A 57671-nucleotide genomic window follows, 5' to 3' on the forward strand; every position below is an offset into this window, starting at 1 on the left:
CTGGGGGCCGGCATTACGCTGCTGCAGGTGGCGGCCAACCCTTACGTGAGCGTGCTCGGTCCGGCCCGCACCGCCGCCAGCCGGGTGAGCATCGTGGGCGTGGCCAACGGCCTGGGGGGCACTATTTCGCCCCTCATCGGTGGCCTGATTCTGTTCGGGGGCTCGGCCGTGCTCAAGGCCCAGCTGGCCCAACTTCCCCTGGAGCAGCGCCTGAGCCAGGAAGCCACGCTGGTGAAGCCGCTGTACGTAGGCCTGGCCGTATTTCTGGCGGTGCTGGCGGCCCTGTTTTTCCTGGTGCGGTTGCCCGAAATCGAGAGCCTGCCCGCCGATGAGGACGAGGCCGCCGCGCAGGCCGCCGCCGAAACCGGCCGCTCCTCGGCCCTGAGCTTCCGCCACCTGGCGTTGGGCGTGGTGGCCATTTTCGTGTATGTGGGCGTGGAAGTGGGCATCGGCTCGTTCATTATCCGCTACGGCGAGGCCCAGAATATCACCCAGCTCAGCGGCTTCACCCAGGAGCTGGTGCGCCTGCTGAGCCTGGCCACCAACTGGGCCGCCGCCCTGTTCGGCAACACGCCCGAGGCCCTGGACACCACGGCCGGCTTCACCAAGGCCGTGGGTGCGGTGCTGGTGGCCTCCTACTGGTTCGGGGTGATGGTGGGACGCATCCTCGGCATTCCGCTGCTCACCCGCTTCGATGCCCGCAAGCTGCTGGCGGGCGTGTGCGCCGCCGGCGTGGCCCTGGTGGTGCTGTCCATCTTCAGCCAGGGCGAAATGGCCCTGTGGCTGGTGGTGCTCTGTGGGCTGTGCAACGCCATTATCTGGCCCGTGGTGTTCCCGCTGGCCATTACCGGATTGGGCCGCTTCACCAAGCAGGGCTCCTCCTACCTCATCATGGCCATCGTGGGCGGGGCCATCATCCCGCCCCTGATGGGCCTGATTTCCACCCACGGCGGCGGCCTGCGCGTGGCCTTCGTGCTGCCGGCCCTCTGCTACGCCTACCTGCTCTTCTACGCCCTGAGCGGCTACCGGGTGCAGCGGTAAGCGAAGCTGCCAGGCCGGCGGCTGCCTGGACCGCAACATGCGCCACTTCTGCAGTTCATCTCCAACGCGCGACTTTCCGTAGAGCTGCAAGACCGGCAGGCCATCCCCTGACCGGGCTCCGTGTCTGCTTTATGCCCGTTTGAGTTGCTGATGTCTTTGTTTTTTGCTGGCCTGTCCACTTTCCGCACCTCCCGCAGGCGTTACTCCTACCTGGCCATCCTGGCAGCTACGGCGTTAGGGCTGGCTTTTCCCAACCAGGCTGACCGGCTGCTGGCCCTGCCCCTGGTAGTGGGCATGGTGGGGCTGGGCGTGGCCCACGGCGCCTGCGACCAGTGGGTGGTACCGGCCGCCGTACCCAGCTCGGGGCTTATGGGCAGTTGGCACTACTGGCTGCGCTTTCTGGTGGGTTACCTGGGCCTGGCCGCCCTGGTGGGAGTATTGTGGTGGGGGTGGCCAGCGCTTACGGTAGGCCTGTTTTTTCTGCTCACCGTCTGGCACTGGGGCTCGGCCGATGCGCCTGCTACTCCGCGTGTATCCGCTGGCGGATGGTTGGTGCACAGCCTGCTGCGCGGCCTGCTGCTGTTTGCCGTGCCCGCCTGGTGGTGGCCGGTCCAAACCAGCAACATAGTCAACGACCTGTTGGTGTTTGCCGGAAGTTCCGCGCTACGGCCGGCCGCTTTCAGCGTTGCTGCCCAAAGCCTGGGAGCGGTAGTGCTGGCCGGACACCTGGGTTTGTGGGCCGTTTATGGTCGCCAAGGCCGCGTTGGTGTGGTGCTCACCGACCTGCTGGAGACTACCCTGTTGCTGGGGCTGCTGGTGGTGTTGCCGCCCCGCTTATCGGTGGGGGTGTACTTCGTATTCTGGCACAGCCTGCAGCATGTGCTGCGCCTCAACCACTGGCTGGGCCGCTCCGGGGCCCCAGGAAAGCCCCGGCTGCTGGCCGAGCTCACGTTCTTTCTGCGCCGAGCGGCCCCGTTACTCGCCCTGAGCTGCCTGGCACTGCTGCTTATGGGTTGGTGGCTGGCGGCGGAGCAGCGCCCCTCGGCGGCCGCCTGGTTTAGCTTCGCGCTGGTGGTGGCCTCTATTGTGACGATGCCCCACGCCCTGCTCGTGACGCTGGTCATGGATGCCCGCCACTGGCGGATGCTCCGGCGCCCCGCCCCCGGCCAGCACCCCTGAGGCAGGCGGCTTGCCCTACCGCTGCTCGTTCAGGCTCCAGTCGTATTCCTTGTAGCTGAGCGTGGCGTTGGGGTCGATTTTCTGCCGGGCGTAGCGGTTCACGGCGTCCGGGACGGAGGTGCTGCCGTTCTTTTTGAAGTCGCCGGGATAGAAGCGGTAGATGGCCGAGAGCGTGGGGGCATTGGCGGGCGTGAGGTCGTTTTTTTGGGGGTTGTTGATGAAGTCCCGGCCCTGGTCGGCGAGCTGGTCTTGCACGCGGGCGCCCACGTAGGCCTCGTTGCGCAGGCGCGGGCACGACATGGCGGCGCACACCAGCGCGTAGTGTATCCGGTTGTCGTCGAACTGCTTGCGGATGATGCGGTGCTCAAGGTCGTTGAGCGTGTAGCGTTTGCCCCCGAGCGGGATGAACGCCTGGTCCCAGACGGTATTGACGAAGATTTTGTCGCCCCCCAGGTCCTTGATGCTCTTGACCGGGTAGGCCCGCAGAATGCGCTGCACCGTGAAGGCGTTGTAGGCGTTAAGCCAGTACGCCAGCTTTTCGTCGGCCGGGGCCTGTTTCGTGGGCAGATTGTCGCCGAGGGTTTTCAGGTAGGCGTTCAACGCGGCGCTGTCCTGCTGCAGGCCCCGGTAGTTTACCAGGCCCTGGTCATCGACGTACTGTTTGAGCAGCACATCCCAGGCGGCATGGTCGAGGGGGCGGCCGGAGCCGGACGTGGGATTGAGCGGAATCAGGTAGCTCACGTAGCCGCAGCCGGTTTGGGCGAGGGTACCGGCGGCCAGCAGGGAAAACAGGGCCAGGCGGGAGAACAAGCGAGGAATACGCTTCATAAATGAGGGGCCTGAAGGAACGCGGAAGTAGAAACAACTATACGGTGATTCGTAGCCCAACAGTTGTAGGGAAAGATGAATAGGGAAAAGAACGTCATTCCGAGCTTGCCGAGGAATCTCGGAATGACGTTGTAATGCTAACCCAACGTCAGCACGCGAGATTCCTCGGCAAGCTCGGAATGACGTTCTCCTAACTCCCCCCTGGCAACTGGCAACTGGCAACTGGCAACTGGCAACTGGCAACTGGCAACTGGCAACTGAAATGTACCTTTACGGCCTCACGATTCTGCTTTGCGCATGTCCCCGGCTCCTGCTCTTGAACACCACGTTTCGCTTCGCCCCTATAACACCTTCGGCCTAGAGGTAACGGCCCGCCTGTTTGCCCGTTTCACGTCAGTGGAGGAGCTGCGGGCCCTGCTGGCCCTGCCCGAAGTACAAAGCGCCGAGAAGCTGGTGCTGGGCGGGGGCTCCAACCTGCTCTTCACCCGGAACTTCGACGGCGTGGTGCTCAAAAACGAAATCCGGGGCCTGGAAATCGTGCGCCAGGACGAGGAGGCGGCCCTGGTGCGGGCCGGGGCCGGGGAAAGCTGGCACGGGCTGGTGCAGTACACCCTCGACCAGGAGCTGAGCGGCATCGAGAACCTGTCCCTGATTCCGGGCACCGTGGGCGCGGCTCCCTTGCAGAACATCGGCGCTTACGGGGCCGAGCTCAAGGATACCTTTGAGCAGCTGGAGGCCCTGGAAACCGCCACCGGCCAGCTACGCACCTTCTCGGCCGCCGAGTGCGGCTTCGGCTACCGCGAAAGCGTGTTCAAGGGCCCGCTCAAAAACCAGTTCATCGTGACCGGGGTGCTGCTGCGCCTGTCGCGCCGCCACCAGCCCAACGTGCGCTACGGCGACATCCAGACCACCCTCCAGGACATGGGCATTGAGGGCGAGCCCACCCCGCGCCACATCAGCGAGGCCGTCAGCAGCATCCGCCGCAGCAAGCTCCCCGACCCGGCCCAGGTGGGCAACGCGGGCTCCTTCTTCAAGAACCCGGAAATTTCCCAGGCCCGGTTCGATGAGTTGAAGGCCCGCTACCCAGCCCTGCCCGGCTACCCCGTGCCGGGCGGCGTGAAAGTGCCCGCGGCCTGGCTGATTGAGCAGTGCGGCTGGAAGGGCCTGCGCCGCGGCCCCCACGGCGTGCACGACCGGCAGGCCCTGGTGCTGGTCAACCACGGTGGGGCCCAGGGCCAGGACATCCGCGACCTAGCCTACGAAATCATTGCCTCGGTGCGCGCCACGTTTGGCATCGAGCTCCACCCCGAAGTCAACATTCTCTGAGAACACCCGGCCGGCCCGGCTGCCCCCGCGGCAGTCGGGCCGGCTTTTGGGGGCATTTTCGGTTTCCGACCGGCCGGTCCGTTTTTTTCGCGGGCGAATAGCCGTAAGTTTACCGGTACTGTTGCGCTTTACTTTTTTGCCCTTCTGCCTGCTTCTACCCTCCCAACTGTTTGCCCCACAACCTGCCTGCATGAAACACGTTCTGCTCCCCGTTCTGCTCCTGTCTTCCGCTGGCCTGGCCCTGGCCCAGAAACCAGCGTCCCGGCCTAAGTCCGCCACCCGCCCGACGCCCGCGGCCCCGGCCGCGCCGGCCCCGGCGCCTGGTACTACCATTACCGCCGCCCGCCTGGCCGGTCCGGGCATGAGCGTGACGGTGCGCGGCGTTGTCACCAACGGGCCGGAACTGGGGCAGCTGCGCTTCGTGCAGGACCAGCAGGCCGGCCTGGCCGTGTTTTCCACCACCAACGCCGACCTGCACGCCCTGGTGCCCGGCGACAGTGTGCTGCTGACCGGCACGCTCAAGGACTATAAAGGTCTGCTGGAAATGGACCCGGTGGCCAGCGTGGTGAAGCTCGGCGCCGGCCGCCGGGTAGTGCCCCTGGAAGTAGCGGCCGCCGACCTGAGCTCAGCCTTTGTGGAAGCCAACGAAGGCCGCCTGCTGCGCATTAAAGGCCTGAGCCGCCTCACCACCACCGGCGGCGGCGCGGTGGAGAAGCTGGCCGGCAACGCCAACTACCTGCTCGATGGCCAGCCGGCCACGCCCATCCGCATCAACGTGGCCTCGACCGGGGAGCGGGGTATCGTGGACAAAACCGCGCCCGCCGGCTCCTTCGATCTGGTGGGTTCCCTCAGCCAGTTCACGCAGTCGGGCACGGGCGGCTACCAGCTGCTGCCGCGCACCTTCGCCGATTTTGTGGTGGCCGGCGGGCTGCCCGTGGTGAAGGGCGAACCCATCCCGACCAATATCTACCGCAACGGCTTTACGGTGATGTTCCAGACGGTGAACCCGGGCACGGCCAAGGTAGAATACGGCCTGACCTCGGAGTTGGGCCAGGTAGTCAGCCTCCCGGAAATGGCGACCAGCCACCGCGTGGAGCTGGAAAACCTGGAGCCCAACACCACCTACTACGTGCGGGTGTCGGCCACCAACGCCGCGGGCACCTCGTCGTCGGCCGCCGTGCCCATTCTCACCGACAACAAAAAGCGTCCGAACCGCTAGGCGGACACCGGGCGGGGCCGCCACAACCGGGGCCGACGGCTTAACCACCAGTCGGCCCCCGATTGTGGCGGCCCCGGTTGGTACGTTTTCATACCCTTTTTCTTTTTCGCATTTGATGAAACGCTTTACTTTTCTGGTGGTGCTGTTCGGCGCCGCTTTAGGGCAGCAGGTGCAGGCCCAAACGGCCATTTCCATTGCCGCGGCCCGCGCCCAGGCCCCCGCCTACAACACCTCGGGCGCCAGCGTAACGCTGCGCGGCGTCGTCACCAACGGCTCGGAGCTGGGCGCCATCCGTTACATGCAGGATGGTACGGCCGGCATCGGGGTGTACTCGTCCACGCTGACGGCCAACCTCGTGCCCGGCGACTCCATTGTGGTAACCGGCACGCTCAAGGATTATAACGGCCTGCTGGAAGTAGACCCCGTCGCTTCGCTGACTCTGCTAGCCGGCAACCGGCCCCTGCCCCAGCCGGTGGAATTTGCTTCCGCCAACGCCGCCGCCGCCTACGCCGAGCAGTACGAAGGCCAGCTGGTGAAGCTCCGGGATGCCACCACCGTGACCACCACCACGGGCGCGGCCGTGACCTCGTTTACCAACACGACCTACCGCATCAGCGGCAACGCCACCACCGTTCTGTACGTGAACAAGGCCTCCAGCGGTCCCGACGGCCTGATGGGCAAGCCTTCCCCCACCGGCATTTTCGACGTGGTGGGCATCATGAGCCAGTACACCACCAAGGCCCCCGTGGCCGGGGCGGCCGGCTACCAGCTGCTGCCCCGCCGCTACGCCGACTTCCAGCAGGGCACCACGCCCAACCTGCTCAACACGCCCTTCCCGACCAACATCACCCCCTCGGGCTTCACGGTGAACTTCCGTACCCAGAACGCGGGCGACACCAAGCTGGCCTACGCCACGTCGGCGGCGGGTCCGTTCACCACGGTATCGGCCGCGGCCAGCACCACTGACCACTCCCTGGCCCTGACGGGCCTGCAGCCGGCCACCATCTACTACGTGCAGGCCACCAGCACCAACGCCACCGGCCTGTCGGAGTCGCGGGTGGTGCCCATGATTACGGCCTCGCTCTCCTCGGGCAAGATGCGCACCTACTTCACCAACCCCGTGAAAACGTCGGTAGCCCTGGCCGGCAACGAGGCGGTGTACCTGCCCGGCGGGGCCGTGGCCGATACCATTGCCCGCTACATCGGCCGCGCCCAACAGACGCTCGACATTGCCATCTATAACTGGAACAGCGACATTATTGTAGCGGCCGTGAATGCCGCCAAGGCCCGCGGGGTAAACGTGCGCGTGCTTTTCGAAGCCGACAACAACAATTTCAGCCTGGCCAAACTGAGCGCCGGCATTCCGACCCTGGGCCGCCAGACGACCCGCAACCTGATGCACAACAAGTTTGTGGTGATTGACGCCAACAGCCCCGACCCCAATCAGCCCTGGGTGTGGTCGGGCTCCACGAACTGGACTTCGGCCCAGCTCAGCACCGATGCCAACAACTCCCTGGCCATCCAGGACCAGGCACTGGCCCGGGTGTACACGGTGGAGTTCAACGAGATGTGGGGCAGCGGCACCCAGGCCACGGCCAAGTTTGGCTCGCTTAAAACCGACAACACCCCCCATTACCTCACCATCGGCGGCAAGCTGGTGGAGTCGTGGTTCTCGCCCACCGACAACGTGAACGGCCGCCTGATTCAGGCCATCCAGAGCGCCGACCATGACCTGCACATTGCCACCATGCTGCTCACCCAGAGCGACATCGGCAGTGCCATTGTCAGGCAGGTGCAGGCCCAAAATATCGGCGGCTGCACCGAGATGCTGCTGAACGAAATCACGGCCAACACCGCCGCCCAGAGCATTTTCGACAACATCCAGGGCGCCATCGGTAACCGCCTGATGCTCGCTAACACCGCCGGCATCATGCACCACAAGTACGCCATCATCGACGCCGGCGCCGCGCAGTCGGACCCGCAGGTGTTCGTGGGCTCGCACAACTGGAGCCTCTCGGCCAACACGGAGAATGACGAGAACACGCTCATCGTGCACGATGCCCGCGTGACCAACCAGTACTACCAGGAGTTCGCCCAGCGCATCGAGGACCAGAAAAACGGCGTGCAGCTCTGCAACCTGGTGCTGGGCAGACGCAACGCCACCGTGCAGCGCAGCAGCGTGCAGGTGTACCCCAACCCCACCAGCGGCCAGTTCCGCCTCCGCGTGCAGACGGGGGCCGCCCGCACCGCCCGCGTAGTGCTGCGCGACGCCACCGGCCGCGTGGTCCTCGACCAAACCAAGCCCCTCAACGGCCAGGAAGTAAGCGTAGACGCCTCCGACCTCAAAGCCGGCCTCTACCTGGTGCACATCGTGACGCCCGAAGCCACGCAGGTTAGCCGCGTAGTAGTGGAGTAGATTTTCTTGAGAAGTAAGATTATGAGAGGTGAGAAGTGAGACTTTTTGCCTGTTCTCCAAAACTAAAAGAGGCGGCTCCCGAAATTCGGGAGCCGCCTCTTTTCTGCTTCTGACTGTCATCCTGAGCAGCGCGAAGGATCTTATCGCGCTGGAACGGCCATATCAACGACTTGCTGACGTGATAAGATCCTTCGCGCTGCTCAGGATGACAGTCCCTATTATGCCTTCCAGCGCCGTTGGGCCCACTCCTGACGCTGCTCGGGCGTCTGGAAGGTCCAGGCGACGAGGCGGCTGATTTTCTGGCCCTGTTTCATTTCGATGGTGCGGGTTTCGGGCGAGCCGGCCACTTTGAGGAAGTGGTAGATGCTGGGCAGGGTTTCCTTCTTGGAGATGAGCGTGCTGAACCACAGCACCCGCTCGCGCACAGCCACGCTCTGGGCCACCATGCGCTTCAAAAAGCCTTCCTCGCCGCCCTCGCACCACAGCTCCGTGTTCTGGCCGCCGAAGTTGAGCACCGGCCCGCCGCCGGCCGACTTGGGGTAGCCCAGGTTGCGGCCCTTGCGGCGGCTGCCGGCCGCCGCATCGGCGGCGGAAGCGTGGAAGGGCGGGTTGCACACCACCAGGTCGAACTCCTCCCGGGGCCTGACGATGTCCTCGAACACGAAGGCCGGATGACTCTGGGCCCGCAGCTCCACCTTACCCGCCAGCGCGGGGTTGGCCGCCACCATGCTTCTGGCCGCTTTCAGGGCCACCGTATCGGTTTCGGAGCCCACGAAGCGCCAGCCGTAGGCCTTGGCCCCGATGATGGGGTACACACAGTTGGCCCCCACGCCGATGTCGAGCACGTGCACGGCCTTGTCGGTCGGGATGGTGCCGTCGAAGTCAGAAGCCAGCAGGTCGGCGGCGTAGTGGAGGTAGTCGGCGCGGCCGGGAATGGGCGGGCAGAGGTAGCCGGCCGGCACGTCCCAGTGCTGCACGTCGTAGTGTTGCAGCAGCAGCGCCTGGTTGAGGGCCTTCACGGCGGCGGGGTTGGCGAAGTCGATGCTGTTATCACCGGCCGGGTTGGGCACCACAAAGGCGCTCAGCGCGGGGCTGGCGGCCGTGAGTTGGGCGAAATCGTAGCGGCCGTTGTGGGGGTTGCGAGGATGCAAGAGGCTAATGTGCAGAATGTGAGAAATGTGATTCTGAATGTGGTATGAATGGGCGGAATATGGCGTGAATGTGCTTCTGAATACGGTAAATGAGGAAACCTTACGGAAGGTCCGTTACAGTTGCCACTCATTTTTCACGTTCTCCCACATTCCGCACATTAAAAACCTTTATTTCAGCACGGCAATGGTCACGCCGTCGCCGCCGCGGTCGGCGTGCTCGTCGGCCACGCTGGCTACTTCGCGGGTGCGGTGGAGGTAGTCGCGGGCAATCTGGCGGAGGACGCCGTTGCCGCGGCCGTGCAGGATTTTGATTTCCGGGATGCCCAGCATGATGGCGTCGTCCACGTAGCTGCGGATTTTGGTGAGGGCGTCCTCGGCCCGCTCCCCGCGCAGGTCCAGGGTCGGGTTGAAGCTGGCCATGCGGCCGGTGGTATCGAAGCCCGAGCCCGCGTACTGGGCCGGGGCCAGGCGGGCCGCCTTCTTCTCCCGCTCCCGGATTTCGGAGCGCGTGAGCTTTTCGAGCTGACTGATCTTGACGAAGGTTTTCATGCCCCCGAACGACACCTCGGCGTTTTTGCCCTTCACGGCCATGATTTCGCCGTGTCCTTCCTGACCCAGCAGGGCCACTTTGTCGCCGGGCTTGAGGGTGGCTGCGTCGGCCAGCTCGCGGGTGGCGCGGGGCTTGGGCGGCTCAATCTGGAGCTTTTCGCGCACGAACGTGTCGAGCTTGCCGCGGGCTTCCTTGGTGCGCTCCTTCTCGGCCTGGCCCAGGCGGATTTCCTGGATGGTAGCCTCAATCTGCTGGTTGGTGTCGCGGAGCAGCATCTTGGCTTTGGCCTTGGCTTCGCGCAGCACGTCGAGGGTAGTATCGTCGAGGTACTTCTTGAGGTCCTGGTATTCCTGGGCGGCTTTTTTGAGGCGGCGCTCGGCCTTGGCGGCTTCGGCGGTGCGCTGTTCCAGCTCGGTTTTCTCCTTTTCGAGGCCTTCCAGCAGCTGGTCGTAGCGGATTTTGTCCTTGCCCACCAGCTGGGTGGCCCGCTCTACTAGCTGCTTGGGCAGGCCGATTTTACGGGCAATTTCGATGGCGAACGAGGAGCCCGGCTTCCCGATTTCGAGGCGGTAGAGGGGCTGGAGCTGGTCGGGGTCGTAGCGCATGGCCCCGTTCACGATGCCGGGCGTGCGCTCGGCGTAGTTCTTGAGGTTGGTGTAGTGGGTCGTGATGACGCCGAAGGCCCGGGCGCGGTTGAGCTGCTCGAGCACGGCCTCGGCAATAGCCCCGCCCAAACTGGGCTCGGTGCCGGTGCCGAATTCGTCAATCAAAACCAGGCTGCGCTTGCCGGCCAGGGTCACGAACTGCTTCATGTTGAGCAGGTGCGAGGAGTACGTGCTCAGGTCGTTTTCCAGGCTCTGCTCGTCGCCGATGTCGATGAAAATATCGTCGAACATGCCGGCCTCCGACTTCTCGCCGGCCGGAATCAGCAGCCCACACTGCAGCATGTACTGCACCAGCCCCACAGTTTTCATGCTCACCGACTTACCCCCGGCGTTCGGCCCCGAAATCAGCAGGATGCGCTGCTCGGGCGTGAGCTCAATATCGAGGGGCACTACTTCGCGAGGGTCGTTTTTGACGTGGGCCAGGAAGGTGAGGTAGAGCAGCGGGTGGCGCACCTGCCGCCAGCGCAGCAAGGGGCGCGGGTGCAGCACGGGCAGCGTGGCTTCGAGGCGGCGGGCCAGCTGGCCCTTGGCCCGGATGAAGTCGAGCAACCCCAGGTACTGGTAGGCCTTGCGCAGGTCCGGAATGTGGGGCCGGAGCTGGACCGTGAGCTGGGTGAGAATGCGCACCAGCTCGCGCTGGTAGGCATTGTCGAGGTCCTTGATGTCGTTGTTGAGCTCGAACACGGCCTCGGGCTCGATGTACACGGTCTGCCCCGTGGCCGACTCATCGTGAATCAGGCCCTTCACCCGGCGCTTGTGCTCGGCCACCACCGGCAGCACCAGCCGCCCGCCCCGGATGGTGGGCTCGGCGCCCTCGGGCACCCAGCCTTCCTGGCGGGCGTGGCGCAGAATGCCGGTAATCTGCTTGCGCAGCTGCACCTGCCGCGAAATCAGCTCCTGGCGCAGCTGGCGCAGCAGCGGCGAAGCGTCGTCGCGCACCAGTCCTTCGTCGTCCACCACCTTGTCGAGGGCGGCCAGCAGGTTGCGGTCGACCTGCACGCCAATACCCAGCAGGCGCAGCGTGGGGTAGAGGTCTTCCTCGGCGCGGGTGAAGAAAGTGAGGGCCTCGCGGATGGTGCGCAGGCTCATCTTGATGGCGTAGAAGGCGGCTACGTCGAGGTAGGAGCCGGGAATGTTGGCCCGCACGAGGTACTGGTGCACGTCGTGGTAGTGGGCGCCGGGGAAGTCGGCGCCGCTGTTGAGCAGCTGGCGGAACTCGTCGGTTTGCAGTAGCAGCTTCTGCAGGGGCTCGGCTTGGGTCTGGAAGCTCATTTTGCCCACGAAGTGGCGGCCCAGGCTGCTCAGGCACAACTCATTGAGCATCTCCCGCAGCTGGGAGAAGCCTATTTTCTGCTCGAAATTCTGAGGAAGAATCAAATTCGGTCGTCTTGGAAATCGGAATGGAGTGTAAAGGTAAACAGGATATAGGCCGGGAAAGATTCACATTCTTTAATGTGCCGGATGTGAACAATGCGTTGAATGTGAAAATGCCCCGGAGGGGCGCCTGCTTGTTCTCCTGATGCCGGCTGAAACCGCCGTGGTATTACGTCACATTGCCCACATTGCCCACATTGCCCACATTGCCCACATTCCCCACATTCCTACATCTCCCCTTCCACGCCCAGCCCGAACAGGGCGAAATCGTACTTCACGGGGTCCTGGGGGTCGAAGGTGCGCAGGTGAGCGGTGAGTTCCTCAGCGGCCAGCCAATCCACCTGCTTGCGCTGGAGCAGGCCCAGGCGGCGGCCGACGCGCTCCACGTGCACGTCGCAGGGGCAGATGAGGTCGGCGGGTGAGAGGCGCCGCCAGAGGCCGAAATCCACGCCGTGGGGGTCGAGGCGCACCATCCAGCGCAGGTACATGTTCACGCGCTTGCAGGCCGAGCCCCGGGCCGGCGTGGCCACGTGCTTGCGGGTGCGCTGGGGCGCGTCGTCGAGGCTGAAAAACAGGGTATGGAAGTTCTCCAGCCGCTCTTTCTGGGTTGCGCCGCGCAGAAACGCGTCTTCCAGTGACTCGTGCCGGCCGTAGTACCAGCGCAGCCAGTGCACGAAGTACAGCAGGTCGGTGTCGCAGAAGGTGCGGTGGCAGAAGCCCAGCAGCTTCCGGAGGTCCTCGTCGTGGTGCTCCGTGATGAACTGGTGGGGCGCGTCGTCCATGCGGCGCAGCAGCTCGGTTACCTTGCTGATGATGGTGGGCCGCCGTCCCCAGGCCAGCAAAGCCGCAAACAGCCCGCTGATTTCCACATCAGCCCGCGCCGAAAACCGGTGCGGAATGCTGATGGGGTCGAGGGTGATGAAGCCGGGCTGGTCGTAGTGGCGGTATTTTTCGTCGAGCAACGCCCGCACCTGCGCGTGGTTCATGAAGGTGAAATGGTGAGGTGGTGAAATAGTGAGTTGATGTTCAAGCGGCCTGGAGTTGCAGCAGTCAGCACGGGTTGAAGGCGCAATGAGGACCACTTGAACGTCAAACTCACCATTTCACCACCTCACTATCTCACCGCTACGGCACGTAGTTGGTTTCCACGCGGAAGCGCTGGTCGGGGGTGGCCAGGCGCTGCACGGCCCGCTTGGAGAGGCGCACCAGGATGTTGGTGTTTTCGCCCGTATCGGGCAGCTTGCCGATGACGCGCACGTACACGGCCATGCCGTTCATGATGTTGCGCACCTCCATGATGGTGCCCACAGGGGCCGTTTTGTGCAGGGCCAGGTACTTGTCGGAGGCATCGGTGGGGATGGCCATGGCCAGGCCGCTTTCCGACACGCGCCGCACAATTTCGCTGGCCCGGGTGGGGGCGCGCTCCTTTTCCTCGGGCTCGGGCGTCACGGCCGGGGCGGCGGCCTCGTCACGGGCTTTGTCGCGGGCGGCGCGCTCCGCGGCCTCGTCCCGCTCGGGGCGGGCAGCCGGGGCGGGGGTGGCGGGGCGCGGGGCGGGCGCCGCCGGGCGCGGAGCGGCAGCTACCGGCGCAGGCGGGCCGGCCGCACCGGTGGCCGGGCCGGCAATAATCACCTGCTCACCCACGCGCACGTTGTAGGTGGTGGCAAACCCGTTGAGGCGGGCCAGCTCGGCGGGCGTGGTCTGGAAGCGGCGGGCAATGCCGTAAAGCGTCATGCCGGCGCCTACTTTGTACACGCGGTTGCCGTTGGCATCGGTGGGCAGGGCGCGCACTAGGGCCGAGGCCGGCGCGGCCACGGCTACCGGCTTGCGCGGGGCCGGAGCGGGCGTGAGCACCACCCGCTCCCGGGGCACGAGCACAATCTGCCCGGTCACGAGCTGCCCCTTCTGCCCCGAGTTGGCCTCCACGATATTCTCCACGGGCACTTTGTAGCGGCGGGCCAGGCCGTAGAGCGTCTCGCCGGGTGTTACGCGGTGGCGGATGAGCATTTTGTTGTTGCGGTATTCCACCCCGATGGAATCGGGCGGAGCTACCAGACCGGGGCCGGCCCAGGCAGACAGTCCGGAGAAAACAAGGGCAACAGTCAGGAAGGAAAAACGGAGCATACGGCGTCGGCAGGCAGGAAAACGGCTGACCGGTAACAACGACCGGGCCAGTCCGTCTGGGCTAAAGTTGGTCGAAAGTTACGGAATCGGGCGGAAGCGGCTCTATGGTTCGAATTTCGGTCGATTTTTACGGTTGATTTTCCGGATGACGCGGGCGGATCGGGCCGTATTACGGGCTTTTGCCGTTTCTTGCGCCTTTCCTGTCCCGGCTTTTCTTTCCGCCTCAACCGCCCGCTCATGCTCGCCATCGGTATCATTCCCGCCCGCTACGCCTCCACCCGCTTGCCCGGCAAGCCCCTCATCGATTTGGGCGGCCAGTCCATGATTGAGCGCGTGGTCCGGCAGGCCGAGCAGTCGCGCCTGAGCCGGGTGGTGGTGGCCACCGACGACGCGCGCATCCTCGAACACGTGCAGAGCTTCGGGGGCGAGGCCGTGCTCACCCGCCCCGACCACCCCAGCGGCACCGACCGGGTCCGCGACGCCTACGAGCAGCTGGGCACAACGGCCAACTGCATCGTGAACATCCAGGGCGACGAGCCCTTCATCCACCCCCGCCAGATTGACGCGCTGGTGGAGCTTTTCACCGCCCCCGAGCCGCCCGCGCTGGCTACGCTGGTGAAGCCCGTGGTGAGTGCGGAGGAGCTTTTCAGCCCCCACCTGCCCAAAGTGGTGCTCGACGGCCGGGGCCGGGCCCTGTACTTCAGCCGCCACCCCCTGCCCTACCAGCGCCAGCACCCCGAAAGCGAGTGGCTCAGCCACCACCGCTACCTGCGCCACATCGGCCTCTACGCCTACCGCCCCGACGTGCTGCGCGCCATCACCCAGTTCCCGCCCTCGCCCCTGGAGCTGGCCGAAAGCCTCGAACAACTCCGCTGGCTCGAAGCCGGCTACCCCATCCAAACGGCAGAAACCGACCTCGAAACCATCGGCATCGACACCCCCGAAGACGTGGAGCGGGCGCTTTTGAGAATTAAAAATGCCGGGTTGTCATCCTGAGCGGAGCGAAGGATCCTATCACGTTAGAATAAGTCGTTACTACGGCCGTTTTCGCGTGATAGGATCCTTCGCTCCGCTCAGGATGACAACCCGGCATTTTTAATTCTACCTAACTCACTTCGCGACCACGCTGATGGCGTAGCCGCCGCCGGGGGCGCAGAGCTGCCGGAGCTTGGTTTTGCTCGTGACGGTGAGCTTGCGGATGGCGTAGGCCTGGGGGTTTTTCTCGTAGTGCGCGCCCGGGCCGTCGGCGTAGATGGTGGCCTCGTACTTCTTGCCGCGCTCCAGGAAGCTCAAATCGATGGTGCTGGTGCGGCCGTTTTCGTCGCAGGTGCTGCCGATGAACCAGTTATTGGTGCCCTTGCCTTTGCGGGCGATGGTGATGTAGTCGCCGGGCTCGGCTTCGAGCACGTGGGTGTCGTCCCAGTCCACGGGCACGTCCTCGATGAACTGGAAGGCGTCGAGGAACTTGTTGTAGGTTTCGGGCAGGTCGGCGGCCATTTGCAGGGGGCTGTACATGGTTACGTACAGGGCCAGCTGCCGGGCCAGGGTGCTGTGCACGAACGAGTTATTGCTCGGGTTGTAGGCACTCACCTTGGTCTCAAAGATGCCGGGCGTGTAATCCATCGGGCCGCCGATGAGGCGGGTGAAGGGCAGAATGGTAGTATGGTCGGCGTTGTTGCCCCCGAAGGCCTCGTACTCGGTACCCCGGGCGGCCTCGTTGCCGATCAGGTTGGGGTAGGTGCGGGCCAGGCCGGTGGGCCGCACAGCCTCGTGGCCGTTCACCATGATGCGGTGCTCAGCGGCTTTTTCCAGCACGTAGTTGTAGTGATTGATGAGCCACTGGCTGTAGTGAAACTCGCCCAAGGGCAGCACGTCGCCCACGTAGCCGGTTTTCACGGCGTCGTAGCCGTATTTGTTCATCAGGTCGAAGGCGTCTTCCAGGTGGCGCTCGTAGTTACGGGCCGAGCCGCTGGTTTCGTGGTGCATGATGAGCTTCACGCCCTTGCTGTGGGCGTAGCGGTTGAGCTCCTCGATGTCGAAATCCGGGTAGGGCGTCACGAAGTCGAATACGTAGTCCTTGTGCTTGCCGAACCAGTCTTCCCAGCCGATGTTCCAGCCTTCCACCAGCACGCCGTCGAGCTTGTGCTGGGCCGCGAAGTCGATGTACTCCTTCACGTGGGCCGTGGTGGCGCCGTGGGTGCCGTTGGGCTTCACCGTCGAGTAATCAATGGAATCGAGCTTGATGTTTTCCATATTGGTGTACGACCACGAGCTCTTGCCCGTAATCATCTCCCACCACACGCCCACGTATTTGGTGGGCTTGATCCAGCTCGTATCCTTGATTTTGGAGGGTTCGTTGAGGTTGAGCACCAGCTTCGACTCCAGAATATCGGCCGCCTTATCGCTCACGATAATCGTGCGCCAGGGCGACTGGCAGGGCGTCTGGAGGTTGCCCTTGTTGCCCTGGGCATCGGGCGTGAGGTGAGCGTTGAGCACGAAGTTCTGGTCATCGAGCTCCAGCGACAGGCAGGAGTAATCGACCAGGGCGGCCTCGTGGATATTCACGTAGAGCCCGTCGGGGCGCTTGAGCATGAGCGGCGTCTGGAGGCCGGTGGGCGAAAACGTGTGCTGCGAGGCGTTGCCGGTCACGGCCTGCTTCATCAGCCCCCGCACCTGCGAGAGGTTGGAGGTGGTGGTGCTGTACTCCTGGGTGTCGTAGTCGCCGGGGAGCCAGAAGGCCTTGTGGTCGCCGTTGAGGGCGAACTGGGTTTTTTCCTCCTTCACCACGAAGTAGGCCAGCTCGGGCTGGCGCGGAAACTCGTAGCGGAAGCCCAACCCATCATCGAACAGGCGGAAGCGCACCCGCATCACGCGCTTGGTGGCGGGCTGGGTGAGCGTGACGGCCAGCTCGTTGAAGTGGTTGCGGATGGATTTCACCTCGCCCCAGACCGGGTTCCAGCTCTCATCGATGGATTTACGCTCGGCGCTGGTCTGCACGAAGCCGTTGGTGAGGCTGGGCGTGCCCTGGAGCTCCAGGCCCAGGCGGCTGGCGTTGAGCACGGGCTTGCCCTTGTAGCTGAGGCGGTACGTAGGCACGCCGTCGGCGGCCAGGTCCACGCTCAGCGTGAGCTGCTTGTTGGGCGACTGTAGCTGCTCTTCGGCGCGGGCGACGGTGCCCCAGGCCAGGCAGCCCAGCACCAGCAGAAATGAACGGCGGGCGGGACGCCGGAAAATACGGGGTAGGTTCATAGAAGAAAGGTGGGAAGAAAACCGGAACAATGCCACCGGGCCGGTAGCGGCCGCAAGTTCCCGCCTTTCCCCTCCCCCGACTACCTTCCCGTTACCCCTTTCCCGCACGCTGTTGACCAATTTCAGGATTAGGGATTAGGGATTAGGGATTAGGGATTAGGGAGCATACGCGGAAGGCTCCGGACATGCCGAGCCATAATCGAGGCATCTGCCGCGGCAGCAATTGAATCGACTGGCTCCCCCTCTCCCCGAGGAGAGGGGGCCGGGGGGTGAGGTAGCGACAGAACGGATCCGTCACTGCTCCTCCGCGGCCTCGGCGGCGGGTGCGGCCTCGTTGCGGGCTTTGCGCTGGATGTGGTGTTCGGCGGCCTTGCGGTGCTCGTCCTTCATTTCGCGGGAAAGGAAGAAGTTGAGCGCCGTCCGGATAACGGCAATGGATCCGAGTTTGCCAATCTGCTCCCAGCTGGGCGCAATGGTGGTCGAGAGGATGTCGGCGCCGAGCTGAAACTCCAGGGCCAGAGCCAGGTAGCGGGCCAGGGTGAGGCGGATGGCGGTGAAGTCGGCCGTGCGGTTGGTGAGCAGGGCCTTCACGAACAGGTAGCCCGCCCCCATCAGCCCCAGCACGATAATGGCGGCCCCCACGGCTTCGGCCCCCAGCTTGAGCCAGAGCACGGTGCGCACCACCATATCTTCGACCAGCGAATAGGTGGTGGTAATCTGAGGAATAGCCGTTTCAGTCATCAGCAGCAGGAAGGAAAGGAAAGCAATTCGACGCGCCGGGCACGCATGGCCGCGCCGGGTTACCCGCCAGCCTTCTTGGCTTTGTATCCTTTCTCGAGGAGCAGGGCCAGCACTTTGTCGCGGAAGTCGCCCTGGATGAGAATTTCGCCGTCCTTGCTGTTGCCACCCACGCCGCAGCGGGTTTTGAGCAGCTTGCCCAGCTCCTGCAAATCGGCGTCCTGGCCCACGAAGCCGGTAATGAGCGTCACCTGCTTGCCCCCGCGCGACTTCTTATCGAGCTGCACGCGCAGGTTCTGCTGCTGGGGCGGCAGCGTGGCGGCCGTTTCGTCGCCGGGCTCGTCGTAGCTGAAATCGGGGTTGGTGGAATACACCACGCCCTGGCGTTGCTTTTTCATGGGTGAGTAGTGAGTAGTGAGTAAAAATACGACGGTCATTCCGAGCGGAGCGAGGCATCTCGCGTGCTGACGTTGCGGGAGTACTTATTACGTTTGGGTTAGCATCACAACGTCAGCACGCGAGATGCCTCGCTCCGCTCGGAATGACGTGCGGGTGTTACCATTCAACCATTTAGCCATTCAACAATTCACCCCCTACACCGCCACTTCCAGGGCCAGCGGCCGGAGCTCCACTTCGAAATTGGTGGCGTCGGCCACGTAGTCGCCATCAACGTGAAAGCCCAGGGGGGCGGCAGCCCGCACCCGGATGTGGTGGCTGCGGTGAAACTGAGCCCCGCCCGAGGTGGGCAGCGTGCCCAGGGCCAGACCCACGCCCACCCGCACGGCCCGCCAGACCGGCAGCGCATCAATCAGGCAGAGGTCGAGCAGGCCGTCCTGGATGTCGGCGCGGGGCGCGATGTAGGCGTTGTTGCCATACTGGGCCGCGTTGGCGAAGGCCAGCACGTAGCAGTGGGTATCGAGCAGCTCCTGGTTTTCGAGCTGGACCTGCACGGCGGTGGGCTGGTAGCGGCCGTACTCGCGCAGGGCCACTTTCACGTAGGTAGCCAGCCCCCGGGTGCCGGCCTGGGCAAACAGGCGGCTCACGTGGGCATCGAAGCCCAGGCCGGCGGTGCAGAAAAACCAGTGCCCATTAATGCGGCCCGCATCCATGCGCTGAAACCGGGGGGCGCACGCCCGCTGCACGGCCCCGGGCAAATCCAGGGGCAGGTGTAGGTGGCGGGCCAGGCCGTTGCCCGAGCCCCGGGGTACAATGCCCAGGGCGGCCCTGGTGCCCAGCAGGCCGCGGGCCACTTCGTTTACCGTCCCGTCGCCGCCCACGGCCACCACCACCCGGCAGCCCGCCTCGGCCGCTTGGCGGGCCAGCAGCTCGGCGTGGCCGGCATATTCGGTGGGCCGGATTTCAAACTCCGCCCCGGCTTCCGTCGCATGCTGAGCCAACAGCGCCGGCACGTCCTGGGTGCGGTTGGTGCCGGAAGTGGGGTTGAGAATAAAGCAGATGCGCATCACTTTTAAGCTGGTAGCGGATAGCGGTTGGCTGTTAGCTTTCGGTTCGGGCAGTTCAAGGCCGCAACAAAAGAACGTCATTCCGGGCAAAGCGAAGAATCCCGCGTGAAATCCTTGCGGTTAAGCAACGATGACACGCGGGATTCTTTGCTTCGCCTGGAACAACGTTCCAGGCAGTTCCGTCCGTTCAGCTGACAGCCAACAGCCATCAGCTAACGGCCAAAACCTAGCCGTTCATTTTCTGACCCAGCTTCTGGATCAGGTCGGCGGTGCGGGTGCTGTAGCCGGTTTCGTTGTCGTACCAGCCCACTACTTTCACCAGCGTACCGTTCACGGCCGTCAGCTCCGAGTCGAAGATGCAGCTGTGGGGGTTGCCCACGATGTCGGCGCTTACAATCGGGTCGGTGGTGTATTCGAGGATGCCTTTCAGCTCCCCGTCGGCGGCCTTTTTCAGGGCGGCGTTGATTTCCTCCACCGTGGCTTCCTTCTGCAGAATCACGGTCAGGTCGGTCGTCGAGCCATCCGGAACGGGTACGCGCATGGCAATACCATCCAGCTTACCTTTCAGCTCGGGCAACACCAGACCCACGGCCTTGGCGGCGCCGGTGCTGGTAGGAATGATGCTCAGGGCGGCGGCGCGGGCGCGGCGCAGGTCCGAGTGCGGCGCGTCCTGAATGCTCTGGTCGGAGGTGTAGGCGTGCACCGTGGTGATGAAGCCCTTCTCAATACCGAACGTGTCGTTGAGCACCTTGGCCATGGGAGCCAGGCAGTTAGTAGTGCAGCTGGCGTTGGAGATAATCGTCTCGTCGCCGGTCAGGATATCCTCGTTCACGCCGAGCACGACGGTTGGGATGTTGCCTTTGGCGGGAGCCGAAATAACCACTTTCTTGGCACCGGCGGTGATGTGCTGGCCGGCACCGGCCTCGTCCACGAAGCGGCCGGTCGATTCCAGTACCACGTCTACGCCCATGTCTTTCCAGGGCAGCTGCTTGGGGTCGCGCTCGGCCAGGGCCACGATGCGCTTGCCGTTTACGGTCAGGCTGTCGTTATCGTGCTCCACGGTGCCGGGGAAGCGGCCGTGTACGGAGTCGTACTTGAGCAGGTGAGCCAGGGTTTTGTTGTCGGTGAGGTCGTTGATTGCCACGACTTCCACGTTCTCACGCGAGAGAAGCGCCTTGAACGTCAGGCGGCCGATGCGCCCGAAGCCGTTGATGGCAACTTTGATTTTAGCCATAGTAGTATGGGGAAATGGGAGGTTTATCGGTCCCGAGGGGCCGGGTGAAAACACGGAGCGAAGGTAACGGGCTGGGGGTACTTCGCCAAATCGGCCCCCAACTCCGGCCGTTTTAGAGGCCAAACCGCCTCCGGTGTACGGCCCGGGCTCCGCTTAAGAGGCCCGGATTGGAAAATTTTTCGGCTGAAAATCAGCTCACTTGCCCGAAACGCCCGTTTTTTTTCAAAACCGGGTATTGCGCCGAAAGTTCGGGTGCCTATCTTTGCATCACCAAAACGGAAAAACGCTTCCGCTTTTAACTGGTCCGTTCGTCTAGGGGTTAGGACAGTAGATTTTCATTCTACCAACAGGGGTTCGATTCCCCTACGGACTACATTACTCTCTGAAACGCCTTGTAAACACCTGTTTACAAGGCGTTTTTGCGTTTGCGGCCATCCGGCCTCAGGCCGGGAAGGCCGCCGCGGCGGGCACGGCCGGGGCCGGTAAAGCGCGCGGGGCCGCCTTCCGCGGAGCCACCGCGGCTGGCCGACGGCGGCGCAGGTGCAGCCAGTAAATGCCGCCCACCCCCAGGGTCATCAGCCCTTCGAGCAGCACCGTGGCCTGCACGCCCACATGCTCCGACACCCAGCCGACCAGCAGGCTGCCCAGCGGCAGCATGCCCGTAAAGGCCATGACGTAGAGGCTGATGACGCGCCCGCGCACGGCCGGCGCCACAGTCGTCTGCACCAGGGTGTTGGTAATGGTCATCTGCGACATCATACCGAAGGCGCTGACGGCCAGCAGACCCAGGGCCACCCCAAACCAGGGCGTGTAAGCAAACAGCAGCAGCCCACTACCGAATAGGAAGGTGTTCATCATCAGCACCCGCAGCAAATCCTTACCGGGGGGCAGGGAGGCCAGGTACAGCGCCCCGATAAAGGCGCCCAGCCCCACGGCCCCGTCTATCACCCCAAACGTAGAGGCCGTGCCGTGAAAAATGTCCTTGGCGTAGGCCGGCAGCAGCGTCGTGAAGGGCAGCGCCACCAGGCTCATCAGCCCCAGCGTGCCAATGATGAAGCGGATTTCGGGGGTATCGCGCACGTAGCGCAGGCCGTCGCGCAGCTCGCCCAGCACGTTCTGGGTGCGGGGCCGGGGCTCAAAGGCGGGCAGCTTCAGCAGCAGCAACGACCCGATAACGGCCACGAAGCTCACCGCATTCAGCCCGAAGCAGGTGGCCTCGCCGAGGTGTTCCAGGGTGAAGCCGGCAATGGCCGGGCCGATGAGCTTGGACAGGTTGACCATGGACGAATTGAGGGCCAAAGCATTGGGCAGGTCCTGCTTGTCTTCCACCAGCTCATACACCAACGACTGCCGGGCCGGTACGTCGAACCCGTTGATGATGCCCAGCACCGCGCTCAGACCGATAATGCCCCAGACAGCCTCGGGGCGAAAAAACACGAGCACCGTCAGCAGCGCGGCCTGCACCATGGACAGGACCTGGGTGAGCAGGAGCAGGCGGTAGCGGCTGTAACGGTCGGCAGCCACACCGCCGATAAAGGAGAAGATGGCCGAAGGAAACAGGGTGGCAAACACGCTCAGGCCCAGCATCAGCTTGGATTGCGTGACGGAATACACCACCCAGCTCACGGCCGTTTTCTGCATCCAGGTGCCCAGCAACGACAACGACTGCCCGGCAAAAAACAGGCGGTAGTTGCGGCTGTGCAGGGCGCGAAAAGTGCTTAATTTCATTCTTGACAGGTAGGGTTCAATGATTCAGGTGGTGCTCAGTCGGCCTCCACCAGACGGGTTAGCAGGGGCAGCACCGCCTGGAGCTGGGCCCGCTCCTGCTCCGAGCAGGTGTCGCGCAGGGTCTGGTGCAGCCATTCGTCGCGCTCGTGGCGCACGGTGTGCAGCAACTCCCGCCCCGCCGCCGACAGGCTCACGAGCACTTTACGCTTATCGGCCGCCTGGGGCTGGCGCGTGATGTAGCCCAGTTCCTCGAGGTGGCGCAGAATCTGCGACATGGATTGGGCCGTGACCTTCTCGCGGGCGGCCAGCTCGCTGGGCAGCAGCTGGCGGTGCTCATCGAGCTGCCGGATGACGGCGCGCTCAGTCAGCGACAACCGCTCCCGGCTGGGCGAGTGGCTGCGTAGTTTCTTCAGCAGCCGCGTTACAACGGTGCGCAGGTCGGTTGCCAGCTGGGCGGAGTTGGGAGTATCAGGCATTTATCAAGCAGACTTATTAAGTTACTTAACTAATAGTTTAAGCTTTTGTATTGCCGTTAAGTTCCGCCCTGGCCCGGAATACGTGGTGCAAGGGCCGGCGCAAACGCCATTCGGGCCCGCCCTGTGCATAAGGCGGGCCCGAAGGGCGCTCCGGGCAGCGGCAGTATCCTGACTGCCCGGACGGAAATTTTCCCCTCCCCTATTTCTTCGGCGGGTTGATAACCGGATGCTGTTGCACATCGAGCGGCATAGCGAAGTGCGTTCCGGCGAAAAAGGCGTCGTTCTGCTGTTGAAGAGCCACGCGGGCTGAAGAGGGCGTCACCACCTGCCGGTCCAGTGTCCGCCCCTGTTCGTCGCGGAGCCGGCAGCTGAGCCGCGCCTCCGTCACCGTCAGCTCCAGCACGGAGCCGGGCACTACGGCTACCGTTGCCGGGGCAAAAGGCGCCACATCAACCACTACGCGGGCCGTGAAAGTAGCGGGAAACCGGTACGTGTGGGTGGCGGCCGGGCCGCGCTGGTAGCTGGCCGTTACCAGCCCCTCCCCGATCTTGAAATGGTAGTTCAACTGGGCAATGGCCGCGGGCAGGCGCGGGGCCAGGGTGAGCTCCGAGCGGGTCAGGTCGGGCCGGATGCCGAGGAAGTACTGGTACCAGACGCGCAGCTGTTCGGCGTTGGACCAGGCCTGCAGGTAGGTGCCGGTGAGTTTGGGCCAGCGCTGGCCGGGGCGCGGGTAGGCATCCATGTTTTCGCCCAGGCCGCCCACCACGCCCCGGGTCAGGGCCTGGCGGTTCATGTTGGCAAAGAGCTGGTAGGCGGTTTCGGTCTGGCCGGCTTCGAGCATGCGCTGCATGGCCACGCCGTTGTTCCAGAGCCAGATGGTGCCCTGGTGGTAGGCGGCATCCTTGTGGTAGAGCTCGGGGGCGAGGTGGTAGGGATGGAAGCGCGGGTCGTGGGCGCTGAGCGAAGCCACGCCCCAGGGGTATACCAACTCCTGCCAGCTCTGGCGCACTACCTGCCGCCGGAACTCGGCGTCGTCTACCAGGTCCAGGGCGTAGAGCTGGTTGGGGCGGAAGGTGAAATCGGGCCGGTCCTGGTGGTCGAGGCGGTCGGCCAGGTAGGCGTGCTGGAGGGTACGGAAGTCGCGGGCGAAGTGGCTTTTTACGCGGGCGGCCAGGGCGGCCCAGCGGGTGGCGGCGTCGGCGTCGTGGAGGTAGGCGGCGAAGGCGGCACCGGCTTGCAGCTGCTCGTACCAGAGGGCCTGGATGTCGTTGGCGCGGGTGCCCCGGGGCGTGTAGGCCACGTGGTGGGCGTCGCGGGCGTCCATCCAGGTTTCGTTGTCCTCGTGTAATAAGTAACCCTGCGCATCGACCCAGTACCGGAGCGCGCCCTCGATGCTGGCCCGCACGTTGGGGTAAAGCTGGCGGATGAGGGTGGTGTCACCGGAGTAGCGCACGTAGTCCTGGAGCCCGATAACGAAGCGCGGGGTGCCGTCGGTGGTGTGGTAGTCGATGCTGGTGGGGTTGACGATGTTGGGCACCCGGCCGTAGAAGCGCGAACTGGGGTCGAGCTGCTGGTACTGGGCGAAGGCGAGCAGCATCCGGCGGGCGGTGGCAAACTCCCCGGTCACGAGCACGGCCCCGGGCAGGCTGATGAACTCGTCGCGCCCCCAGTATTCATTGAACCAGGGCAGGCCGGCGTAAATGCCGTCGCCCTGCTGGCGGGTCACGAGCTGGTCGGTGGTGGTGGCCAGCCAGCGCAGGGCCAGGGTCAGCGAGTCGTCGTCGGCCTGCACGTAGGTGTTGGTGCGCAGCAGCTGGTGGAGGCGGGCGGTGCGGGTCTGGCGCAGGGCCGCGCCCTGGGTCTGGCCCTCGCGCACCAGGGCTTCGGCCGCGGCTTCGGTGGTGCCCACGCCCACGTAGAACCCCTCCCCGGCCGCCGTCACGCGCGGGCCCTGCACCATGATAGGGCCCGGCCGGCGCGGGGCCACGGCAATCCGGTAGTCGCCTTCCCGGGCCGAGAAGTAGGCCACGCCCGCCGCCGTGCGCAGCAGGGTCACCTTCTCCCCTTTCAGCGCCAGGCCCACCGGCCCATCGGTGCCGGTGAGGGCTATTTCCAGCAGGTTTTTGTCGTCGAGCAGCCACAGTTCCTCGGTCAGGGCGGGGCCGTGGCGGCGCACCAGCTTTTGGGGCCAGACGGCCACCTGGGCTTGTCGGTTATCCAGCTTTTGCTCCCCTACAAACAGGTCGTAGCCGCCGAAGACGCGGTTTTTGGCCACGTTCAGGCCCTCGAACCAGGCCCATTCGGGGTGGTCGGTGGCGTGGGTCTGGGTGAAGTAGTAGGCGGCGGCCTTGTTGGTGAACGACACGGCCCGGTTGTCGGCCGCGGGCACCGTAATGCGCATGGTTTCGAGCAGGTCGGCGGCGGGGGCGCGGGGGGGCATGGCGGGTACGGTAGCGGAACGGGGCGGGGAGCAGGCGGCGGCCGTCAGCAGCACGGGCAGCAGCCATCGGCGGCAAAGAGAAGAGAACATCATCAGCGAAGATACCTTACGCCACTTCGTGGCCCGCCCGCCGCCGCCCGCCGCCGCCCGGCGGTCGGCGGTCCGTAGGGCCTGAATCCAGCTTTTTCCGCCACTTCTGCGCCCGCCCGGTAACAAAAACATTAGAACAAACTAATATCCCCGGCTCTGGTTCTGCCGTAGTTTGATAGTTGAAAACAACCTGTATCCCGCGCATGTCCAGAACCATCATCGTATCCAACCGCCTTCCCACCAAAGTGCAGCGTACCGAGGACGTCCTCACCTTTCAGGCCAGCGAAGGCGGCCTGGCCACCGGCCTGGGCTCCATTTACCGGCAGGATGGCAACGTGTGGGTGGGCTGGCCGGGCCTGTTTGTGGAGGATGCGGCCGAGGAAAACTACGTCCGCGAGCAGCTGCGCCACGACAGCATGGTGCCGGTGTTTCTGACTGAGGCCGAAATCCACGACTTCTACGAAGGATTCAGCAACTCCACCCTCTGGCCCACTTTCCACTACTTTCCGCAGTACGCCACGTATGAGCAGGCCCACTGGGACGCGTACGTGGCCGTGAACGAGAAATTCTGCCAGGCCGTACTTGAACAGGCCGGCCCCGACGACACCATCTGGGTGCACGATTACCAATTGCTGCTGCTGCCGCAGATGCTGCGCCAGGCCCGCCCCGAGGCCACCATCGGCTTCTTCCTGCACATTCCGTTTCCCTCCTACGAGTTGATTCGGGTGCTGCCCTGGGCCAAGGAGCTCATGGCCGGTATGCTGGGCGCCGACCTCATTGGCTTCCACACCTTCGGCTTCATGCGCCACTTCCTGAGCGCCGTCTCGCACCTGCTGGGCTTTGCGGCCCAGAATGGCCGCCTGGAGGCCGGCGACCGGAGCATTCTGGTGGACACCTTCCCGATGGGCATCGATTACGACCGGTACGTGGAATCCGCCGCCTCCGACACGGCCCGGGAGCACGAGGCCATCTACCGCAAGGCCCTGGGCGACATCCGCGCCATTCTGTCCATCGACCGGCTCGATTACTCCAAGGGCATTGCCCAGCGCCTGCGGGCCTTTGAGGGGCTGCTCCAGCGCTACCCCGAGTGGCGCGAGCAGGTGAGCCTGATTATGGTGGTGGTGCCCTCCCGCGACCAGGTGGCCCAGTACGCCGCCCTCAAGGAGGAAATCGACGAGCTGGTGGGCCGCATCAACTCGGCCTACCGCACCATCGGCTGGACGCCCATTCACTATTTCTACCGCTCCTTCCCGCTGGAGGAACTCTCCTCGCTGTACCGGCTGGCCGAGGTGGCCCTGGTCACGCCCATGCGCGACGGCATGAACTTGGTGGCCAAGGAATTTGTGGCCAGCAAGGCTGACCAGCGCGGAGTGCTCATTCTGAGCGAGCGGGCCGGGGCCGCCCGGGAGCTGTCGGATGCGCTCATCATCAACCCCACCGACATGCACCAGCTCACCGAAGCCATGCACGACGCGCTGGTGATGCCAGAACAGGAGCAGATCCGGCGCATGCGGGCCATGCAGAAGCTGGTCAGCCAGTACAACGTCTTCGCCTGGACCAAGCTGTTCATGGACCGCCTCGCCTTCAGCAAGGACCGCCAACACACCCTCGACACCGACATGCTCACCCCCGACCTTACCGAGCAGCTGCTCACCGACTACCGCGCCGCCGACCGCCGCCTGTTGCTGCTCGATTACGACGGCACCCTCAGCCCCTTCCACGACGACCCCCAGCAGGCGGGCCCCGACGAGGAGCTACTGCTGCTGCTGCGCGCCCTCACCGACATTCCCGAAAACCGGGTGGTCATCATCAGCGGCCGCGACCGGAAGACGCTGGAAGCCTGGTTGGGCCATTTGCCCGTCGATTTTATTCTCGAGCACGGCGTCTGGCTGCGGCCCCAGGGCGAGGACTGGCAGCTGTTCCAGGCCCTCAACAACGACTGGCGCGACGAAATCCGTACGATTCTCGACCTGTACGTGGCCCGCACCGCCGGCTCGTTTATCGAGGAAAAGGACTTTTCGCTGGTCTGGCACTTCCGCCGGGCCGATGCCGAGCTGGGCGCCATGCGGGCCCGGGAGCTCATGAACCACCTCACCTTCATCACCTCCAACGCCGATTTGCAGGTCATGGAAGGCAACAAGGTGATTGAAATCAAGACGGCCGGCATCAACAAGGGCACCGCCGCCGCCCGCTGGCTGGCCACCTACCCCACCGAGTTCATCTTCGCCATCGGCGACGACCGCACCGACGAGGACACCTTCCGGGTCATGCCCCCCGAGGCCTATACCGTTAAAGTCGGCCCCGCGCCCCGCTCCCTGGCCCGCTACCACGTCAACTCCCCCACCGACGTTCGTCAGATTCTGCGCGGGATGCTGGTGTAAGCTGTCAGCCCCCAGGGCATAAAAAACCCAAGTTGCGGATTATGTTAGGCTACAAAAAAAGTCTGTTCCGCTTGGAACAGTTAGGTTTGAAGTATTCGACCCCTTCAACCTGCGTGTGCCATGACAGAACAGACGGTTGCAATGTACTGCTTCCTGGATGATTTTTTGCGCGTCTACCAGCCGCGCTGGTGCGATAAGCGCCGGCATCTTTCGGATGCCGAAGTGCTGACCACGGCATTACTGGCCGCCCGCTTTTTCGGCGGCAATCTGGCCGCCGCCCGGCGCTACATGCAGCAGCATTGGGGCATGAAAGCACTGGACAAAAGCGGCTTCACCCGCCACCTGCACCGCCTGCATGAGCTGTTGAAAAGCGTATTTCTGGCCCTGGGACACCACTTGAAGGCCCTCAATACGCAGGCCCGCTACGTCATCGACTCGTTTCCAGTCGCCGTGTGCGACAACATCCGCATTGCCCGCTGCCGCCTCTTGCAAGGTGAAGCCTATCGGGGCTACTCGGCCAGCAAGCGCCGCTACTTTTATGGCTTCAAGGTCCAACTTGTCATGACCCACGACGGCCTGCCAGTCGAACTCTACATCCATGCCGGCAGCGAAGCCGACATCACCGGCCTGAAGGCCCTCGGACCACAGCTGCCCGAAGGCAGCGTGCTCTACGCCGATGCCGCCTACACCGACTACGAGTGGGAGGACGCCTGGCAGGAAGCCGAACGAGTGGAGTTACAGGCCGACCGGCGTCAGAACAGCACCCGCCCACACGAGCCGTGGCAAAACTTTCTGATTCAATACTTTCGCAAAGGCGTCGAAACCACTATTAGCCAGATTACGGAGCGCTTTCCCAAGTCCATTCACGCCGTTACGGCGCACGGGTTTGCCCTCAAGCTGTTGCTCTTTGTTTTCACCCACACCCTCGCCGAGTTAGGCGCTTAGTCCGCAACTTGGGTTAAAAAGCGGGCCTCATACCGAATTCGGTATGAGGCCCGCTTTTTTATGCCCGAAAATCTACAGGAAGTTGGGACGGTCCAGCTTTTTGGCGATGCGGTAGGCGGCATTCACCAAGCCCACGTGGCTGTAGGCCTGGGGGAAGTTACCCCACTGCGAGCCGGTTTTAGCGTCCACGTCCTCACTCAGCAGGCCGAGGTGGTTGGTGTAGGTGAGCAGTTTTTCGAATTCCGTAATGGCCTCTTCCACCCGGCCCACGCAGGCCAGGGCTTCTACGTACCAGAAGGAACAGATGAGGAAGGTGGTTTCGGGCGTGCCGAAGTCGTCGGCGTGGCGGTAGCGGTAGAACAGGCCCTCGGGCGTTTTAAGCTCCTTTTCCAGGGCCACCAAGTGCTGTCGGGCCCGCTCGGAAGCCGGGTCGAGGTAGCCCATCATAATCAGCTGGATGGTGCTGGCGTCGAGGTGGGGCGAGCCGATGGCGTTGGTGTACGCCTGCCAGTCGGGGCTGTAGCACTGCTCAATCCGCTCGGCGGCGGCCTCATTGAGGCGGGTGGCCAGAGCCTCCATTTCGGCGTTGCCGAGGGCCCGGGCCATCTGGCGGGCGGCGTGGCTGCCGGCCCAGTGGAAGAGGTAGGTGTAGCAGTGGTACTGGGCCAGGTTGCGGAACTCCCAGAGGCCGGCGTCGGGCTGGTCCATGGTGGTCTCAATCAGACGCAGCGCCTCGAACACCAGCTTTTCGGGATTGCGTTGCTCGGGGTTCACAAAGCGCGAGTCCACGTAGAGCGGCAGCAGGGCCACCAGCACCTGTCCGTACACGTCGTTCTGCACGTGGGTGTAGGCGTCGTTGCCGATGCGCACGGGCTGGTTGCCCAGGTAGCCGGCCAGGGGCAGTTCCTCCTCCACCAGCTGCGAGGTGCCGCTGATACCGTACAGGGGCTGGTATTTGTCCTGGATGCTGGTGGAGATGTTGGCGATGTAGTGGAAGTAGCGCTCCAGCTCCTCGAAGTGGCCGATGTTGTTGAAGGCCGTGAGCGTGTAGAACGTGTCGCGCATCCAGCAGTAGCGGTAGTCCCAGTTGCGGGTACTGCCGGGCGCCTCGGGCAGACTGGTGGTGCTGGCCGCAATAATGGCCCCGGTATCCTCGTACTGGTGCACCTTGAGGGCCAGCGCCGACCGGATGACGGCTTCCTGGTGGAAGTTGCTGATGCTGGTACTCTTCACCCAGGTGCGCCAGTATGCTATGGTGCTGCGCAGAAACCGTTCCGCCGTGCTTTCCAGTGGGGCCTCCAGCGGGGCACCATAGGTGAGTACGAGGTACTTGGTTTCGTTGAGGCCGAAGCCTTCCTCGTCGAGCACGTAGGTGAGCGGGATGTTGGTGGTGAGGCGGATTTCTTCCTCCATGCCCAGAAAGGCAATGTGGTTGGAGCTGCGGCGGCGGCTCAGCTCCTGGCGGCCGTAGTCGGCCACGGGGCGGCAGGCTACTTTCACGCGGGGCGTGCCGCTAAGGGGCTCCACCTTGCGAATGAACATCAGGGGCTTGTAGTACCGCTCGTACTGCGAGAAGCGCGGGGCGAAGTCGGTGACGCGGTAGCGGCCCTCGGCGGTGGTAATTTCGGTGGCCAGCACGTTGGTGTTGGGCAGGTAGTACTGCCGGCTCTGGAAGCCGCCCTGCGTAACGGGCCGGATGCTGTACTCGCCGCCCTTGTCCTCATCGAGCAGGCTCCCGAACACGAAGCTGCTGTCGAAGCGGGGCCAGCACAGCCAGCGCACGGCCGTATCGGTCCCGATCAGGCCCAGAAAGGCGCAGTTGCCGATCAGGCCCATATCGTAGGTATGTTTCATCATAGAAAAAGGGGTTACAACGAGAACGTGAGGGCCGCCGTCGCAGCAACGGTCCGGTTCCGTTTACCGTTTCCGGCCCCGGCGGGTTATGCGCCGGTACCACGTGGCGCACTACCCGCCCCCCCCGGACCGGGCCGGCCGAAAAACAATTGCCCTGATTCTGTTTTACTTAGCCTGTTTCTGCATTTTTTTTAGGCCGGCCGCTTGCCCCGAATGAGTTGAGCCGTATCTTTGCACCACCAAAACGGAAAAACGCTTCCGCTTTTAACTGGTCCGTTCGTCTAGGGGTTAGGACAGTAGATTTTCATTCTACCAACAGGGGTTCGATTCCCCTACGGACTACACAAAAGGCTTTTCGCACTGCGCGGAAAGCCTTTTTGCGTTTTGGTCCGGCCCGGGCGGGCGCTAATTTTCCCACGAAAACCGCCCTGCCGCGTGCAACTGCCCGCCCCCGAATCCTACCTTTGCGCGGCTGCCGGTGGGTCGGGAGCCGTTTTCCCTGTTTTTGCCGTGTTTAACTTATCCGGAATTCGTGGGCGGTGGGGCCTGCTGGTCCTGACGTTGATGCTATGTGGGGCCACGCAGGCCTGGGCCCAGCGCCCGCCCCTGCTGCGGGAGTTGAGTCTGCGCACCGATACCTCCACCTTCAGCCTGAGCCGCCATTCGGTGCTGGTGCAGAACGAGCCCCACCTCTACTTCTACTATCATCAGGAAGACGAAACGGCCGAGCTGCGGGTGTACCCCACGGCCCGGGCCGGCAGCGCCCTGCGCCTGCAACGCTCCGCCGACTTCACCCTGCTCGACTCGCTCACGCCCATGGAGGGCGGGCAGTACTACCGGGCCAAGCTACGGTTCAAGGAGTTGAGCGGCAACCGGTTTCTGAGCCTGACGTTTCGCCAGCCGTCGGATTCGGCCAGCTTCGCGCCCCAGACCCAGACGGTAAAGCTGCTGCCCGTCACGCGCACCACCCTCGAATTCCGCCCCGCCGATACGGAGCTGTTCGTGGGCGAGGAGAAGGTGTTCGAGTTCAGCAGCAACAACCCCAAAAACATCCGCGTCAGCACCGAGTGGACCCGGGGCCAGGACATCGACTACCGCCTGGAGCAGGAAAAGGGCACCCTGCGCCTGCACGTGCTGCCCAACGCCCTGGGCACCCGCGCCCTGGTGCTGCGCCCCCAGACCGAGCGGCCCTTCCTCACCGACAACAACCGCCGCGTGACCTACGCGCTGCCTTCGCTGCGCCAGGAGTTCATCGTGAAAGCCTCCCGGCTGCGGTTTCTGAGCGTCGATAAAAAGGAAATTACCCTCGATGAGGACTCGCGCCGCAAGGGCGTGGAGCTGATTCTCGATAACGGGCGCACCTTCAACCTCAAGCGGACCTACCGCATCGAGGACCAGGAGGAAGCCGGCGGGGCCCTGATTGCCGAGCTGTTTACGCGCCAGTACCTGACCAACGACCGGGTGCTGTGCTGGCTGCGCGTGTACAACACCCACCGCCAGACCGATAGCTACCTCTACATCAAGGAAAACGACCAGGCCAAGTACATCACCAACTTCAACATTTCGCCTAAAACGGCCATTACGGCCGTGAGCGTGCGCCACCGCGGCGGCGACTGGACCAGCAACACGGCCGTGAACCCCGGCGAAACCCTGGACGTGCGCCTGGAGGGCGAATCGCTGCTGCGGGGCCGGTTTCACTTCGAGGACGTGCGCGTGATTCCCTCCGACTCCAGCGTGCGCTCCGACGCGGCGGTGGTGTACCGGATTCAGGTGCCCGTGACGTTCGACAAGAAGCGCATTACCATTTTCAACGCCGGCCAGGCCACCGGCCAGACGCTGGCCGTGCGGGAGTTTCAGCGCCCCCACCCCCTCGATTTCGTGGGCGTGACCTTCGGCGAAGCGCCCCGGCCCGTGACCCGCCTCAACGGCCCCATCCTCTACGACCGCACCATCCGCGACGTGGTGTTCAGCTTCAACTCGGGCGCCATCGACGAAGAGCAGCAGCTCTACGGCAAGCAGTACCTGACCTTTGAAATCCGGACCCAGAACGCCAAGGGCGACCTGATTGAAACGCGCACCATCGACAACGTGGTGGTGTGCCCCGACGGCAACTCGGTGCGGGCCGCCTTCTACCAGGACAAGCAGTGCCAGGTGGGCAACCTGAGCCTCAACAACCTCCTGAGCTCCCGCAAAACCTACGACCTCGACGACTGGAGCAAAATCATCATCACCATCCGGCACACCCAGGCCCAGTACCAGGAGCCGGGCTTTACCCAGCGCCTGGAGCTGGTGCTGCAGCGCCGCGTCAAGTTCGATATCGACATCAGCTTTCCGGCTGGCCTGCTCACCAAGCAGCTCACCGGCTCGGTGGACAAGAACAACTACGGGGCCTTCAGCGGCATCAGCCTGGCCACGCTGGCTCAGTTCAGCTTCTACAACCCCAACAAAATCAACAAGCTGCGCCCCTACAAGGTGGGCGCGGGCTTCGTGGCCCTGAACGCGTTCAACCTCAACAACGAAAACCAGAACCGCGACCTGGGCCTGGTGGTGCTGGGCTCGGTGTACCCTACGCGCTCCGATGCCAAGCTCACCTTCCCGCTTTACCTGGGCGGGGGCTACCTGATGAACAACGGTAACTTCTTCTTTCTCTTCGGGCCCGGAATTGGCGTGCGGCTGTAGCCAGAAGCTGGGGCCGCCAGTCAGGACCCGCGGACGGTGGTGTAGCCTCCTTCCGCGGGTCTTGTCGTGGACGGGCCGCGAAACTTATTGCGCCACCCCGCGCTTGTACCCGGCTACCTCTTCCCCTCGGCATGAAACTGCTCTACTCCTACCTGCGCCACTACCGGGGCCTGCTGGCCCTGGCTCTGCTGCTGGCCGCCGTCAACCAGGTTTTTTCCCTGCTCGACCCCTACATCTTCCGCCAGATTATCGACCGCCACGTGGTGAAAGCCGGGGCCAGCGTGCTCGAAACCGGCTTCTGGAATTTCCTGATGGGCGGGGCCGGTCTGCTGATTCTGCAGGCCATGGGCGTGGCCATGGTGAGCCGTATCGCCAAGAACTTCCAGGACTACTACACCAACGTCATCACCCAGCGCCTGGGGGCCGAGCTCTACTCCGACGGCCTGCGCCACTCCCTGGAACTGCCCTACCAGGTGTTCGAGGACCAGCGCTCGGGCGAAACCCTGGGCAAGCTCCAGAAAGTGCGCACCGACGTGGAAAAGCTCATTCAGAGCTTCGTCAACATCCTGTTCATCTCCCTGGTGGGTATCGTGTTTGTGACCTGGTACGCCCTGAGCGTGTACTGGCCCATTGCGGTGGTCTACTTTCTGACCATTCCCCTGCTGGGCTCCCTGAGCTTGTTTCTGAGCAAGCGCATCAAGGTGATTCAGAAGACAATTGTGGCCGAAACCACGGCCCTGGCCGGCTCCACCACCGAGAGCCTGCGCAACATTGAGCTCATTAAAAGCCTGGGGCTGGCCCAGCAGGAAACCCTGCGCCTGAATGCCACGACCGAGAAAATCCTGAAGCTGGAGCTGCGCAAGGTGCGCTACCTGCGCTCCTTGTCGTTTGTGCAGGGCACGTTCGTGAACCTGATGCGCAACGTGATTCTGCTCATGCTGCTGTTTCTGGTGGTGCGCCAGACGATTTCGGTGGGCGAGTTCTTCTCGTTCTTCATTTACTCCTTCGCCATTTTCGGGCCTTTGCAGGAGATGGGCACCATCATCAACATCTACCGCGAAACGGAGGCCTCCCTGGCCAACTACCAGCAGATTCTCGACACGCCCAAGGAAGTCAAGCCAGCCCACCCCAAAACCGTGGAGCACATCGAAACCCTGGCCTTCGACGACGTGCATTTCCAGCACCTCACGGCCAGTTCCCCGGCGCTTGATGGCATTAGTTTCCGTACCAAGCTGGGCGAAACCATTGCTTTCGTGGGTCCTTCGGGCTCGGGCAAAACCACGCTCGTGAAGCTGCTGGTGGGCCTCTACCCGCCCGCCGAGGGTCGGATTCTCTACAACGGCATTCCCGGCCCCGAGCTCGACCTCGATACCCTGCGCGAGCAAATCGGGTTCGTGACCCAGGACACCCAGCTCTTCGCCGGCACCATCCGCGAAAACCTGCGCTTCGTGGCCCCCCACGCCACCGACGAGCAGTGCCTCCAGGCCCTGCACCAGGCCGCCGCCGATTCCCTGCTGGCCCGCGCCCCCCTGGGCCTCGACACGGTGATTGGCGAGGGCGGCGTGAAGGTTTCGGGCGGCGAAAAGCAGCGCCTGAGCATTGCCCGCGCCCTGCTGCGCCGCCCCACCCTGCTCGTCTTCGACGAAGCTACCTCGGCCCTGGACTCGCTCACGGAGGAAGAAATCAGCCAGACGGTGCGCGAGCTTTCGGGCTCCCGCCAGCACATCACCATCCTCATTGCCCACCGCCTGAGCACCATTCTGCACGCCGACCGCATCTTCGTGCTTGAGCGCGGCGCCGTGGCCGAAGCCGGCCGCCACGAGGAGCTGCTGGAGCAGCGCGGCCTCTACTACGCCATGTGGCGCCAGCAAATCGGTGAGCGGCCCCTGGCGGCGGTGAGTCGGTGAATGAGTGAGTGAGTAAGTGAGTGAGTGAATGAGTTGGCGGATGAGTGAACTGCATACGGTACTCGCAGCCCGATTTACCCCAAGCCCCTGGCGTCTGCTGACTTCAGGGGCTTTTTTTCAATCAGGCAGCACGGTGCCGAGCGCGTACCGGCACACTATTTCGGTCCGGGGATTCGTTGGCGGGCATGTTCCATCTTTTTAGGCTGGGGTGGAATAAATTTGGATTCATTGCTGTTTTTCATACAACCCGCCCCGCTCTAACTGGCTCCTCAGCTGCCAGCAGAACGTTGCCAGCCGGCCGCCAGCGCAGGTTGCGCGCGGCCGTTGCGGCAAGGTAGTTGCCTTCCTCTTTTGCACCCTCTACTACCCTTATCCATGACCAACCCTCGCTTTTTCCGGCGGTTAGCCGGTATGCTGCTTACCGGGTGGCTCCTGCTCCCCTCTACTTTCAGCCAGGCTCAGACGGCCAACGGACAGCGCGACGTACTGCGCGAAATCACCGACGTGGTGGGCCTCAAGCCCCGCTTTCAGCTGCGCGCCACCACGGAGGTGCAGAATGCCGCCGCCGTCGTGTATGGTGGGCAGCGCTACCTGCTCTATAACCCGCAATTTGTGGCCGCTGTGAACCGCGCCGGCCGCACCGACTGGGCCGGCATCAGCATTCTGGCCCACGAAATGGGCCACCACCTCAACGGCCACACCCTGCGCGCGGGCGGCTCCAACCCCGCCGACGAGCTGGAGGCCGATGAATTCTCGGGCTTCGTGCTCCGGAAAATGGGCGCCAGTCTGGCCCAGGCTCAGGCCGGCATGGCCGTGGTATCCGATGAGGAGGCCTCGCCTACCCATCCCGGCCGCCGGTCCCGCCTCACGGCCATCGGCCAGGGCTGGCAGCGCGCCAGCCAGCAGATTACGGCCAGCGCCCGCGTGGCCGCCCCTTCTGCCGCGCCGGCTGTTCTGGCTCAGCGTCCGGCCGCCCCGGCGCCGGTCCGCCAGGTGGCCGCCCGTTCGGCTGCGCCAGTCAATGTACTGGGCAAAATCACGTTCCGCGACCAGCCCGACGAGGATTTCTACGTGACCAGCCGCCTGAGCGTGGTGCACCTGGACCGCGACGACCGTACGGCCGAAGTAGTAGGCCGCCTCACCCGCTCCGAAAGCCTGACTTACCCCTACGTGCTGGTCGATGGCCGGCAGCGCCGCCTCTACATCAGCCGCTCCGGCGACATTTTCGACACCAACGGCCGCCAGGTTGCCCAACTCTCGGACCCCTCGTAGTGAGTAGTGAGTAGTGAGTAGTGAGTAGTGAGTAGTGAGTAGTGAGTAGTGAGTAAAAGAACGTCATTCCGCTCAAAATGATGTTCTTTTACTCACTACTCACTACTCACTACTTCAATGCCCGTTTACCCCTTTCTGCTGGTGGATGCGTTTACCGAAACGGCCCTGGGAGGCAACCCCTGCGCCGTGGTGCTGGACGCCGACGACCTGACTGCCGACCAGATGCAGCAGCTGGCCCGGGAGTTCAATCAGTCGGAAACGGCTTTTGTGCGCCGCTCGGCGGTGGCCGAATTCGGGGTGCACTACTTCACGCCGGGCGAGGAAATTCCGCTGGCCGGCCACCCCACCATTGCTACCATCACGGCCCTGCTGCACACCGGCCGCCTGCCCCGGCCCACCCACTCAACGGCTGCGCTGGCCCTGGAGCTCCGCGACGGGCCCGTGGCCATTACCGTGGCCCCGGCCGCCGGGGGGCAGCCCCACCTGATTAACATGGCCCAGCGCCGGCCGGAGTTTGGCCAGCTGCACGAGCCGGCCGTAGTGTTGGCGTTTTTTGGCCTGGAACCCGACGATTTACTGCCCGGGGCCGTGGTGCAGACGGTGAGTACCGGCACGCCCCAGCTTATGGTACCGCTGCGGGATGCCGCCGCCCTGCGCCGGGCCCACCTCGCCGACCCGGCCGGGCTGGAGGCCTACCGCCGCGCCACCGGCTTTTTCAGCTCCCACCTGTTCTGCCTCACGGGCGCCCCCCCCGCCGGCACCACCTTCGCCCGCCACTTCTGCACCCCGCCCGATTTGCCCGAGGACCCCGTCACGGGCTCCGCCACCGGCGGTATGGCCGCCTACCTCTGGCATTACGGCCTACTGACGGAGCCCACCTTCGTGGCCGAGCAGGGCCATTGGATGGGCCGGCCCGGAACAGTGCAGGTGCGCGTGGAAGGACCGCCGACGGACATCCGCACCGTGCACATTGGCGGAACCGGCGTCGTGATTGTGCAGGGCGAGCTGCGGCTTTGAGCCGGGCGAGCGGGCGTAACCCAACCCGGCATCTGCCTGTTGCGTTGGGAAACCGGCCGCTTCGGCCTGCTGCCCTGCCCTATTAGCCTCTCCATGCCCGAATTGCCCGAAGTTGAAACCTACCGCCGCTTTATTGATGAGCTGGCGGTTCACCAATCCATTGTTGCCTTTGAAGTGAAGGACGCCCACGTGCTGGGCACCGCCGAAGACACGCTGCGCCGCGCGCTGGTGGGCCGCACCATCATCGGAACCGGGCGCTTGGGCAAGAACTGCTTTCTGCTGCTCGACGAGGGGCCCGTGCTGGTGCTGCACTTCGGCATGACCGGCGACGTGGGCGCCTACCGCGACGAGGCCGATGCGCCCCGCTTCACCCGCGTAGCTCTGCACCTGGCGTCCGGTCTGCGCCTGGCCTTCATCGACCCGCGTAAGTTTGGCCGCATCCGGCTGGCCGAAAGCGTGGCCGCCTACCGCCAGGCCAAGAAGCTGGGTCCCGATGCGCTGGAACTCACCGCCGCCGAGCTGCAGGAAAAGCTGGGCCGGCGCAAAACGCTCCTCAAGCCCCTGCTGCTCGACCAAAGTCTGACGGCCGGTCTGGGCAACTGGATTGTGGATGAAGTGCTGTTCCAGGCTAAAGTTCACCCCGAGCGCGTGGCCAACACCCTCACGCCCGCCGAAATCAAACGCCTGCACGCGGCTATACAGCTGGTGTTGCGCACCGCCATTGCCCACGAGGCCAACTACCGCGACTTCCCCGCCAGCTTCCTTATTCACGCCCGCGAATGGGACGATTCTGCTACGCCCGGCACCGACCAGCACCACTTCTGCCCCCGGCACCCCGGCACCCCAATAGCAAAAAGCTACGTTGGAGGCCGGGCTACCTACACCTGCCCCCGCTGCCAACCGGAAATTGGATAATCGCATAGTACAATTCACCCCATCTGAAGCCCGTTAGCAGCTCGCTAGTGGGCTTTTTTATTTTTCCGTGATTTAATCATCACGTTATCAAGAAAATAGGCCAAATATTGCATCAAATGGATACATCGTATTACAAATCGACCATTTTTCATAAGCTACTGAACAACTACGATTTATAAATAGTTAGATTTGCACAGCGGCAGAAACCAAGCTGCCGGAGTAGTACAGAAGTTGGACGTTAGCAGGGAGGCATAAGCCATGGAGAAACTACCCCCGCCAGCGTAAGGTTGAACATTTACCCAAACCCGTTTTCATGAAGAAACTGCCCGTAATCCTGAGCCTGTTGGCTAGCACCCTGGTGTTTGCCTCCTGTGAGAAAGAGATTGAAGAGTTGAAAGACCCCGCCCAGGACGTGACAGCGGCTGCTACGCAGTCGAAACCGGAGTTGCTGGCCGCCGGCCCCTGGCACCTGACCAGCCTCACGCTGGCTACCGCCACCAAATCGGACGCCGCGCCCACTGCCGTTGATATTTTGCCCCGCCTGAAAGCCGCCCAGCGCGATAACCTGCACACCTTCAAGGCCGACGGCACCTTCGTATTGGATGAGGCCGCCGTGAAGGCCTTCGCCGAAGCCCCTCAGCAGCTGACCGGCTCCTGGAAACTCACCGGCGACTCGCTCACGGTGGCCCAGCCCGACGTAACCCGTCACTTTTTGGTGGAGGAGCTCAGCGCTACTACCCTGCGCGTGCGCCTCACCCAGCCCGGCGAACAGGGTGCTACCACCTACACTTCGGTGTTTGCCCACTAAACTTCCCTCTTGCAGAGCTATGAAAACAACGAAGCCCGGCCAGTTTGGCCGGGCTTCGTTGCGGTTCGGGGCGGGCGGCGGGTCCATTCGGCAGGCCCCGTTTACAGTTCGTTGTTGTCGGCGGCGGCCTGCTGCGTGAGGGCAGTCAGCCAGGAAGGGCTGGCTTCAGACTGGCTTTCGTAGCCGAAGCGCCGCTCATTGCCCATCAGGTCGGCGGGACCGGGCAGGGCGCGGTTGAGCCAGCTCAGCACGTTGGCGGTGGTGCCGGGCAGCAGGCCATGAAAGGCGGCCAGCAGCTTGGCCGGCAGCCCCAGCATCACCTCGGCCTCGCCGCGGCGGCAGGCATTCCAGATTTCGCGGCCGGCCCGCTCCGCATCCATCGATACGGCCGGCAGCGAGTCGGCAATACTGAACCAGGCGTATTCCTTTTCGTGCTGCCCCTTGAGCGTGGCGTTGCGGGGGCTACCGGTGCGCATCAGGCCGGGGCAGACGGTGGTTACCTGGATTCCATACTGGAGCAGTTCGGCCCGGAATCCTTCCGAGAGGCCCACCAGGGCAAACTTACCGGCGCTGTAGGGCACCAGGTGGGGCACGGCCACCTTGCCGCCCACGGAGGCAATGTTCACGATGCGGCCCTCGCCCCGGCGGCGCATGTCGGGCAGTACGGCCTGCATGGCGTGCAGCGGGGCCCAGAAGTGCACGTTCAGCGAGTCTTCGTAATCGCGCACCTCCATGTGGTTGAGGGCCCCCACGCTGATGATGCCGGCATTGTTGACGAGCACATCGATGCTGCCCAACTGGTGCTGCACGGTCGCGACCATGGCCCGCACTTCCTCCGCGTTGGTCAGGTCGTGGGCCAGGGCCAGCACATCGGCCCCGGTGGCGGCCAGCTCCTGGCGGGCGCGGGCCAGCTCTTCGGGGTCGCGGGCGCAGATGGCGACCCGGGCGCCTTCGGCTACAGCCTGCCGGGCCAGAATCAGGCCCAGCCCCCGGGAGCCACCCGTGATGAGCACCACGCGGCCGGCCAGCGTGTAGTCACCGCGGCGGTTGGCGTAGAGAGATGCGGCCAGCAGCCCGGCGGCCCCGGCCGCGGCCAGCAGCCAGGATGTACGGGTATCGGATTTCATAACGAGCGGGAAGAAAGTGGGAGAGGGAATATAGGGAGTAAGGAATTTTGCCCCCAAAGGTTGCGGGCTCATCGGCCGGAACCGGTATTTTTGCGGCTGGTTCGGAATAAACCGGCGTTCCGGGACGTTGACAGGGCAGCGCCGGCAAAGCTGGCACCATCTTTACTACGGCTGCGGCCCCGGCCAGCCCCGGCCGGCTTCCCTTTTCTGCTTTTCCTTCCCAACGTATGAAAACCCCTTTGCTCCTGGCTCTGCTGACCCTGACAGCCTCCCCGGCCTTGTTGGCGCAATCCTCGGCCCGGCCCAAACCTCAGCCCCGCCCGGTGGCCGCCGCGCCCGCCGCCGCTCCGGTCCTCAACGAAGACCAGATTGCCACCCGCGCCCAGGCCCTGACGGTCAACATGCAAAAGGCGCTCGGCCTGAACCCGCAGCAGACGGAGCGCGTGGGCCAGATCAACCTGCTCAGCGTGCGGAACGTGGAAACCGCCCGCCAGAAGTACCGCCGCGACGTGCGCAAAATGGCCGGCGTGGTGGACGATATCGGCCAGTCGCGCCTGGAGATGCTCAAGGAGGTGCTCACCCCCGCCCAGTTCGATAAGTACCAGCGCAAGCGCGAAGAGAAAATGGGCGTGCCCAGCGCCCCCGCCAGCCAGGGCAACCCCGCCCCCGGTCTGCCGGGCTATTAGAGGTGAAATGGTGAGATAGTGAAATGGTGAGTTTGATATTCAGCTGGACCTGATTGCGCCACTTGCGCCATTGGGGCCAGCTGAACATCAAACTCACCATTTCACTATCTCACCATTTCACTATCTCACCATCTCACTATCTCACCATTTCACTATCTCACCATCTCACCTCACCGAATACCTGCCAGCCGAGCTTGAGGATGAAGGCGGTGACGACTACCAGGAACAGTACCCGCACGAAGCCCGTGCCGTAGCGCAGGGCCAGGTTGGCCCCGATGGTAGAGCCGGCTATGTTGCTGGCGGCCATGGGCAGGGCCACGGCCCACAGAATCTGACCGGTGTAGGAAAAATAAGCCAGCGCGGCCAGGTTGGTGGCCACGTTCACCAGTTTAGCGGAGGCCGAGGACGTGATGAAATCGTAGCCGAACAGGCCCACGAAGGCAAACAGCAGGAAGGAACCCGTGCCAGGACCGAAAAACCCGTCGTAGAACCCGATGACCAGGCCCACGGCCGCCCCATAGAGTGGCTCCCGGTCGGCGGGCAGGCGCGGGGCGTGGATGGCGCCGAAATCCTTGCGCCAGAAGGTATAGATGGCAATAAGGACCAGCAGGCCCAGCACCAGCGGGGGCAGCAGCTCCTGGGGCAGGCGGCTGACCACCCGCGCCCCCAGAAACGAAAACACGCCCGCCACGGCCGCCGCCGTGCCCACGGCCCGCCACCGCACCGGCACCTGCCCGGCGTAGCGCCGCAGCGCCGCCGCCGTGCCCATCAGCGACGACACCTTGCCCGTCCCCAGAATGGTCGGCACGGGCGTGCCCTTGAGCAGCAGCAGCATGGCCGGCAGCTGAATCAGCCCGCCCCCGCCCACCACGGCATCCACCAAACCAGCCAGAAAGGCAAATACACACAGCAGGGCAATCGTAGTGGCAGTCAGCATAGGGCCGCGAAGGTACTTCGCAGTTGTTGGTTGTTGGTTGTTGGTTGTTGGTTGTTAGAAGAAGGAACGTCATTCTGAGCAGAGCGAAGAATCTCGCGTGCTGATGTTGCCACGCTATTCAGACGTCAGCACGCGAGATTCCTCGGCTGCGGCTTCGCCTTCGCTCGGAATGACGTTCCTGACAACCAACAACTGACAACTGACAACTGACAACTGACAACCAACAACTGGCAACTGGCAGCTGACAAGCCCGTACAGCTTGGGCTATGACCGAAGAACTCACGCACCGGCAGAAAATGCTCACGTTTGGCGGCGTGCTGCTGGCCATGTTTCTGGGGGCCCTCGACCAGACCATCGTCAGCACGGCGCTGCCGCGCATTGTGGCCGATTTGCACGGTCTGGACCGCTTTACCTGGGTGGCCACGGCCTATCTGGTGGCCAGCACGGCGCTGGTGCCCATCTACGGCAAGCTGGCCGATACCTACTCCCGGCGCACCATCGAAATTGTGGCCGTGAGCGTGTTCCTGCTGGGCTCCATGCTCTGCGGACTGGCCGGCGAATTCGGCCCGCTGCCGTTGCTTGGCGACGGGATGATGCAGCTGATTGTGTTCCGGGCCGTGCAGGGCCTGGGCGGAGCCGGACTGTTCGCCATGGCCTTCATCGTCATTGCCGATCTGTTTCCGCCGGCCGAGCGGGGCCGCTACCAGGGGTTCGTGGGCGCGGTATTCGGCACGTCGTCGGTGCTGGGGCCGTTTCTGGGCGGGTTTCTGACCGACAACGGTACCGACCTGATTCCGGGCGTGGCGGGCTGGCGGCTGGTGTTCTACGTGAACCTGCCCCTGGGCGCACTGGCCCTCTGGTTCATCCTGACCCAAATGCCCCCGCTACGCCCCCGCACCGAGCGCCGCCGCCTCGACTACCTCTCCATGCTGCTGTTGCTGCTGGGACTGGGGCCGTTGGTAGTGGGGCTGCAACTCAATAAAAACGAGTATGGCTGGGGCCATCCGCTCACGCTGGGCCTGCTGGGCGGCGCCCTACTGATGCTCACGCTGTTCGTACGCCGCAGCCTGCGCCATCCCAACCCCATTCTGGCCTTCAGTTTGTTCCACAACCCGGTGTTTCGCACGGCCAACGCGGCCCTGTTTCTGCTGGGCGGAGCGTTTCTGGGCCTTATCATCTTCGAGCCCCTGTTCATGGTCAACGTGCTGGGCGAGTCGGCCACCCGGGCCGGGGTGAGTCTGATTCCGCTCTCGATGGGCGTGGTCACGGGCTCGTTGCTGGCCGGCCAGATGGTGTCGCGCTACGGCCACTATAAGCGCTGGATGCTGGCCGGGCTGGTGGTGCTGATGGCCGGCCTCGGCCTGCTGGCCACCATGCCGGCCACCGTCAGCTACGGGCAGGTGCTGACCTACCTGCTGATTTGCGGAGTGGGCCTGGGGCCGAGCATGCCGCTCTACACGCTGGCCATTCAGAACGCGGTAGAGCCCCAGCTTATCGGTCAGGCCACCTCAGCCAGCCAGTTTTTCCGGCAGATTGGCGGGGCCATTGCCGCCTCCATCCTGGGCACCATCCTGACGCTGGGCCTGAGCAGCGCCCTGCCCGCCGCCGGTCCGGCCGGCGGCACCGCCCCCTCGGCCGCTACGGCCGCCGTGGGAGAAGGCGTGGGCCTGGAAACGGCCGGCGAGGCGCCCTTGTCGCCGGAACTGCGGACCGCGTTTTCCCGCGCTATTTCCCAGGTTTACCTCGTGACGCTGCTGCTGGTGGCGGGCGGATTTCTGATGACGCTGTTCGTTCCCGAGCTACCGCTGCGCAAGTCCAATGAGGAGGGACAAGCGCAGCCGGCGCTGGAGTAGCTGCCCCGGCGCGCTATCTTCATGGCTTTGGTTTTCGATTTTACTTATGACGGGTCCTGATCCTGCCACACTGCACCCGCTGCCCCACCACCGCCGGCTGGTGTTCCTGCGCAACCTCATCACCCGGCCCACCATCGAGGTGGGCGACTATACCTATTATGACGATTTCGAGGACCCCGCCAACTTCGAGCGCAACGTGCTCTACCACTTCGATTTCATCGGCGACCGGCTCATTATCGGCAATTTCTGCGCCCTGGCCTCCGGGGTAAAGTTCATCATGAACGGGGGCAACCACGAAACCACGCCCGTTTCCACCTTTCCGTTCGCCATTTTCGGCCACGGCTGGGAAGCGGCCATGAACGGGCAGTCGGTGGCGGAGAAATACCCCTCGAAGGGCGATACGGTAGTGGGCCACGACGTCTGGATCGGGCACGAGGCCACCATCATGCCCGGCATCCGCATCGGCAACGGGGCGGTGGTGGCGGCCAAAGCGGTGGTTACGCGGCCCGTGCCGGCCTATGCCGTGGTGGCTGGCAACCCCGCCACGGTAGTGCGCTACCGGTTCGGGCCCGACACCATTGCCCGCCTCGAAAAGCTGGCGTGGTGGTTCTGGCCGGCCGAGAAAATCACCCGTCACCTGGCCCTGCTGACTGCGGCCGACGTGGCGGCACTGGAGCAGGCCGAGTAGGCCCGCGGGGCCGGGGCCGCAAACTACTTCCGGCCGGGCGGTGTTATACCACCTGCCGCTGCCTGATTCCGGGCGGGGCCCTTGCCTTGATTCTACGCATGCCTACTAACCATAACCTTCAACTCAGCGTGCTCGACCAGTCGCCGGTGCCGTTGGGGCGCACCCCGCGCGAAGCCCTGCAGCACACCGTGGAGCTGGCCCGCCTCACCGACCGCCTCGGCTTCACCCGTTTCTGGGTTTCGGAGCACCACAATTCCCGTACCCTGGCCGGCTCCGCGCCGGAAGTGCTGCTGGCCCGCCTCGGGGCCGAAACCAGCCGCATCCGCCTGGGTTCGGGCGGGGTGATGCTGCCCCATTACTCGGCCCTGAAAGTGGCCGAAAACTTCCGCCTGCTCGAAGCCCTCTACCCCGGCCGCCTCGACCTGGGCATCGGGCGCGCCCCGGGCACCGACCGCGTCACGGCCCACGCCCTCAACCCCCACAACCAGTTCCGCGACGAGGACTTCGCCGAGCAGCTCATGGACCTGCGCGCCTACCTGCGCGACGAGGTGGTGGCCGACACCATTCACGCCCGGGTGAAGGCCGCCCCCTTCGTGGATACGGTGCCGGAACTGTGGCTGCTGAGCTCCAGCGGACAGAGCGGCCTGTTTGCGGCCCACGTGGGGGCGGCCTTCAGCTTCGCTCACTTCATCAACCCCAGCGGCGGGCCCAAAATGGTGGAGCTGTACCGGGAGCGGTTCCGCCCTTCGCCCGAGCTGGCCGCGCCCCAGGCCAACGTGGCCATTTTCGTGGTCTGCGCCGATACCGCCGGCCGGGCCCAGCTGCTGGCCGATAACCTGGCTCTGCAGATGCTCAAGCTCGAAACCGGCCAGTACACACCCATCGAAGCCGCCGAAACGCTAAACGTGGCCGCCCTTTCGGCCGATCTGCGGGCCCGTTTGGACTACCACCACCAGCGCATCATCAGCGGCACGCCGGACAAGGTGAAAGCCGAAATCGGGGAGCTGGCCGCCCGCTACGGCGTGGAGGAAGTGGTAGCCGTGACCATCACCCACGACTACGACGACCGGCTCCGCTCCTACGAGCTGCTGGCCGACGCCTTCGCCCTGTCCTCGGCGCCGGCCGGGCCGGCCCAGCCAGCCTGGGCCCTGAGCTAAACGCCCGCCTGCGTTCCTACTCCAACGCCCGACCGCAAGGCCGGGCGTTGCTGTTTCTGCCCCCTGCACCCAGTCACTCAAAAAAACATCTACCTGACTTACAGGCGATTTTGCAAACAGACCCCTAGTATTAAATTCTTTATTTTGAATCTATCTAAATAGACCTCAGCTTTGCATTGTTTTTAATCATTCTAAATAGCACTCCCCTTCCATGGCCGCACTACTACCTTTCCTGCCCTTGCTTACCCTTCCCTTCCCCCACGTGCTGCCAGCGCCGGCTGCCAGCCCGGCCCACGCCATGCCCGTTAGTAAGGAAACCGAACAGCGGGGCCGCTTGGCGGGTCAGATTCTGGACTCCCGGGGCGAGCCGCTGGAGGGCGTATCGGTGGCATTGAAAGGCACCTCCCTTGGCACGCTCACCGGCACGGATGGGCGGTTCCGGCTCTCGGCCCCGGCGGGCTCCTATCAGCTGGTAGTCAGCCGCCTGGGCTACGTTACCCAGGAGCTGGCGGTGGTGGTAGCCGGCGGCCAAACCACGGTGCTGCCGACCGTTACGGCCACGGCCGGGCAGCAGCAGCTTCAGGAAGTGACGGTGACGGGCGCGCGCAGCCTCAACGAGCGGCCCGTGGCCATCGGCAAGCTGCCCATTGCCCCCCTGGATTTGCCCCAGAGCACTTTTACCGTGGAGCGCCAGACCCTGGAGCAGCAGCAGGCCCTGCGCCTGAGCGACGTGCTGGCCAACGTGAGCGGGGTGTACGTGATGGGCAACACGGGCGGCTACCAGGAAGAAATTGCCGGCCGCGGCTTCTCGTTCGGCAGCAGCAACACGTTCAAGAACGGGGTGCGCTACAACAACAGCATCCTGCCCGAAACCAGCTCCCTGGAGCGGCTGGAAGTGCTCAAGGGCAGCACCGCCATCCTCTACGGCAACGTGGCGGCCGGCGGCGTGCTGAACCTGGTCACCAAAAAGCCCCGCTTCGAGTCGGGCGGCTCCCTGGGCCTGCGCGCGGGTAGCTACGACTTCTACAAACCCACTCTCGACCTGTACGGGGCCGTAAATGGCAGCACGCACGTAGCCTTCCGGGTAAACGCCACCTACGAAAACAGCCGCAGCTTCCGCCGCGAAGTGCAGGGCGAGCGGTTTTACGTGAATCCGTCCCTGCTTTTTAAAATCGGAGGCAAAACCGACCTGCTGCTGGAAGGCGACTACCTAAACGACCGCCGCACGCCCGATTTCGGTATCGGGGCCATCAACTACCGTATTCCGGACGTGCCGCGCAGCCGTTTCCTGAATACCACCTGGGCCAACATCGGCACGGAACAGAAATCGGCCACGGCTACGCTCACCCACCACCTCAACGATACCTGGCAGGTGCGCGGGGTGGCAGCTTACCAGGGCTTTGGCAACGCGCTGCGCTCGGCTTCCCGCCCCAGCAACGTGCGCGACTCCGTAGACGTGTTCAGCGGGGTGGATAAGAGCGGCAAACCCATCAAAATCCTGACCGGCAGCCCGGCCCTCTACGGCAACCTGGTGCGCAGCCTGCAGGCCAGCGAAACCCAGGAAGACTATTTCCTGGGTCAGCTGGACCTGACCGGCAAAGTGCAGACCGGCCGGCTCAAGCACACCGTGCTGGTCGGAATGGATGCCGACAAGTACAACACCCGCGCCATTGCCTACAACGCCATCGGCCGCTACGATTCCATCAACGTGTTCAACCCCGGGCAATACGCCGAAAACAGCGCCGTGCCCGGCTTCAGCCGCAATACGCGCACCCACTCCTCCGTGCGGCGCGTGGGTGCCTACGTGCAGGATCTGCTCGAAATTACCCCGAAACTGAAGCTGCTGGCCGGCGTGCGCTACAGCTACCAGGAAACCGGCAGCACCCAGTACGCCTACAAAACGGCGCAGACCACCGACCGGCCCAAGCGCTACGACGACGCCTTCTCGCCCCGGGTAGGCCTGGTGTATCAGCCCCTGCAAACGCTGTCGGTTTTTGCTTCCTACGCCAACTCCTTCACCACCAACTCGGGCCAGGATAATACCGGCGCGGCCCTGCCGCCCTCCCTGATTGACCAGTACGAGGTGGGCGTGAAGAATGAGCTGTTCAACGGCTTGCTGTCGGCCAACCTGACGGCCTACCAGATTGTGAACAGCAACCTGGCCCAGACGATTCTGGCCACGGCGCCCAACTACAACGTCAACCTGCCCACGGCCCAGGAGCTGGCCGGCGAGGTCACCAGCCGGGGCCTGGAACTGGACGTGCAGAGCAAGCCCGTGCAGGGTTGGTCGGTGCTGGGGGGCTATAGCTACAACCGCACGGCCTACACGAAAAGCACTATCTACACCGTGGGCAGCCTGCTGCGCTACAACCCCAACCACACGGCCAACGCCAGCGTGTTCTACACCTTTGACCAGGGCGTACTCAGCGGCCTGCAACTGGGGCTGACCACGCTCTACATGGGCGAGCGGCAGGCCGGGCGCAGCACCCGCAGCACCGTGCAGGGCGACAATTTCCGGCTGATTCCGCTCCCGGCCTACGCCCAACTCGACGCCTCCGTGGGCTACACCTACGACCGGCTGAGCCTGCGCCTGAAGCTCTCCAACGTGCTCAACCAGCTCAGCTACAACGTGCACGACGACAACAGCGTGAATCCTATTGCCCCCCGCCAGTTCGCCACCACCCTGGCTTACCGGCTGTGAGTGAGTGAGTGAGTGAGTGAGTGAGTGAGTGAGGCCATTCCGGGGGTACTGGCTGCAACCAGCCCCCGGAATTTCGCCCGATTTTCCGACCCGCATTTTTTCCGGTTATGACAAATTTTTTCCGCAACGTGCACCTCTACCTCAGCCTGGCTTCGGGACTGATTATTGCCGTGGTCTGCCTGACCGGGGCCGGGCTGGTGTTTGAAAAGGAACTGGAGCAGGCCTGGCACCCCGCGCGCTACTTCGTGCCCCCCGCCACCACGCCGGCCCTGCCCCTGGCCCGCCTCCGGCAGGCGGTGCTGGCCCGTAAGCCCGGCGCCAGAATCACGGGCGTGAAAGTGTACGCCGACCCCACGCGCACCGTGGAATTCAGCCTGGCCGCTACGCCCGGCGAAGCGCCCGGCGCCGCCCGCCCCGCAGGCCCGCGCCGCCCACGCGGGGGTGGTCAGGAGGCCGCAGCCAGCGGGGGCCAGGGCAAACCCGCCGGTCAGGGTGGCGGCGGCAAGGGCAACCACGAGGGCGGCCGGGGGCCCACGGTGTTTGTGAACCCCTACACGGCGGCCGTAACCGGCGAGCTGAACTACCGCGAAACCGTGTTTTTCACCCTGATGGCCGTGCATCGCGGCATGGTGGGCGGGCCGGTAGGCAAGCTGGTAGTGGGCGTGAGCACGCTGCTGTTTCTGGTCATCCTCGGTACCGGGCTGGTGCTGTGGTGGCCGGCCACCCGCAAGGCCCTGCGGCAGCGGCTTCAGGTGAAGTGGGGCAGCGGCTGGAAGCGCCTCAACCACGACCTGCACATTGTGCTGGGCTTCTACTCGGCCCTGTTTCTGTTCGTGTTTGCCTTTACGGGGCTGGCCTGGTCGTTTGAGTGGTTTAATAAGGGAATTTACGCCGTTACCAACTCGCCCCAGGAGCGCCCCGAGCCGCCCGTATCGGGTGCTGCCGCAACAGAACCCGGCGCGGCCCTCACGCCCGACGCGGCCCTGACCCGAGCCCGGCAGCTGGCCCCGGCGGCCGTGTACTATGCCCTGCAGCTGCCCAAGGACGCGGCCGGCAGCATCCGGGTCGCCACGCTCCGGCCCGACGCGGCTTACGACAATGCCACCGACGAACTCTACCTTGACCAGTACAGCGGCCAGGTGCTGCGCCAGCAAACCTACGAGCAGCGCAACCTGGGTCAGCGGGTGCGGGGCCTGTTCAAGCCCGTGCACACGGGTGCCCTGTTCGGGTGGCCTTCCAAAATTCTGAGCCTGGTGGTCTGCCTACTGGGCGTCACCTTCCCCATCACCGGCACCGTGCTGTGGCTGAACCGCCTGAAAAAGGCCCGCAAAAAGTCGGCCCGGCAACTGGTGGCCTAGGCCGGCACCGGCCCATCAGTGCCCCAGACCGGCACGCGGCCTGAGACCTGATAAAAGGCGCTCCACTTCGCCCGCTGAGACTTGGCGGGACTGGTGGCTTCCCGAAGCCGGACCCAATCGACAGAAAACCAACGCGCCGGACCGGTTTGGGCCGGCGCGTTTACTTTTACGGCCACTATGCCTGCATCCGCCGCTCAACCCGCCGCCCCCCTCCCGCCGCCCACCCCGCAAAACCGCCTGCTGGCCCTGCTGGGCCGCGCCGGCCTGCTCGATTGGTTTCTGCCGGCCCTGGCGGGCGTGGTGGCCCTGGCCTATCTGGTGCCCGAAGTAGGCAGTAAAACCAGTCCGCTGCCCTGGAAAGTATTCACCACGGGCGGGGTAATGCTGGTATTCTTCTTCTACGGTCTGCGCCTGAGCCTGGCAAAACTGCGCGACGGTACCCGCAACTGGCGCCTGCATTTGGTGGTGCAGCTCACCACGTTTGTACTGTTTCCGCTGCTGGCCCTGGCGGCGCGGCCCTTGTTCGGGAGCGAGCAGGGCCGGCTGCTGTGGCAGAGTATATTCTTTCTGTGCACTCTGCCGAGCACGGTTTCCACCTCGGTAGTCATGGTGAGCATGGCTCGGGGCAACGTGCCGGCGGCCATTTTCAACGCCAGCATCAGCAGCCTGGCCGGCATTGTGCTCACCCCGCTCTGGGTGCGGGCCGTGCTGCACACTGGCTCCGATTCCGACCTGAGCGGGCTGGCCCTGAGTCTGGCCTGGCAGGTGGTGCTGCCGGTGGCGGCCGGCATGCTGCTCAACGGCCGGTTCGGAACGTGGGCGGAGGCCAACAAGAGCCGCCTGCGTATTCTGGATCAGGTCATTATCCTGAGCATCGTGTACACCTCCTTCTGCGAGTCGTTTGCCGAGGGTATTTTTCGCAGTTTCGCCCCCACTACCGTGGCCGGGCTGGCCGTGGGCATGGTAGGGCTGTACTTCCTCGTGTTCGGACTGGTAGCGGGCCTGAGCCGGCTGCTGGGTTTCTCGGCGGCCGACCGCACGGTGGCTATTTTCTGCGGCTCCAAGAAGTCGTTGGTCCACGGCAGCGTGATGGCTAGTCTGCTGTTTCCGGCCGCGGCCGCTACCGGGGCGCTGCTGCTGCCCCTCATGCTCTACCACGCCCTCCAGATTGTGCTGGCCAGCGTGATGGCGCAGCGGTTCGGGCGGCAGGCCGCGGCGGACTCCGCGCCGGCCCCCGGATAGACTTTTTCGGGGATGCCGCGCCTCCCGGCCGGCCGGGCCGGCCGCCGGATTTGGCCCGGGCTACTGCTGATTTCTCGGCCTTCTCCCCTATCTTTAAGTTTGTTTTCTGTCCTGACCCCTACTTCCCGGCATGAAAAAACTTCTTCTCACTTTTGCCCTATTTCTAGCGGTGGCGGCCGGGGCGCTGGCCCAGTCCGCCACCCAGAAAGTGTACGCGGCCGTGGTCAAGAATAAGCCCGCCGAGGTGGATGCCCTGCTCGCGGCCGGGGCCGATGCCAACGCCGCCGTGGAAATGATGCCCGGTTTCCCGACAACCTTTCTGGTGCTGGCCGCCGGCAACGGCCACCTCGACGTGGTGAAGGCCCTGCTCAAAAACAAGGCACAAATCGACAAAACCGACTCCTTCGGCATGACGCCGCTCATGGCCGCCGCCGCCAATGGCAGCCCCGATGTGGTGGAGTTTCTGCTGGCCAGCGGCGCCAACCCCAAAGCCCGGGACAAGGACGGCAAAGACGTCATGGCCGCCGCCAAAGAAGGCGAAAACGCCGACGTCATCAAGCTGATTAAGGCCAAGCTTTGATTAATGTGGATGGAATGTGAAAATGTGGATGGAATGTGCAAATGTGGGTGGAATGTGAAAAATGTAGTGGAGATAATTTCCTGCATATTTTTCACATTCCACCCACATTTGCACATTCCGCCCACATTATAAAAAATCTATTCATAGCCGCGGTAACGGAGCAGGCGCACGATGAGGCCGGTCCAGCCGGTTTGGTGGCTGGCGCCGAGGCCCCGGCCGGTGTCGCCGTGGAAGTACTCGTGGAAGAGCAGGTTGTCCTGGAAGTGGGGGTCGGTCTGGAGGAGCTCGTCGTGGGCGAAAGCCGGGCGGCGGCCGTTTTCGTCCTTGAGAAACAGGCGGGTAAGGCGGCCCGACAGGGCTTCGGCAATCTGGTTGAGCGTGTGCATCTGGCCCGAGCCGGTGGGGTACTCGCACTGGAAGGCGTCGCCGTAGTAGGCGTGGAAGCGCTGCAACGACTCGATGATGAGGTAGTTGATGGGAAACCAGATGGGGCCGCGCCAGTTGCTGTTGCCCCCGAACATGCTGCTCTCGGCCTCGCCGGGCACGTACTGCACCGTGAAATCGGTTTCCGGCGTGCTGTACACGTAGGGGTGCTCCAGGTGGTAGCGCGACATGGCCCGGATGCCGTAGTCGGAGAGGAACTCGGTTTCGTCGAGCATGCGCCGGAGCAGGGCGCGCAGGCGGGAGCGGCGCAGCAAACTCAGCAGGTGGCGGGTTTCCTTGCCCTGCTCGCGCCAGCGCGACACGAGTTGGGCCAGGTGAGGCCGGTTTTCGAGCAGCCAGCGGGCCCGCTCCGTGAAGTCGGGCAGGGAGTTAAGCAACTGCTCATCAATAACTTCCACCGCAAACAGCGGAATCAGGCCTACGATGGAGCGTACCTTGAGCTTGGTGCGGGCATCGTCGGGGGTGTGGAGCACGTCGTAGTAGAACTGGTCTTCCTCGTCCCAGAGGTTGAACTGCCCGTCGCCGCCCCGGGTCATGGCGTCGGCGATGTAGAGGAAGTGCTCGAAGAACTTGCCCGCCATTTCCTGGTACACCGAGTTGTGGGCGGCCAGCTCCATGGCCATGCGCATCATGTTGAGGGCAAACATGGCCATCCAGCTCGTGCCGTCCGACTGCTCGATGTGGCCGCCGGTGGGCAGCGGGGCAGAGCGGTCGAACACGCCGATGTTATCGAGGCCCAGGAAGCCCCCCTCAAACACGTTCCGCTCGCTCTTGTCCTTGCGGTTGACCCACCAGGTGAAGTTGAGCGACAGTTTATGGAACACGGCTTCGAGAAAGGCCGTGTCGCCGTAGCCGTTGAGCTTTTTGTCCATCTGGTACACCCGCCAGGTGGCCCAGGCGTGCACCGGCGGGTTCACGTCGTTGAGGTTCCACTCGTAGGCCGGCAGCTGCCCGCTGGGGTGCATGTACCAATCGCGGCAGAGCAGGCGGAGCTGGTTTTTGGCGAATTCGGCATCCACCATGGCCAGCGGAATGCAGTGGAAGGCCAAATCCCAGGCCGCGTACCAGGGGTACTCCCACTTGTCGGGCATCGAGATGATGTCCTGGTTGTGCAGGTGGCGCCAGTTGCTGTTGCGGCCCTTGCGGCGGCGGGCCGGCAGGCGGGGCTGGGCCGGGTCGCCGTCGAGCCACTGGGTCACGTCGTAGTAGTAGAACTGCTTGCTCCAGAGCATGCCGGCGAAGGCCTGACGCTGCACGTTGCGGGCGTCGGCGCTGGCGGGCAGGTCTTCCTGCATGCACTCGTAGAACGCATCGGCCTCCTGGCGGCGAAGGGTCAGCAGCTCGTCGGCATCGGCAAACGGCTGCTCCAGCGCCTCCCGGCTCAGGCGCAGCTGCACCGTGGCCGACTCGCCCGGCCCGATATCGAGGCGGTGGGAAGCGGCCATTTTGGTGCCCCGGCGGGCCGGGTTCACGGCCGTCACGTCGCCCTCCACCACGTAGTCGTTGATGCCGTCCTTGAAGTAGCGGCCCGCGCCCTTGCTCGGGGCCGGGTCGCCGGTGCGGTGGTAGTTGGTGTCGTTGTCGCAGAACAGCAGCTCGGCGGGCTGGTCGGCGTAGATGTGGTACTGGCCCAGCAGCTCGTGCTCGGCCAGGGCCGCGGCGGGGCCGGTGGCGCGCAGCACGGGGCAGGCCGGGGCATTTTCGTGGCCCCAGGCCCAGGTGTTGCGGAACCAGAGCTGGGGCAGCACGTGCAGCGGGGCCGCCTCGGGGCCGCGGTTGTGGGCCGTAATGCGCAGCAGCACGTCGTCGGCCCCGGCCTTGGCGTACTCAATGAACACATCGAAGTAGCGGCCCTCGTTGAAAATCCCGGTATCGAGCAGCTCAAACTCATCTTCCTGGCGGGACCGGGCGGCGTTTTCGCGGGTCAGCTGCTCGTACGGAAACTCCTGCTGGGGATACTTGTACAGCATCCGCATGTAGCTATGCGTGGGCGTGCTGTCGAGGTAGTAGTAGAGCTCCTTCACGTCCTCGCCGTGGTTGCCCTGGCCGTTGGTGAGCCCGAACAGGCGCTCCTTGAGCAGCTCGTCCTGGCCGTTCCAGAGGCCCACGGCCAGGCACAGGTGCTGGGCGTTGTCGCAGATGCCGCCCAACCCTTCCTCGCCCCAGCGGTAGGCGTAGCTGCGGGCCAGGTCGTGGGGCAGGTAGTTCCAGGCGTTGCCGTCGGGGCTGTAATCCTCGCGCACCGTACCCCACTGGCGCTCGGTGAGGTAGGGACCGAATTTCTTCCAGTCGGCGGTCAGGGCGTTGGCTTCGGCCAGGCGGAGTTGTTCTTGCGTCATAAAAAGGAGGGGCGTCGGGGGTGTGCGCCCGGCGCCGGGACCCGGCCATGCGGTCTGGTAGAATCGACAAAGGTAGGCTTCCGTTGTCAGTTATCAGTTGCCAGTTATCAGCCGTTGGTTGCTAGTTGCCAATTGTTGGTAAATAGAACACCACTCCGACCGGAACCCAGGCACTTGCTAAGGCATACTGGCGCCAGCTTGGCCAGCAAGACTTCCGCCAGTGTACCAACTGGCAACTGATAACTGACAACCCACAACTCACTCCGCCAGCGCCGTAGCCGGCCCGGCGTACTCAGGATGTTCGGGCACGGAGCCGTCGGGGCGGGCCCAGGCGTCCTGGGGTTCGAGGGGCAGCTGCAGCAGGCGGGGAACGGTCTGGCCGGCCGGGTCGGCGTAGGCGGGTACGCCGATGATGAGCTCCTGCTGGGGCACATTCAGGCGCAGGGTGCGGTGGAGCCGGTCCCAGAGCGTGAGCACGACGCCAAAGTTGCTCTGCGTTTCGCGCTCGACCATGGAGTGGTGAATGCCGTGGGCCCGGGGCGTGACCATGAACGGAGCCAGGCGGCGCTCCACCGCGTAAGGCAACTCCAGGTTGGTGTGGTGGAAGGCGGTGCAGGCTTCAAACACCACCTCGAAGCCCAGGGCCGTGCTGCCACGCACCCCCAGCAGGGCCGCCAGGCCGGCCCGGTACGGAATGCTGGCCAGCATCTCGCCGAAGTGAAACCGCCAGGCCGTAGTCAGGTCCATGTCCAGGTCGCAGTGGTGCACGCGGTGGAAGCGCCAGAGCAGCGGGGAGTGCAGCAGCCGGTGCCAGCTGTAGCCCAGGTAATCGAGCAGCAGCACCTCGGCCAGCGTGCGGACCGGCTCGGGCAGGCGCGAAAAAGGCGGGCGGTACGGGGCCATGAGCTGGCCCAGGCCCACCATGGCGGGCAGCAGCGTCAGGCGCATGGCCGGCAGCGAGGGCGCGGCCACCAGCACGTTGCGCACCCACCGCTCAGGGCGGGGCCGGGTGCGCCGCCGCAGCGGCCGGCGGGTTTCGAGCAGCAGCAGGCCCAGGCCCACGGCGGCCAGCACGGGCGTACCCCAGGTATCAAAACGCTTGAGCAAGGGATGAGAAATGGGAAGCCAGCTCATACAGTAGTTGTCGGTTGGTGGTGGGTAGTTGCCAGTAGCTGCTAGATGAACGTCAGTTTTCAGAAAAAGGACGAAACCGGGCATCTACCAGTGCTTTTATGCACGACAGGCTTGGCGCGGGGCCGAAGAATCCTGTCAGGCCGACCAGAGGCCGTGCGTAAGACTGGTACTCCGGGAACAGCTCCGGGACTCTGCTCAGCATCGGGTCCGGTTCCCGGCAGTCGGCAGCTGACCAGCCCGACGCGGCTGGTAGCGGTTGCGCAGTAGGCGGATTCCCGCAGCGGCTCTATTCGTAGAAATTCCGCAGTCGGCGCATGGTAGTCAGCACGACCCAGTCGCCGAGGCGGGGAAAGAAGCCGTGGACGATGGCAATGAGCCAGCCCAGCGCGGAAATGACGGTGCGACGGCGGCGTTTCCGGATGTGGCGCAGGATGATGGCGGCTACTTCGGCCTGGGTTTTCTGCCAGCGGGGCTTGCGGTAGGCAATGGGCACGGGCTGGCCGGCGGCATCGAGCACGCGTTTGTCCTCGTCGTTTTCGGTGAACCCGATGTGCACTACCCCGAAATGGACGCCGGTGCCATCGAGCTCCAGGCGCAGGGTGTGGGCCAGGTTGGTGAGGGCGGCCTTGCCGGCGCAGTAGGCCGAGCCGCTGGGCATCCCGTTCAGGGCCGAAATCGAGGATATAAACGTCACACTGCCCCGGCTGTGGAGCAGATGCGGCAAAGCCGCCTGGAGCGGAAACACGGCCCCGTACACGTTGCTGTCGAGCACCTGCCGGAACACTGCCGGGCTCATGTCGCGGAAGTAGGCCCGCTGGGAGATGCTGGCGTTGGCAATCAGGATATCGAGGCGGCCGAACTCGCGGATGGCCGTATGAATGAGCAGTTCACAGGCAGGGTAGTCGGTCACGTCGGCCAGGCAGGCAGCCACGGTGGCCCCGGCGGCTTCGAGCTGGCGGCGGGTGGCTTCGAGGCGGTCGGGGCGGCGGCCGTTGAGCACCACGGCGGCCCCGGCCGCGGCCAAAGCCCGGGCCGTTTCGCGCCCAATCCCCGACTCAGACCCCGTGACCACCGCCACCCGCCCCGCCAGCGGCCCCGCCGTGGGCAGTGGCCGGGGCGGCGGAGTGGCCGGAGCCGGGGCAGGTGGCGGAGCAAACGGGGCGGCCGGAGCCAGACGCTTTTCAGACATACCGGTGCAACTTAAACCATTCGAACGCTTCGGCCACGGCCTGGGCCACGGACGTCTGGGGCAGGCCCAGCTCCTGGCGGGCTTTTTCCACCCGGAAGTAATGCCCGTCGTTGGCCACGGCCGCCATGGCCGCATTGAGGCGGCCCGGCCGGCCCGTCAGGCGGGCCTGCCAGCCGCTGAGGGCTCCGTAGAGACGGGCGGCGGCGGCCGGCACGGGCCAGCGCGGGGCCGGCACGCCCAGCACTCCGGCCATCAGCCCGAAGGCGGCGCGGTAGCTCAGGTTTTCGTGGCCCAGAATGTAGGACTCCCCCACCCGCCCCCGCGTGAGGGCGTTCACGGTGGCCACGGCCACGTCCTGCACGTGCACGTAGTTCTTGCCCCCGGGCGGGTAGCCGGGCACCCGGCCGCGGTAAATTTCCAGCAGCAACGCCCCGGAAGTCGGCTTCACGTCCCCGGGGCCCAGCATAAAGGTAGGATGCACCAGCACGGCCGGCAGCTGCTCCCGGGCCACGGCAGCCAGCACCAGGTCGGTGGCGGCGCGCTTGCTGTCCATGTAGTCGAGGCCGTAGCGGGCGCCGGCGTAGGGACGGGTTTCGTCGCCGGGGTTTTCCTGGGTTCCGAAGCCGAAGACGTTGGCCGTACCCACGTACACGAACCGCCCCACCCCCGCGCGCCGGGCTTCGGCGAGCATGGCCCGGGTGCCGCCCACGTTCACGGCCCACAGGGCCGGGTCGCGGGCCGGGTTCACACTGGCCAGCGCGGCGGCGTGAATAATGGCCCCGCACCCCGCGGCGGCCCCGGCCAGGGTAGCGGGCTGCGCTAGGTCGCCGGGCTGGTAGGCCACGTTCCAGGCCGGCGGGAAGGGCGGCGGAGTGCCGGGCCGCAGCAGGGCCCGCACCGGCTGCCCGCGCCCCACCAGCTCGGCCACCAGGTGCCGCCCCAGAAACCCGTTGGCCCCGGTCACGAGCACCGGGTTGGCCGTTGACAGTTGCGGGTGGTCAGGAACGACTGACAAGCTGGAAGGTGACCGTGATGCTGGGCCCATTGAAAAACGGTGTTTTACTGACAACTACCACCTGATAATCAGCAACGCGCCTTCCCTCACCGGTGGTTGATCAGGGCCCGGTAGGTGCGGCTGATGCGGGCGGGCTCCACCTTCAGGAAGTA

Annotated in this window: 43 protein-coding genes and 2 tRNA genes (2 of these 45 running past the window's edge); 24 read left to right on the forward strand and 21 right to left on the reverse strand. The window is 64.4% G+C overall.

Annotated elements, in window-relative coordinates:
- A protein-coding gene (locus tag KLP40_RS05350) for a sugar MFS transporter (RefSeq protein ID WP_215592690.1) crosses the window boundary here: on the forward strand, positions 1–1041 show its 3' portion. Its footprint begins 363 nt before the window's first position; only the last 1041 of its 1404 coding nucleotides appear in the window; the start codon falls outside the window, past its left edge; it ends in the stop codon at positions 1039–1041.
- 150 nt (positions 1042–1191) lie between these two features.
- A complete protein-coding gene (locus KLP40_RS05355) occupies positions 1192–2220 on the forward strand; it encodes a Brp/Blh family beta-carotene 15,15'-dioxygenase (RefSeq protein ID WP_215592692.1) in 1029 nt (342 codons plus the stop codon).
- 15 nt (positions 2221–2235) lie between these two features.
- On the opposite strand, the gene KLP40_RS05360 is transcribed toward KLP40_RS05355, so the two are convergent.
- Complete coding sequence (locus KLP40_RS05360; RefSeq protein ID WP_215592694.1) at positions 2236–3048, reverse strand: DUF547 domain-containing protein; 813 nt, start codon at positions 3046–3048, stop codon at positions 2236–2238.
- 297 nt (positions 3049–3345) lie between these two features.
- Here KLP40_RS05360 and murB point away from each other — a divergent pair, with 297 nt between their 5' ends.
- From murB to KLP40_RS05375, 3 genes are all read left to right on the forward strand, one after another.
- On the forward strand, positions 3346–4374 hold the full coding sequence (gene murB / locus KLP40_RS05365) for a UDP-N-acetylmuramate dehydrogenase (protein ID WP_215592695.1): 1029 nt from the start codon (positions 3346–3348) through the stop codon (positions 4372–4374).
- Positions 4375–4564: 190 nt separating this feature from the next.
- Complete coding sequence (locus KLP40_RS05370) at positions 4565–5593, forward strand: fibronectin type III domain-containing protein (protein WP_215592696.1); 1029 nt, start codon at positions 4565–4567, stop codon at positions 5591–5593.
- Between the two features lie 115 nt (positions 5594–5708).
- Positions 5709–8009, forward strand: coding sequence for a phospholipase D-like domain-containing protein (locus tag KLP40_RS05375; RefSeq protein ID WP_215592697.1), 2301 nt, complete (start codon positions 5709–5711; stop codon positions 8007–8009).
- Positions 8010–8227: 218 nt separating this feature from the next.
- Here KLP40_RS05375 and rlmF read toward each other — a convergent pair whose 3' ends face one another.
- From rlmF to KLP40_RS21385, 4 genes are all read right to left on the reverse strand, one after another.
- The gene (gene rlmF, locus KLP40_RS05380) at positions 8228–9160 is read right to left on the reverse strand and encodes a 23S rRNA (adenine(1618)-N(6))-methyltransferase RlmF (RefSeq protein WP_215592698.1); all 933 of its coding nucleotides are present in this window, start codon (positions 9158–9160) and stop codon (positions 8228–8230) included.
- A 168-nt stretch (positions 9161–9328) separates the two neighbouring features.
- Positions 9329–11752: an endonuclease MutS2 gene (locus KLP40_RS05385; RefSeq protein WP_215592700.1), complete on the reverse strand. Its 2424-nt coding sequence runs from the start codon at positions 11750–11752 to the stop codon at positions 9329–9331.
- Positions 11753–11976: 224 nt separating this feature from the next.
- Complete coding sequence (locus KLP40_RS05390; RefSeq protein WP_215592701.1) at positions 11977–12735, reverse strand: TIGR02757 family protein; 759 nt, start codon at positions 12733–12735, stop codon at positions 11977–11979.
- 139 nt (positions 12736–12874) lie between these two features.
- Positions 12875–13873: a LysM peptidoglycan-binding domain-containing protein gene (locus KLP40_RS21385; protein ID WP_215592702.1), complete on the reverse strand. Its 999-nt coding sequence runs from the start codon at positions 13871–13873 to the stop codon at positions 12875–12877.
- 237 nt (positions 13874–14110) lie between these two features.
- Here KLP40_RS21385 and kdsB point away from each other — a divergent pair, with 237 nt between their 5' ends.
- A complete protein-coding gene (gene kdsB / locus KLP40_RS05400; protein WP_215592703.1) occupies positions 14111–14869 on the forward strand; it encodes a 3-deoxy-manno-octulosonate cytidylyltransferase in 759 nt (252 codons plus the stop codon).
- 114 nt (positions 14870–14983) lie between these two features.
- Here kdsB and KLP40_RS05405 read toward each other — a convergent pair whose 3' ends face one another.
- From KLP40_RS05405 to gap, 5 genes are all read right to left on the reverse strand, one after another.
- Entirely contained in the window at positions 14984–17122 is a 2139-nt protein-coding gene (locus KLP40_RS05405) for a glycoside hydrolase family 97 protein (RefSeq protein ID WP_215592704.1), read from the reverse strand.
- Between the two features lie 294 nt (positions 17123–17416).
- Positions 17417–17863, reverse strand: a complete 447-nt coding sequence (locus KLP40_RS05410) for a DUF1622 domain-containing protein (RefSeq protein WP_215592705.1) — start codon at positions 17861–17863, stop codon at positions 17417–17419.
- 59 nt (positions 17864–17922) lie between these two features.
- Positions 17923–18258 (reverse strand): translation initiation factor, encoded by a 336-nt coding sequence (locus KLP40_RS05415; protein ID WP_215592706.1) that lies wholly within the window; start codon positions 18256–18258, stop codon positions 17923–17925.
- 195 nt (positions 18259–18453) lie between these two features.
- Positions 18454–19323 carry a diacylglycerol/lipid kinase family protein gene (locus KLP40_RS05420; RefSeq protein ID WP_215592707.1) on the reverse strand — a complete coding sequence of 290 codons (870 nt, stop codon included), beginning with the start codon at positions 19321–19323 and terminating at the stop codon, positions 18454–18456.
- Between the two features lie 226 nt (positions 19324–19549).
- Positions 19550–20557, reverse strand: coding sequence for a type I glyceraldehyde-3-phosphate dehydrogenase (gene gap / locus KLP40_RS05425; RefSeq protein WP_215592709.1), 1008 nt, complete (start codon positions 20555–20557; stop codon positions 19550–19552).
- A gap of 301 nt (positions 20558–20858) precedes the next feature.
- Between gap and KLP40_RS05430 the strand changes: the two genes are divergently transcribed.
- Positions 20859–20930: transfer RNA gene (locus KLP40_RS05430), tRNA-Glu, on the forward strand.
- Between the two features lie 68 nt (positions 20931–20998).
- Here the strand turns inward: KLP40_RS05430 and KLP40_RS05435 are convergent.
- The 3 genes from KLP40_RS05435 to KLP40_RS05445 form a co-directional block, all read right to left on the reverse strand.
- Positions 20999–22285: an MFS transporter gene (locus KLP40_RS05435; protein WP_215592710.1), complete on the reverse strand. Its 1287-nt coding sequence runs from the start codon at positions 22283–22285 to the stop codon at positions 20999–21001.
- Positions 22286–22320: 35 nt separating this feature from the next.
- Positions 22321–22761: a MarR family winged helix-turn-helix transcriptional regulator gene (locus tag KLP40_RS05440; RefSeq protein ID WP_215592711.1), complete on the reverse strand. Its 441-nt coding sequence runs from the start codon at positions 22759–22761 to the stop codon at positions 22321–22323.
- Positions 22762–22960: 199 nt separating this feature from the next.
- Positions 22961–25294 (reverse strand): amylo-alpha-1,6-glucosidase, encoded by a 2334-nt coding sequence (locus KLP40_RS05445; protein ID WP_215592712.1) that lies wholly within the window; start codon positions 25292–25294, stop codon positions 22961–22963.
- A gap of 200 nt (positions 25295–25494) precedes the next feature.
- Here KLP40_RS05445 and KLP40_RS05450 point away from each other — a divergent pair, with 200 nt between their 5' ends.
- Together KLP40_RS05450 and KLP40_RS05455 are read left to right on the forward strand one after the other, a co-directional pair.
- Positions 25495–27672: a bifunctional alpha,alpha-trehalose-phosphate synthase (UDP-forming)/trehalose-phosphatase gene (locus KLP40_RS05450; RefSeq protein WP_215592714.1), complete on the forward strand. Its 2178-nt coding sequence runs from the start codon at positions 25495–25497 to the stop codon at positions 27670–27672.
- 120 nt (positions 27673–27792) lie between these two features.
- Positions 27793–28617 carry an IS982 family transposase gene (locus KLP40_RS05455; RefSeq protein WP_215592715.1) on the forward strand — a complete coding sequence of 275 codons (825 nt, stop codon included), beginning with the start codon at positions 27793–27795 and terminating at the stop codon, positions 28615–28617.
- 72 nt (positions 28618–28689) lie between these two features.
- Here KLP40_RS05455 and KLP40_RS05460 read toward each other — a convergent pair whose 3' ends face one another.
- Positions 28690–30474, reverse strand: coding sequence for a glycoside hydrolase family 15 protein (locus tag KLP40_RS05460; protein ID WP_215592716.1), 1785 nt, complete (start codon positions 30472–30474; stop codon positions 28690–28692).
- A gap of 267 nt (positions 30475–30741) precedes the next feature.
- On the opposite strand from KLP40_RS05460, the gene KLP40_RS05465 reads away from it, so the two are divergent.
- The 7 genes from KLP40_RS05465 to KLP40_RS05495 all read left to right on the forward strand — a co-directional run bounded on the left by KLP40_RS05465 (position 30742) and on the right by KLP40_RS05495 (position 39069).
- Positions 30742–30813 (forward strand) — tRNA-Glu (locus tag KLP40_RS05465).
- A gap of 168 nt (positions 30814–30981) precedes the next feature.
- The gene (locus KLP40_RS05470; RefSeq protein ID WP_215592717.1) at positions 30982–33150 is read left to right on the forward strand and encodes a hypothetical protein; all 2169 of its coding nucleotides are present in this window, start codon (positions 30982–30984) and stop codon (positions 33148–33150) included.
- Positions 33151–33281: 131 nt separating this feature from the next.
- The gene (locus KLP40_RS05475; protein ID WP_215592718.1) at positions 33282–35057 is read left to right on the forward strand and encodes an ABC transporter ATP-binding protein; all 1776 of its coding nucleotides are present in this window, start codon (positions 33282–33284) and stop codon (positions 35055–35057) included.
- Between the two features lie 375 nt (positions 35058–35432).
- On the forward strand, positions 35433–36329 hold the full coding sequence (locus KLP40_RS05480) for a M48 family metalloprotease (RefSeq protein WP_215592719.1): 897 nt from the start codon (positions 35433–35435) through the stop codon (positions 36327–36329).
- 117 nt (positions 36330–36446) lie between these two features.
- Complete coding sequence (locus tag KLP40_RS05485) at positions 36447–37346, forward strand: PhzF family phenazine biosynthesis protein (RefSeq protein WP_215592721.1); 900 nt, start codon at positions 36447–36449, stop codon at positions 37344–37346.
- 93 nt (positions 37347–37439) lie between these two features.
- Positions 37440–38261, forward strand: a complete 822-nt coding sequence (gene mutM / locus KLP40_RS05490) for a DNA-formamidopyrimidine glycosylase (protein ID WP_215592723.1) — start codon at positions 37440–37442, stop codon at positions 38259–38261.
- 313 nt (positions 38262–38574) lie between these two features.
- On the forward strand, positions 38575–39069 hold the full coding sequence (locus KLP40_RS05495; RefSeq protein ID WP_215592724.1) for a DUF5004 domain-containing protein: 495 nt from the start codon (positions 38575–38577) through the stop codon (positions 39067–39069).
- A 101-nt stretch (positions 39070–39170) separates the two neighbouring features.
- Here KLP40_RS05495 and KLP40_RS05500 read toward each other — a convergent pair whose 3' ends face one another.
- A complete protein-coding gene (locus KLP40_RS05500; RefSeq protein ID WP_215592725.1) occupies positions 39171–40196 on the reverse strand; it encodes an SDR family NAD(P)-dependent oxidoreductase in 1026 nt (341 codons plus the stop codon).
- A 227-nt stretch (positions 40197–40423) separates the two neighbouring features.
- On the opposite strand from KLP40_RS05500, the gene KLP40_RS05505 reads away from it, so the two are divergent.
- On the forward strand, positions 40424–40882 hold the full coding sequence (locus KLP40_RS05505) for a hypothetical protein (protein ID WP_215592726.1): 459 nt from the start codon (positions 40424–40426) through the stop codon (positions 40880–40882).
- Positions 40883–41039: 157 nt separating this feature from the next.
- Here KLP40_RS05505 and KLP40_RS05510 read toward each other — a convergent pair whose 3' ends face one another.
- Positions 41040–41819, reverse strand: coding sequence for a sulfite exporter TauE/SafE family protein (locus KLP40_RS05510; RefSeq protein WP_215592727.1), 780 nt, complete (start codon positions 41817–41819; stop codon positions 41040–41042).
- 266 nt (positions 41820–42085) lie between these two features.
- Between KLP40_RS05510 and KLP40_RS05515 the strand changes: the two genes are divergently transcribed.
- The 7 genes from KLP40_RS05515 (at position 42086) to KLP40_RS05545 (ending at position 51398) form a co-directional block, all read left to right on the forward strand.
- Entirely contained in the window at positions 42086–43672 is a 1587-nt protein-coding gene (locus KLP40_RS05515) for an MDR family MFS transporter (RefSeq protein WP_246558643.1), read from the forward strand.
- A 46-nt stretch (positions 43673–43718) separates the two neighbouring features.
- Positions 43719–44360 (forward strand): CatB-related O-acetyltransferase, encoded by a 642-nt coding sequence (locus tag KLP40_RS05520; RefSeq protein ID WP_215592728.1) that lies wholly within the window; start codon positions 43719–43721, stop codon positions 44358–44360.
- Between the two features lie 98 nt (positions 44361–44458).
- Positions 44459–45517 carry an LLM class flavin-dependent oxidoreductase gene (locus KLP40_RS05525; protein ID WP_215592730.1) on the forward strand — a complete coding sequence of 353 codons (1059 nt, stop codon included), beginning with the start codon at positions 44459–44461 and terminating at the stop codon, positions 45515–45517.
- A gap of 238 nt (positions 45518–45755) precedes the next feature.
- Positions 45756–48218 carry a TonB-dependent receptor gene (locus KLP40_RS05530; protein WP_246558644.1) on the forward strand — a complete coding sequence of 821 codons (2463 nt, stop codon included), beginning with the start codon at positions 45756–45758 and terminating at the stop codon, positions 48216–48218.
- Between the two features lie 107 nt (positions 48219–48325).
- Positions 48326–49576, forward strand: coding sequence for a PepSY-associated TM helix domain-containing protein (locus tag KLP40_RS05535; RefSeq protein WP_215592732.1), 1251 nt, complete (start codon positions 48326–48328; stop codon positions 49574–49576).
- 177 nt (positions 49577–49753) lie between these two features.
- A complete protein-coding gene (locus tag KLP40_RS05540; protein WP_215592733.1) occupies positions 49754–50818 on the forward strand; it encodes a bile acid:sodium symporter family protein in 1065 nt (354 codons plus the stop codon).
- A 130-nt stretch (positions 50819–50948) separates the two neighbouring features.
- Complete coding sequence (locus KLP40_RS05545; RefSeq protein ID WP_215592734.1) at positions 50949–51398, forward strand: ankyrin repeat domain-containing protein; 450 nt, start codon at positions 50949–50951, stop codon at positions 51396–51398.
- Between the two features lie 137 nt (positions 51399–51535).
- Here the strand turns inward: KLP40_RS05545 and KLP40_RS05550 are convergent, their stop codons facing one another.
- The 5 genes from KLP40_RS05550 to KLP40_RS05570 form a co-directional block, all read right to left on the reverse strand.
- The gene (locus tag KLP40_RS05550) at positions 51536–54181 is read right to left on the reverse strand and encodes an MGH1-like glycoside hydrolase domain-containing protein (protein WP_215592735.1); all 2646 of its coding nucleotides are present in this window, start codon (positions 54179–54181) and stop codon (positions 51536–51538) included.
- A 258-nt stretch (positions 54182–54439) separates the two neighbouring features.
- Entirely contained in the window at positions 54440–55288 is an 849-nt protein-coding gene (locus tag KLP40_RS05555; protein WP_215592736.1) for a sterol desaturase family protein, read from the reverse strand.
- 313 nt (positions 55289–55601) lie between these two features.
- The gene (locus KLP40_RS05560) at positions 55602–56504 is read right to left on the reverse strand and encodes an SDR family oxidoreductase (protein ID WP_215592738.1); all 903 of its coding nucleotides are present in this window, start codon (positions 56502–56504) and stop codon (positions 55602–55604) included.
- Complete coding sequence (locus KLP40_RS05565; protein ID WP_246558645.1) at positions 56497–57519, reverse strand: NAD-dependent epimerase/dehydratase family protein; 1023 nt, start codon at positions 57517–57519, stop codon at positions 56497–56499. Before KLP40_RS05565 ends, KLP40_RS05560 begins: the two co-directional genes overlap by 8 nt.
- Positions 57520–57605: 86 nt before the next feature.
- A protein-coding gene (locus KLP40_RS05570; RefSeq protein WP_215592740.1) for a TIGR04283 family arsenosugar biosynthesis glycosyltransferase crosses the window boundary here: on the reverse strand, positions 57606–57671 show its final stretch. The gene runs 627 nt beyond the window's last position; 66 of the gene's 693 nt are visible here — the last part of the coding sequence; the start codon falls outside the window, past its right edge; its stop codon occupies positions 57606–57608.

The sequence above is a fragment of the Hymenobacter piscis genome, from assembly GCF_018760735.1.
Classification (GTDB): domain Bacteria; phylum Bacteroidota; class Bacteroidia; order Cytophagales; family Hymenobacteraceae; genus Hymenobacter; species Hymenobacter piscis.

Bases quoted from the DNA above. Each gene is read 5' to 3' on its own strand.
- KLP40_RS05540 (WP_215592733.1), top strand. From the start codon at position 49,754: ATGCCTGCATCCGCCGCTCAACCCGCCGCCCCCCTCCCGCCGCCCACC.
- KLP40_RS05475 (WP_215592718.1), top strand. From the start codon at position 33,282: ATGAAACTGCTCTACTCCTACCTGCGCCACTACCGGGGCCTGCTGGCC.
- KLP40_RS05560 (WP_215592738.1), bottom strand. From the start codon at position 56,504: ATGTCTGAAAAGCGTCTGGCTCCGGCCGCCCCGTTTGCTCCGCCACCT.
- KLP40_RS05515 (WP_246558643.1), top strand. From the start codon at position 42,086: ATGACCGAAGAACTCACGCACCGGCAGAAAATGCTCACGTTTGGCGGC.
- KLP40_RS05375 (WP_215592697.1), top strand. From the start codon at position 5,709: ATGAAACGCTTTACTTTTCTGGTGGTGCTGTTCGGCGCCGCTTTAGGG.
- KLP40_RS05370 (WP_215592696.1), top strand. From the start codon at position 4,565: ATGAAACACGTTCTGCTCCCCGTTCTGCTCCTGTCTTCCGCTGGCCTG.
- KLP40_RS05525 (WP_215592730.1), top strand. From the start codon at position 44,459: ATGCCTACTAACCATAACCTTCAACTCAGCGTGCTCGACCAGTCGCCG.
- gap (WP_215592709.1), bottom strand. From the start codon at position 20,557: ATGGCTAAAATCAAAGTTGCCATCAACGGCTTCGGGCGCATCGGCCGC.
- KLP40_RS05485 (WP_215592721.1), top strand. From the start codon at position 36,447: ATGCCCGTTTACCCCTTTCTGCTGGTGGATGCGTTTACCGAAACGGCC.
- KLP40_RS05355 (WP_215592692.1), top strand. From the start codon at position 1,192: ATGTCTTTGTTTTTTGCTGGCCTGTCCACTTTCCGCACCTCCCGCAGG.
- KLP40_RS05435 (WP_215592710.1), bottom strand. From the start codon at position 22,285: ATGAAATTAAGCACTTTTCGCGCCCTGCACAGCCGCAACTACCGCCTG.
- kdsB (WP_215592703.1), top strand. From the start codon at position 14,111: ATGCTCGCCATCGGTATCATTCCCGCCCGCTACGCCTCCACCCGCTTG.
- KLP40_RS05535 (WP_215592732.1), top strand. From the start codon at position 48,326: ATGACAAATTTTTTCCGCAACGTGCACCTCTACCTCAGCCTGGCTTCG.
- KLP40_RS05460 (WP_215592716.1), bottom strand. From the start codon at position 30,474: ATGATGAAACATACCTACGATATGGGCCTGATCGGCAACTGCGCCTTT.
- KLP40_RS05415 (WP_215592706.1), bottom strand. From the start codon at position 18,258: ATGAAAAAGCAACGCCAGGGCGTGGTGTATTCCACCAACCCCGATTTC.
- KLP40_RS05520 (WP_215592728.1), top strand. From the start codon at position 43,719: ATGACGGGTCCTGATCCTGCCACACTGCACCCGCTGCCCCACCACCGC.
- KLP40_RS05420 (WP_215592707.1), bottom strand. From the start codon at position 19,323: ATGCGCATCTGCTTTATTCTCAACCCCACTTCCGGCACCAACCGCACC.
- mutM (WP_215592723.1), top strand. From the start codon at position 37,440: ATGCCCGAATTGCCCGAAGTTGAAACCTACCGCCGCTTTATTGATGAG.
- murB (WP_215592695.1), top strand. From the start codon at position 3,346: ATGTCCCCGGCTCCTGCTCTTGAACACCACGTTTCGCTTCGCCCCTAT.
- KLP40_RS05405 (WP_215592704.1), bottom strand. From the start codon at position 17,122: ATGAACCTACCCCGTATTTTCCGGCGTCCCGCCCGCCGTTCATTTCTG.
- KLP40_RS05440 (WP_215592711.1), bottom strand. From the start codon at position 22,761: ATGCCTGATACTCCCAACTCCGCCCAGCTGGCAACCGACCTGCGCACC.
- KLP40_RS05480 (WP_215592719.1), top strand. From the start codon at position 35,433: ATGACCAACCCTCGCTTTTTCCGGCGGTTAGCCGGTATGCTGCTTACC.
- KLP40_RS05505 (WP_215592726.1), top strand. From the start codon at position 40,424: ATGAAAACCCCTTTGCTCCTGGCTCTGCTGACCCTGACAGCCTCCCCG.
- KLP40_RS05455 (WP_215592715.1), top strand. From the start codon at position 27,793: ATGACAGAACAGACGGTTGCAATGTACTGCTTCCTGGATGATTTTTTG.
- KLP40_RS05510 (WP_215592727.1), bottom strand. From the start codon at position 41,819: ATGCTGACTGCCACTACGATTGCCCTGCTGTGTGTATTTGCCTTTCTG.
- KLP40_RS05360 (WP_215592694.1), bottom strand. From the start codon at position 3,048: ATGAAGCGTATTCCTCGCTTGTTCTCCCGCCTGGCCCTGTTTTCCCTG.
- KLP40_RS05550 (WP_215592735.1), bottom strand. From the start codon at position 54,181: ATGACGCAAGAACAACTCCGCCTGGCCGAAGCCAACGCCCTGACCGCC.
- KLP40_RS05545 (WP_215592734.1), top strand. From the start codon at position 50,949: ATGAAAAAACTTCTTCTCACTTTTGCCCTATTTCTAGCGGTGGCGGCC.
- KLP40_RS21385 (WP_215592702.1), bottom strand. From the start codon at position 13,873: ATGCTCCGTTTTTCCTTCCTGACTGTTGCCCTTGTTTTCTCCGGACTG.
- KLP40_RS05410 (WP_215592705.1), bottom strand. From the start codon at position 17,863: ATGACTGAAACGGCTATTCCTCAGATTACCACCACCTATTCGCTGGTC.
- KLP40_RS05450 (WP_215592714.1), top strand. From the start codon at position 25,495: ATGTCCAGAACCATCATCGTATCCAACCGCCTTCCCACCAAAGTGCAG.
- KLP40_RS05500 (WP_215592725.1), bottom strand. From the start codon at position 40,196: ATGAAATCCGATACCCGTACATCCTGGCTGCTGGCCGCGGCCGGGGCC.
- KLP40_RS05390 (WP_215592701.1), bottom strand. From the start codon at position 12,735: ATGAACCACGCGCAGGTGCGGGCGTTGCTCGACGAAAAATACCGCCAC.
- KLP40_RS05445 (WP_215592712.1), bottom strand. From the start codon at position 25,294: ATGATGTTCTCTTCTCTTTGCCGCCGATGGCTGCTGCCCGTGCTGCTG.
- KLP40_RS05495 (WP_215592724.1), top strand. From the start codon at position 38,575: ATGAAGAAACTGCCCGTAATCCTGAGCCTGTTGGCTAGCACCCTGGTG.